This window comes from Colwellia sp. BRX10-9 (genome assembly GCF_014077405.1).
Taxonomy (GTDB): domain Bacteria; phylum Pseudomonadota; class Gammaproteobacteria; order Enterobacterales; family Alteromonadaceae; genus Colwellia_A.
This window is the reverse complement of sequence record NZ_JACGVV010000025.1, coordinates 1-57,671: the sequence shown is the minus strand read 5'-3', so window position 1 is coordinate 57,671 and position 57,671 is coordinate 1. Positions and strand designations below refer to the sequence as shown.

At 36.8% G+C, this 57,671-nt stretch carries 46 protein-coding genes and 2 pseudogenes (1 of these 48 running past the window's edge); 34 read left to right on the top strand and 14 right to left on the bottom strand.

Translation table 11 applies throughout. The features are described 5' to 3' along the window. A protein-coding gene (locus tag H4J69_RS14180) for a xanthine dehydrogenase family protein molybdopterin-binding subunit (protein WP_182244900.1) crosses the window boundary here: on the top strand, window positions 1-20 show its final stretch. Its footprint begins 2,182 nt before the window's first position; the window shows 20 of its 2,202 coding nt (coding positions 2,183-2,202); its start codon lies off the left edge, out of view; its stop codon occupies window positions 18-20. 145 nt (window positions 21-165) lie between these two features. Here H4J69_RS14180 and H4J69_RS14175 read toward each other — a convergent pair whose 3' ends face one another. The 4 genes from H4J69_RS14175 to H4J69_RS14160 all read right to left on the bottom strand — a co-directional run bounded on the left by H4J69_RS14175 (window position 166) and on the right by H4J69_RS14160 (window position 4,831). Beyond that, window positions 166-1,164: a cytochrome d ubiquinol oxidase subunit II gene (locus H4J69_RS14175; protein ID WP_182222583.1), complete on the bottom strand. Its 999-nt coding sequence runs from the start codon at window positions 1,162-1,164 to the stop codon at window positions 166-168. A 3-nt stretch (window positions 1,165-1,167) separates the two neighbouring features. Continuing rightward, window positions 1,168-2,535, bottom strand: coding sequence for a cytochrome ubiquinol oxidase subunit I (locus H4J69_RS14170; protein ID WP_182244899.1), 1,368 nt, complete (start codon window positions 2,533-2,535; stop codon window positions 1,168-1,170). Window positions 2,536-2,647: 112 nt separating this feature from the next. Next, window positions 2,648-3,193, bottom strand: coding sequence for a GbsR/MarR family transcriptional regulator (locus H4J69_RS14165; RefSeq protein WP_182175603.1), 546 nt, complete (start codon window positions 3,191-3,193; stop codon window positions 2,648-2,650). Between the two features lie 270 nt (window positions 3,194-3,463). Next, complete coding sequence (locus H4J69_RS14160; RefSeq protein WP_182216218.1) at window positions 3,464-4,831, bottom strand: M17 family metallopeptidase; 1,368 nt, start codon at window positions 4,829-4,831, stop codon at window positions 3,464-3,466. Between the two features lie 149 nt (window positions 4,832-4,980). Here H4J69_RS14160 and H4J69_RS14155 point away from each other — a divergent pair. From H4J69_RS14155 to H4J69_RS14135, 5 genes and pseudogenes are all read left to right on the top strand, one after another. Next, window positions 4,981-5,259: pseudogene (locus H4J69_RS14155) on the top strand (alpha/beta hydrolase family protein); the annotation flags it as partial. Between the two features lie 401 nt (window positions 5,260-5,660). Beyond that, window positions 5,661-6,692 carry a hypothetical protein gene (locus tag H4J69_RS14150; protein ID WP_182216220.1) on the top strand — a complete coding sequence of 344 codons (1,032 nt, stop codon included), beginning with the start codon at window positions 5,661-5,663 and terminating at the stop codon, window positions 6,690-6,692. Further along, window positions 6,689-7,693 (top strand): hypothetical protein, encoded by a 1,005-nt coding sequence (locus H4J69_RS14145; RefSeq protein ID WP_182216221.1) that lies wholly within the window; start codon window positions 6,689-6,691, stop codon window positions 7,691-7,693. The genes H4J69_RS14150 and H4J69_RS14145 overlap by 4 nt, the downstream gene beginning before the upstream one ends. Before the next feature lie 417 nt (window positions 7,694-8,110). Continuing rightward, entirely contained in the window at window positions 8,111-9,436 is a 1,326-nt protein-coding gene (locus tag H4J69_RS14140) for an NAD(P)/FAD-dependent oxidoreductase (RefSeq protein WP_182222584.1), read from the top strand. Window positions 9,437-9,586: 150 nt separating this feature from the next. After that, window positions 9,587-11,233 (top strand): FMN-binding glutamate synthase family protein, encoded by a 1,647-nt coding sequence (locus H4J69_RS14135; protein WP_182216225.1) that lies wholly within the window; start codon window positions 9,587-9,589, stop codon window positions 11,231-11,233. Window positions 11,234-11,479: 246 nt separating this feature from the next. Here the strand turns inward: H4J69_RS14135 and H4J69_RS14130 are convergent, their stop codons facing one another. Further along, window positions 11,480-12,565 carry an L-dopachrome tautomerase-related protein gene (locus tag H4J69_RS14130; RefSeq protein ID WP_182244898.1) on the bottom strand — a complete coding sequence of 362 codons (1,086 nt, stop codon included), beginning with the start codon at window positions 12,563-12,565 and terminating at the stop codon, window positions 11,480-11,482. Between the two features lie 84 nt (window positions 12,566-12,649). After that, on the bottom strand, window positions 12,650-13,675 hold the full coding sequence (locus tag H4J69_RS14125) for a zinc-binding alcohol dehydrogenase family protein (RefSeq protein ID WP_182244897.1): 1,026 nt from the start codon (window positions 13,673-13,675) through the stop codon (window positions 12,650-12,652). 138 nt (window positions 13,676-13,813) lie between these two features. Between H4J69_RS14125 and H4J69_RS14120 the strand changes: the two genes are divergently transcribed. The 18 genes from H4J69_RS14120 to H4J69_RS14035 all read left to right on the top strand — a co-directional run bounded on the left by H4J69_RS14120 (window position 13,814) and on the right by H4J69_RS14035 (window position 34,594). Then, window positions 13,814-14,749, top strand: coding sequence for a LysR family transcriptional regulator (locus tag H4J69_RS14120; protein WP_182244896.1), 936 nt, complete (start codon window positions 13,814-13,816; stop codon window positions 14,747-14,749). A gap of 322 nt (window positions 14,750-15,071) precedes the next feature. Next, on the top strand, window positions 15,072-15,602 hold the full coding sequence (locus tag H4J69_RS14115) for a hypothetical protein (RefSeq protein WP_182244895.1): 531 nt from the start codon (window positions 15,072-15,074) through the stop codon (window positions 15,600-15,602). Between the two features lie 318 nt (window positions 15,603-15,920). Then, a complete protein-coding gene (locus tag H4J69_RS14110) occupies window positions 15,921-16,286 on the top strand; it encodes a hypothetical protein (protein ID WP_182251976.1) in 366 nt (121 codons plus the stop codon). A gap of 81 nt (window positions 16,287-16,367) precedes the next feature. Further along, entirely contained in the window at window positions 16,368-18,368 is a 2,001-nt protein-coding gene (locus tag H4J69_RS14105) for a TonB-dependent siderophore receptor (protein WP_182222589.1), read from the top strand. A 533-nt stretch (window positions 18,369-18,901) separates the two neighbouring features. Further along, window positions 18,902-19,549, top strand: coding sequence for a hypothetical protein (locus H4J69_RS14100; RefSeq protein ID WP_182242398.1), 648 nt, complete (start codon window positions 18,902-18,904; stop codon window positions 19,547-19,549). Between the two features lie 432 nt (window positions 19,550-19,981). After that, window positions 19,982-20,683 carry a GntR family transcriptional regulator gene (locus tag H4J69_RS14095; RefSeq protein WP_182242397.1) on the top strand — a complete coding sequence of 234 codons (702 nt, stop codon included), beginning with the start codon at window positions 19,982-19,984 and terminating at the stop codon, window positions 20,681-20,683. A 30-nt stretch (window positions 20,684-20,713) separates the two neighbouring features. Next, window positions 20,714-21,376, top strand: coding sequence for a TetR/AcrR family transcriptional regulator (locus H4J69_RS14090; RefSeq protein ID WP_182244869.1), 663 nt, complete (start codon window positions 20,714-20,716; stop codon window positions 21,374-21,376). A gap of 303 nt (window positions 21,377-21,679) precedes the next feature. Next, window positions 21,680-22,882: a urate hydroxylase PuuD gene (locus tag H4J69_RS14085; RefSeq protein ID WP_259367759.1), complete on the top strand. Its 1,203-nt coding sequence runs from the start codon at window positions 21,680-21,682 to the stop codon at window positions 22,880-22,882. A 73-nt stretch (window positions 22,883-22,955) separates the two neighbouring features. Next, window positions 22,956-23,240: a hypothetical protein gene (locus H4J69_RS14080; protein ID WP_182251975.1), complete on the top strand. Its 285-nt coding sequence runs from the start codon at window positions 22,956-22,958 to the stop codon at window positions 23,238-23,240. A gap of 24 nt (window positions 23,241-23,264) precedes the next feature. Beyond that, on the top strand, window positions 23,265-23,438 hold the full coding sequence (locus tag H4J69_RS14075; RefSeq protein ID WP_182244872.1) for an ureidoglycolate lyase: 174 nt from the start codon (window positions 23,265-23,267) through the stop codon (window positions 23,436-23,438). Between the two features lie 28 nt (window positions 23,439-23,466). Next, the gene (gene puuE, locus H4J69_RS14070) at window positions 23,467-24,387 is read left to right on the top strand and encodes an allantoinase PuuE (RefSeq protein ID WP_404842411.1); all 921 of its coding nucleotides are present in this window, start codon (window positions 23,467-23,469) and stop codon (window positions 24,385-24,387) included. An 896-nt stretch (window positions 24,388-25,283) separates the two neighbouring features. Further along, a complete protein-coding gene (locus tag H4J69_RS14065) occupies window positions 25,284-27,482 on the top strand; it encodes a malate synthase G (protein ID WP_182244873.1) in 2,199 nt (732 codons plus the stop codon). Beyond that, window positions 27,472-28,308 carry a bifunctional allantoicase/(S)-ureidoglycine aminohydrolase gene (locus H4J69_RS14060; protein WP_182216246.1) on the top strand — a complete coding sequence of 279 codons (837 nt, stop codon included), beginning with the start codon at window positions 27,472-27,474 and terminating at the stop codon, window positions 28,306-28,308. The genes H4J69_RS14065 and H4J69_RS14060 overlap by 11 nt, the downstream gene beginning before the upstream one ends. 230 nt (window positions 28,309-28,538) lie before the next feature. Then, window positions 28,539-29,117 (top strand): hypothetical protein, encoded by a 579-nt coding sequence (locus H4J69_RS14055; RefSeq protein ID WP_182244874.1) that lies wholly within the window; start codon window positions 28,539-28,541, stop codon window positions 29,115-29,117. 31 nt (window positions 29,118-29,148) lie between these two features. Continuing rightward, window positions 29,149-29,505: a response regulator gene (locus tag H4J69_RS14050; RefSeq protein ID WP_182216250.1), complete on the top strand. Its 357-nt coding sequence runs from the start codon at window positions 29,149-29,151 to the stop codon at window positions 29,503-29,505. A gap of 8 nt (window positions 29,506-29,513) precedes the next feature. After that, window positions 29,514-30,137 (top strand): chemotaxis protein CheX, encoded by a 624-nt coding sequence (locus H4J69_RS14045; RefSeq protein WP_182216252.1) that lies wholly within the window; start codon window positions 29,514-29,516, stop codon window positions 30,135-30,137. A 7-nt stretch (window positions 30,138-30,144) separates the two neighbouring features. Next, window positions 30,145-32,190: a response regulator gene (locus H4J69_RS14040; RefSeq protein WP_182244875.1), complete on the top strand. Its 2,046-nt coding sequence runs from the start codon at window positions 30,145-30,147 to the stop codon at window positions 32,188-32,190. A 574-nt stretch (window positions 32,191-32,764) separates the two neighbouring features. Then, entirely contained in the window at window positions 32,765-34,594 is a 1,830-nt protein-coding gene (locus tag H4J69_RS14035; protein WP_182244876.1) for a monovalent cation:proton antiporter-2 (CPA2) family protein, read from the top strand. 105 nt (window positions 34,595-34,699) lie between these two features. Here the strand turns inward: H4J69_RS14035 and H4J69_RS14030 are convergent, their stop codons facing one another. The 5 genes from H4J69_RS14030 to H4J69_RS14010 form a co-directional block, all read right to left on the bottom strand. Further along, window positions 34,700-35,254: a carboxymuconolactone decarboxylase family protein gene (locus tag H4J69_RS14030; RefSeq protein ID WP_182244877.1), complete on the bottom strand. Its 555-nt coding sequence runs from the start codon at window positions 35,252-35,254 to the stop codon at window positions 34,700-34,702. A 390-nt stretch (window positions 35,255-35,644) separates the two neighbouring features. Further along, window positions 35,645-36,247, bottom strand: coding sequence for a TetR/AcrR family transcriptional regulator (locus H4J69_RS14025; protein ID WP_182244878.1), 603 nt, complete (start codon window positions 36,245-36,247; stop codon window positions 35,645-35,647). A gap of 182 nt (window positions 36,248-36,429) precedes the next feature. Next, entirely contained in the window at window positions 36,430-37,665 is a 1,236-nt protein-coding gene (locus tag H4J69_RS14020; RefSeq protein WP_182244879.1) for a M56 family metallopeptidase, read from the bottom strand. Beyond that, window positions 37,658-38,032, bottom strand: coding sequence for a BlaI/MecI/CopY family transcriptional regulator (locus H4J69_RS14015; protein WP_182175629.1), 375 nt, complete (start codon window positions 38,030-38,032; stop codon window positions 37,658-37,660). Before H4J69_RS14015 ends, H4J69_RS14020 begins: the two co-directional genes overlap by 8 nt. A 671-nt stretch (window positions 38,033-38,703) precedes the next feature. Next, a complete protein-coding gene (locus H4J69_RS14010) occupies window positions 38,704-40,773 on the bottom strand; it encodes an MFS transporter (protein WP_220467899.1) in 2,070 nt (689 codons plus the stop codon). Between the two features lie 487 nt (window positions 40,774-41,260). Between H4J69_RS14010 and ribA the strand changes: the two genes are divergently transcribed. Both ribA and H4J69_RS14000 read left to right on the top strand, forming a co-directional pair. Then, the gene (gene ribA, locus H4J69_RS14005; RefSeq protein WP_182216265.1) at window positions 41,261-41,857 is read left to right on the top strand and encodes a GTP cyclohydrolase II RibA; all 597 of its coding nucleotides are present in this window, start codon (window positions 41,261-41,263) and stop codon (window positions 41,855-41,857) included. Window positions 41,858-42,232: 375 nt separating this feature from the next. Then, a complete protein-coding gene (locus H4J69_RS14000; protein ID WP_070373769.1) occupies window positions 42,233-42,610 on the top strand; it encodes an RNA-binding S4 domain-containing protein in 378 nt (125 codons plus the stop codon). Window positions 42,611-43,058: 448 nt separating this feature from the next. Here the strand turns inward: H4J69_RS14000 and H4J69_RS13995 are convergent, their stop codons facing one another. Together H4J69_RS13995 and gtfA are read right to left on the bottom strand one after the other, a co-directional pair. Next, window positions 43,059-44,090, bottom strand: a complete 1,032-nt coding sequence (locus H4J69_RS13995; RefSeq protein ID WP_070373768.1) for a LacI family DNA-binding transcriptional regulator — start codon at window positions 44,088-44,090, stop codon at window positions 43,059-43,061. A 96-nt stretch (window positions 44,091-44,186) separates the two neighbouring features. Further along, window positions 44,187-45,662, bottom strand: coding sequence for a sucrose phosphorylase (gene gtfA / locus H4J69_RS13990; RefSeq protein WP_182244881.1), 1,476 nt, complete (start codon window positions 45,660-45,662; stop codon window positions 44,187-44,189). 180 nt (window positions 45,663-45,842) lie between these two features. On the opposite strand from gtfA, the gene H4J69_RS13985 reads away from it, so the two are divergent. From H4J69_RS13985 to H4J69_RS13955, 8 genes are all read left to right on the top strand, one after another. Beyond that, window positions 45,843-47,072: a sugar MFS transporter gene (locus tag H4J69_RS13985; protein ID WP_182222602.1), complete on the top strand. Its 1,230-nt coding sequence runs from the start codon at window positions 45,843-45,845 to the stop codon at window positions 47,070-47,072. 167 nt (window positions 47,073-47,239) lie between these two features. After that, window positions 47,240-49,663 (top strand): TonB-dependent receptor domain-containing protein, encoded by a 2,424-nt coding sequence (locus H4J69_RS13980; RefSeq protein ID WP_182244882.1) that lies wholly within the window; start codon window positions 47,240-47,242, stop codon window positions 49,661-49,663. A gap of 67 nt (window positions 49,664-49,730) precedes the next feature. Continuing rightward, window positions 49,731-50,687 carry a carbohydrate kinase gene (locus H4J69_RS13975; RefSeq protein WP_182244883.1) on the top strand — a complete coding sequence of 319 codons (957 nt, stop codon included), beginning with the start codon at window positions 49,731-49,733 and terminating at the stop codon, window positions 50,685-50,687. Between the two features lie 32 nt (window positions 50,688-50,719). After that, the gene (gene pgi, locus H4J69_RS13970; RefSeq protein ID WP_182216274.1) at window positions 50,720-52,372 is read left to right on the top strand and encodes a glucose-6-phosphate isomerase; all 1,653 of its coding nucleotides are present in this window, start codon (window positions 50,720-50,722) and stop codon (window positions 52,370-52,372) included. A gap of 344 nt (window positions 52,373-52,716) precedes the next feature. Further along, window positions 52,717-52,830, top strand: a complete 114-nt coding sequence (locus H4J69_RS20500) for a tyrosine-protein phosphatase (RefSeq protein WP_404842412.1) — start codon at window positions 52,717-52,719, stop codon at window positions 52,828-52,830. 847 nt (window positions 52,831-53,677) lie between these two features. Further along, window positions 53,678-54,958: a GGDEF domain-containing protein gene (locus H4J69_RS13965; protein WP_182222607.1), complete on the top strand. Its 1,281-nt coding sequence runs from the start codon at window positions 53,678-53,680 to the stop codon at window positions 54,956-54,958. Between the two features lie 58 nt (window positions 54,959-55,016). Continuing rightward, complete coding sequence (locus tag H4J69_RS13960; RefSeq protein WP_259367758.1) at window positions 55,017-55,754, top strand: ABC transporter substrate-binding protein; 738 nt, start codon at window positions 55,017-55,019, stop codon at window positions 55,752-55,754. Window positions 55,755-56,725: 971 nt separating this feature from the next. Further along, window positions 56,726-57,196, top strand: a complete 471-nt coding sequence (locus H4J69_RS13955; RefSeq protein ID WP_182222609.1) for a type II secretion system protein — start codon at window positions 56,726-56,728, stop codon at window positions 57,194-57,196. Window positions 57,197-57,440: 244 nt separating this feature from the next. Here H4J69_RS13955 and H4J69_RS13950 read toward each other — a convergent pair. After that, window positions 57,441-57,671 (bottom strand): annotated as a pseudogene (locus H4J69_RS13950) (transposase); the annotation flags it as partial.

Sequence of the window (57,671 nt, the reverse complement as noted above, 5' to 3'; positions counted from 1 at the left end):
GTTTACCGATTAATGCTTAATATGATAGCCAAAGTATAATGACCTTAATTAAAAACCAGCCTTGTGGCTGGTTTTTAATTAAGAATGGCGCTTAGCAAAAATACTTAACAGAAGAACATTAATAATAAGTGTCTGTGCTTAGTTTATTTAAGGATAAACTCACGCTTAATAATATCTGAGCTCTCGCACCTTGCCCCAAAATACCCGATAAGAAAAGGCGGTATAACTAAATATAACCGGTACCACAATGAAGGTTCCCCATAAGAGAAAACTCAAAGATTCAGGTGCTGCGGCTGTTTCCCAAATAGTCAGCTTGTTAGGCACTATGTACGGAAAAAAACTAAAGGCTAAACCAAAAAAACATAGAGTGAAGATAATCACTGCCGCGACAAAAGGTCGCCAACAGCCTTTGTCATTTATTTTAGGTAGTTGCTTTAGTTGTATTAAGCTAAAAATAAATAACGCAAAGCAAATAGCGGGTAAGGTTAATATCAATAAAGTGTTTGGCCAAGCAAACCATTTTTCATAGACACCTGGGTTAATTAATGGATTAACAAAGGAGACAGCTATAATACCAAGGAAACAAATTAGTCCTGATTTTTTTGCCCAAGCTACCGCTTGTATTTGTAGTTCACCTTCAGTTTTCATAATTAACCAACAAGCACCTATATAGCTATAAGCGGCCGCAACACCAAAGGCACTCAGTAAACTAAAACAATAAGCGGCTACAGTGCTTTCAAAGCCCATAACATACATACCTAACATGTAACCTTGGCTTAAAGCAGCGAGTAACGAGCCTATTTTAAAGACTTTATTCCACGTAGGCTTATGACCAAAGGCCGCCTTAGCACGAAAATCAAAAGCTACACCACGAAGCACTAAACTAATTAATAATACCGCGGTGGGTAAATAGAGCTCTTTAAATATATAACTGTGCGCCGCAGGAAAGGCTATCAACAATAAACCAATCGCTAAGACTAGCCAAGTTTCGTTAGCGTCCCAAAAAGGGCCTATTGAAGCTATCATCGTATCTGCATTATCTGTTTGATCGAGCGGTAGCATAATGCCAACACCTAAATCGTAGCCATCTAAAATGGCATAAAGTAAGATTGAAAGACCCATTAATGAGACAAAAATTAGCGCTAAGGTATTTTCTTCAAACATAACTTATCCCTCGATTGATTTACTAGGTGTGTGAATAATAGGTTTTACTTGTTCATCGATACTGAATTCTTCAAGTTCAATCGCTCGTCCTGCCATCGTAAATAGGGTGTGTAGGTAGGCAACCATAATGACAACATATAAAGTCAAATAAAGTGTAAGTGTAATTCCTACATTTGCTGGTGCTATATCTGTCGCTGCATCTTTTACCGTTAAAATCCCTGTCACTAGCCAAGGTTGTCGGCCAATCTCAGTGACATACCAGCCCGCTAATGTGGCGACCCAACCCGAGAAGCTCATCGCAACCAGTACTTTTAATAGCCAAGGGGGCAATTGTTTTTTACGCCACAATTGAAAACGACTAAACCAAGCGACAATAAACATGAAGAGACCTAAAGCCACCATGATTCTAAAAGCAAAGAACACCGGCGCAACAGGGGGATGGTTACCTTCAAATTCGTTTAGCCCCTTTATTTCGCCATCAAAATCGTGTGTCAAAATAAAGCTGGCCATTTTAGGAACGGCTATTTCAAAATGATTGGTTTTTTGCTCTTCATCAGGAAGTGCAAATAACAACAGCGGTGCTCCTTTTTCGGTATGCCAAATACCTTCCATGGCAGCAATTTTTTGTGGTTGATGTTCTAAGGTATTTAACCCATGCATATCACCTAACAATATCTGTACTGGTGCCAGCACCGCAGCGACTGTTAACGCTATTTTTAGCGTTAATTGTGGCGCTTTTTTGTTATCACCCTTGAGTAGGCGATAGGCACTTATACCCGCAACTAAAAATGCTGCCGTTAAACCAGAGGCAACCAGCATATGAGACAATTTGTAAGGGAATGATGGGTTGAAAATAATAGCAAACCAGTCAACGGGGAATGCGACACCATCGCGCATCTCATGACCTTGAGGCGTTTGCATCCAAGAGTTAAGTGCTAGGATCCAAAATGACGATAAACTGGTACCAAAAGCGACAATTAACGTTGATAATGTATGTACTCGAGCCGAAACTCGATTCATACCAAATAACATAATGCCTAAAAAACCAGCCTCTAGAAAGAAAGCAGTGAGTACTTCATAACCCAATAATGGTCCCGCTATATTACCGACTGTTTCCATAAATTTTGGCCAGTTAGTGCCAAATTGAAACGACATAGTAATACCGGTAACCACACCTATTGCGAAGGTAAGGGCAAAAATTTTGACCCAAAAACGGTAGGCCCGCATCCAGATAGGATCATTGGTTTGGTCAAAGCGTAATTTGAAATAAAACAAAAACCAGCTCAGTGCGATGGTTATTGTTGGAAACAGGATATGAAAGCTAATATTAGCGGCAAACTGGATGCGTGAAAGCATTAAGGTTTCTAACATGATTTACTCCATAAACCCTAGAAAACACGAGTATCATCAACGGGTTTAACGTTTAAAGTGACAATTTTTTATAACATTAATGTGCTAGCTTTAAAAAAGTCAAAGTGACAATTTAGTTTTTATTTAAAAGTTTATCTTTTATATCAATAACTTTACTGACACCGGCACCAAGTTTCATTAATGTATTAAGTTTTTCTGGGCTCATGCTTTGTAGTTCTGCCGCCCAATGGGTAATCGTTTCAAGTAGGTCATGCATCTCATGCATTTTTTGCTGTGCATATTGTTCTTGAGGGTTAGCGGGTTCATCTAAAAGATTATCGCGTAATAGTGACAGGGTAGGGTCAACCTCACGTTTGCGACGTTCTTCAAAGACACGTATTGCCATTTCCCAAATAGACCCAGCCGGTGAGTAATATTCTTTGCGATCTTTGGGTTTATGTTGTACTTGAACTAAGCGCCAAGACTGTAATTCTTTAATACCCATACTGACATTACCGCGAGAAATGTTGAGGGCTTCTGATATTTGTAGCGCAGTGAGTGAATCATTGTGAATAATTAATAAACCATACATTTGACCTACGGTGCGGTTAAAGCCCCAGCGACTGCCCATTTCACCACAGTGCATAACGAACGATTCGATTTTAGCTGTCATAATCATAATTAAGTCTTCTGAACTTTCAGTAATTTCTGAAAGTTTAAACCTTTGTTGATTTAGATCAAGTGTTATTTTGAATATTATGGCTTTTTTTTGATTATTGAGTGAGGTACTCAGCTCGTGATAAAGCAAGGTGTTGTTAAGTGAGGTACCGACAGAAAAATGGGGAAAGTATCAATAAAAACTAGCTTTGGTAGCGACAGACATTTATGAATAAATGCGGCGCAAAAGCACCGCAGTTATTAACTTTTATGGCGATGTGGTTTTAATTGCTTATTTATACTTAGCTTGTAAGTAATCAAATACGGCGCGAATACCAAAAGCTTCACCGCCAAGGGGGCGCCCTGGTAAAGCTCTGATATTAAATGCCATCACGTCAAAGTGAACCCAATCAGTCTCTTTTTTAACAAACTCTTGTAGATATAATGCCGCGGTAATTGCACCACCAAAGGGTATTGCGGCGCAATTGGTCATATCAGCAATAGAGCTTTTCAGTAAATCACCGTATGGGCTATAAAGGGGCATACGCCAGACCGGATCGCTAATTTTGCTGCCCGCTTGGGTAATACCTGCAGCAACTTCATCGCTTGTTGAGAAAAATCCTGGTAATTCTGTGCCTAAAGCAACACGCATTGCGCCAGTTAGGGTTGCAAAATCAATAATTAAATCAGGCTGTTCGGTGTCAGCTTCTGTTAGAGCATCACACAATACTAAGCGACCTTCTGCATCAGTGTTGTGAATTTCAACGGTAATACCTGCGCGTGTAGTAATAACATCACCAGGTCTTATGGCATTGCTCGACACGGCATTTTCTACCGCAGGAATGAGTACTCGTAGATTAATTGGTAGGTTATGCGACATAATTAGTTGAGCTAATCCGAGGACATGTGCAGATCCGCCCATATCTTTTTTCATATTACGCATACCAGCAGCGGGTTTTAAGTCGAGACCTCCACTGTCAAAGCAAACGCCTTTACCCACTAACGTTACTTTTGGGTGATGGCTATTACCCCAAGTTAAGTCAATTAAACGAGGTGCATGCGCACTCGCGCGACCAACGGCATGTATGGTTGGGTAATTTTGTTCGACCAGCTCATCACCAATAATTTGCTGAACTTGGCCGTGATACCTATTAGCCAAGTTTTGCGCACAGTCACCAAGATCTATTGGCATCATATCAGCTGCTGGCGTATTGACTAAGTCACGTACTAAAGTCGTTGCCTCGGCATATTTAATGGCACTGTCGACTATGGTCTGATTATTAACGGCTAAGCAGGGAAGCGGGTCATTATTTTTGTTTTTTGTTACATAACGATCGAATTTATAGGCGCCCATTAGCCATGAAAAACAGATGGCTTGTTGCTGTTCATCTTTCGCATGTAACAAATACTGACCAGGAGGAAGTTGCTTAATTAATTCGCCACAGGCAAAGAAGTGATTGGCATCTTCAACAACAAATACTGCTAGCGACAACTCCCCTTGAGTATTAGGTAATAACGCTAAACCTTCAGCTTTATAATTAGTATTGGCTAACCATGCTTGGTTTTGCTGAGTTTGCTCGCTTAACCAGTCGTTATAGTTATTTTTGTTGATGATAAAAAGTGATGTACCTTTATCGTCGGCACGTAGTAACTGATTCATGAATTTCCTTAGGACGAATTGATTGGTTTTTATGTCTTGCTAGATTGTAACCTAAGCAAGATTAAGTTGAAGTGCTATCGGATGTTTCTGGCCTAATTATAAAGTAATTATTGCGAGCATAGATGTTTGTAAGTGAAATACCCACCGAACCCTTCTGCTTTCAAGGAGAAGAGCGTAGTTTTTGGGAAGGTCAACCAGCCTATGCATCGATGCCACCGTTCTTTCATGCAGAAAAAATTAATGAGCCAATGTTGATGCTCCACGGTAAAGAAGATCCAAATTCAGGTACTTTTCCAATGCAATCAGAACGAATGTTTGCTGCGCTAAAAGGACTTGGCGGTAATGCTCGCTTGGTGATGCTACCACATGAGCAACACGGTTATCGAGCCAGAGAGTCGTTGCTCCATATGCTGTGGGAACAATATTAATGGTTAGATATACATGTGAAAAACCCCACTAATAGCGCTACCCCTGAATAAAATTTATCAGGCGCTTTACCTATCAAATAATCGTTTAAGTAAAAGCCATGTCAACTGCTTATCAGTGAGCATGGCGAATTACTCACCGCAAAATAATGATATTTTAAATTTCAGCAAATCAATAATAAGTTAGCGAATAAGGTTATGTTCATTATGAAAATCTATATAACATAAACTAATGGCGCTCTATTGTTGTTTAATTTATAGGCTGCACCTATAGTTGGTTATTGAACTTAAATGGATTCAATTTGACTTAGCTAGGATAGCGCCTTTCCTTTTTTACTCGGCTGAATCTTCACGTTCGTAAAGTCTATTTAATTTAACATTGACGTCGATATTTGGAGAAAAAAATGAGCGATAAACCCGTCTTAATTTTAATGCATGGCATTGGAATGCACACCTCTGACTCTTTTAAAGAAGACGTTGTTGAGTCAATTAACAATGCATTGGAAAGGTATCCAAGTTATAAAAAACTAAAAATTGAAAATGAATTGATCATTCATAGTATTAGTTATGACCATCTATTTGAGAAGATCCGTAAGGAAATTTCAAGCAGCAGTAAAACAGTTGAACACTTCATTAAAACTCAGCTGGCGGGTGTTGATACGCCTGACTTAATGAATAAATTGATAGGTATTGATGCCAATCTGGGGAGTGATACCTTTGAAAATACTCATGCCTTAGATGTTATCCTATATTTGTCTATATTTGGTGAAAGCGTTAGGGGCTTTGTTATCAAAGAGTTAGTGAGTATATTTGGCCAACACAGTGCAGGTACGACTTATCATTTTTTAACGCATTCTCTTGGCACGTCAGTAATGCATGACTCATTAAATAAACTCTTTCCTGATGAAAAACCGCTCGGTCAACCGCAAATATCTACCTATTGGAGTTTCGCTAATGTTAGCGATTTAGTCACGTGGGCTTCTGGTTTAACTTCACCTTATCAATCTATTGTTAAACCTGGTGTTGGCGGAATAATGAATGAATTTTATAATATCTATCATGAGTGCGACCCTATTGCTTTTGATTTATTTAGACGCTTCGATCCTAAAAATAATGGTAGTTGGATAAGTGAATCAGCGTTTGATAATGCATATCGAAAAATTGTTACTAAAGAATTTAGTCGCAAGAATACCCATTCAATTAAAGGGTACATTGAAGATCCAAAAGTATCTTATCCTTTACTTTATACATTTTTAGATGACTTCGACCCCAGCTCTACTGAGCAAACACAAGCTAATAAGGCATTTAAACATTATCAAGGAGAGCTAAATAAAATTAAAAATTATCAACAAACAGGCGGCTTTACTGCTGACATTAAGGGATTAGTGGCAGCTATCACCGGTTTTATTAGATATTTCAAGGAGGATAAACAATGAAATATTTATTGGCGGCTATTTTACTTGCCTTGATATCTTTATCTTCTTTATCTTCTTTTTCTGAAGAGCTTATTTGTCAAAAACACGACGCTACAAAAGGGAAGGTTTTTATTAATATGTATGAGGGTGTTGATGATATTTCTCTGAAAATATGTAATAAACTTCTTGATGGCTCAGAAGTCGATCAAGCGATGAATGCTTGGTTTATTAATTGGAAGGAAAAACTTTCCTTGCATGTTAAACCGCTAGAAAAAATGGGTGTCGACAGCGATTTTATCATCAACAATGCTTATCAATCGTTAACCACATTGTCGTACCCTAAAAATATTAATGCCTCAAAAAGCACTAAGACAGGAAAATATCATCTAAAGTATAACAATGAAGAAATTGCAGTTTTAGATAATGCTGACTGTAAGGGGTATGGCCCAAAAAACTGTAAGATCCTCTTTGATAATTTGCATAAGGCAATTGTTGCTCCTTTTGAATCTTCTTATAAATATGCCAATTCAAAAGCAGGTATGAATATAGCTTTAAAGAACACTGCATGGTCAAATTATTTTGAAAATTCGCGTTCACAAACGTTTATAGATTTAGCCATTAATACTTGGTATTACCAAGATAAATTAAAAGAAAACCGTTTAGTTCCACCCCCCAATAAACAGTACTTTGCCTTACATCCTTCTATTATTATGCATTACAGTGTCGATGCTGAACATGGCGAACAGATGAAAGAAGCACTTGCTATAGAATGGGCGGGGATTAATTACTGGCAGTTAAAGATACCTTTGGGACTTTCAGTCGTCTCTACCTATGCAGATAGAGTTTCAGTTAAGTCGGTATCTCACGGGGTTATGTTTCACATAAACAATACTTATTCTTTTGGTTTAACGACTAACAGCGAGCAGCAGCATGGTGTTTTTGTTACTTTAGATTTACTGAAATTATTCGAAGATAAAAAGTCTAACTATAAAAACTATCTTAACAACATAAAAGATCTGTAAATTTTAGCCTAGATATTAACGACTTCTATTGGTAATGAAGTCGTTAGTAATATTTAGGATTAACTTATTATTAATAAGGCTGGAGATCAGATAATTTAGCAAAGTAAGTATAACACCCAGGCCGAAAACCCAACTAGATCTACTACTCAAGGCTGAAAGAGAGTCTGCATATTTAAAATGTTCTAATTTAAAATAGACTCGTGTCGCAGCCATAAGAAAGAACACAACACCAAGAAATGGACCTAAACGTTTAAACCAGGAAGACACGCTTTATCCTTAGTGCATTCATAAAGATAGCATGATAGTTTATTACATATTCGCTAACTTAAGCATAGATTAAGGTAGGGAATATCTAATACAAATAACGCTAGCTTTTAATGGTGTTGGCTCATTATAGTTTAAGGATCAGCGAATAAAATGTTAATCAGGCCTTGGTGGCGAAAACCGACCATTTCTTCAGACCCCATTGTTATAATCGGTGGTGGTGCAGGAGGTTTAGAGCTTGCCACTAAACTCGGCAAGTATTTTCGAAAAACCAAACAAAAAGTTATTTTAATCGACCAAAATAGAAAACATGTTTGGAAACCACTTTTACATGAAGTCGCTTCAGGCTCACTTGACGCAGATATAGATTGTGTTGATTATTTATCCCATGGTGCGCGTAATGGTTTTTTGTTTCAGCTAGGTGTAGTTGATGGACTCAACCGAGAATCGAAGCATGTACTTTTAAAACAATTAAATGATCAAGACGGTGCTTTAATATTTCCTGCTCGCCAGGTTAAATACTCATTATTGGTATTTGCGTTAGGGTCTGTAACGAATGACTTTAATACGCTGGGAGCAAAGGAGTACTGTACATTTCTTGATACTTGTGAAAATGCAGAGCGATTCCATACTGAGTTACTTAATGCTTTTTTACGACTTAAAGGGGACGATACGCGCAGCAGTCTCAATATTGCCATTATTGGTGGTGGTGCTACAGGCGTAGAGCTTGCTGCAGAAATAGTAAAAACCTCTGAATTACTGAGAAATTATGGATATGACCATTTATCAAAAAAGAGTCTAGATATTCACATTGTAGAAGCAGGGCCTCGGATCCTTGCTGCACTTCCTGAACGTATAGCGCAAAGTGCACAACAAGAACTAGAGGCGCTTGGTATCACCGTAAATACTAACACCGCGGTTACTGAAGTTACGCCCAACAGTGTAATAACAAAAGATGGCCGTGAAATCGCTAGCAGCATTACTGTTTGGGCGGCGGGCATAAAGGGACCTGATTTTATGCAAGCTATTGGCGGTTTGGAAAGCGCAAAGAACAATCAATTACTGGTTAATCCATTCCTGCAAACTCCCTTAGACACCGATATATTTGCCCTTGGCGACTGCGCCTCATGCACGACATTAAAAGGGATAAAAGTTCCCCCTAGGGCGCAAGCAGCGCATCAAATGGCATCGACTGTCTTTACCAATATTATTGCTAAATTAGCATTGAAACCCTTAGTCGCTTATGAATATATCGATTATGGTTCCTTGGTGTCATTATCATCTTATACGGCAGTAGGCAGCCTAATGGGAAACATTAATCAACGCAGTATGTTCATCGAAGGTAAGTTGGCAAGACTGGTTTATATTGGGTTATACCGCATGCACCAAGTGACACTTTTTGGTGTGCTTAAAACCTTACTCATAGTCCTTGTTGGTAGGGTTAATAGAGCGTTAAGGCCTAACCTGAAATTACATTAACTGGTGGGTGGTGAAGATGATTGATAAAGATTTTCAGTCTCTATAGGCTTTACACCTATTTATTACCGCCATACATCAAAAAAATAATATTATCCCATTGATCAATGGGGTTAAATAAGCAGATTAGAAATATAGTAGGATATTTAAAAAATGACTTCAGCTCAAAAATTTTACTGGCAAGTTTTAACCCTAGGTAACATCAGTAGCTTTATCTTACTTTATACTATTGCTGGTTGGTTCCCTGGTTTTTTGGTGTTTTTTACCCTGACCTATTCAATAGTAGGTGCATATGATCTTACCCTAAGTAAACATACCTTAAATAGACTGTATCCTGTTCTTGCTTACTTTCGTTACTTCTTTGAATCAATACGAACAGAAGTTCAACAGTATTTTATTGCAAATAACACCGAAGAAATGCCTTTTAATCGCGAACAAAGAGATCTGGTTTATCGACGTGCAAAGTCGGTAACAGACACCATTCCCTTTGGCACTCAACGAGATTTAATGCAAACTAACTATCAAAGTATATGGCACTCGCTAGCACCAAAAACAATAAAGGATGAATCTAAGCACGTTTCAGTTGGCGGGCGACAATGTTCAAAACCCTATAAAGCGTCAAGATTAAATATATCAGCAATGAGTTATGGCTCTTTAAGTGCAGAAGCTATTGAAGCAATGAATCTAGGCGCAGGTGCAGGTGGCTTTTATCATAATACTGGCGAAGGTGGTGTTAGCCCTTATCATTTAAAGCATGGTGGAGACTTGGTTTGGCAAATAGGTACGGGGCTTTTTGGCTGTCGAAATGAATATGGCCGTTTCAATCCTGTGATGTTTGCTAAAACGGCTCAATTAGCACAAGTAAAAATGATTGAAATAAAGTTGTCGCAGGGTGCTAAGCCTGGTCATGGTGGCGTACTTCCTAAAGCTAAGATAACAGATGAAATCGCGCAGATCAGAGGTGTTAGTAAAGAAGAAGATTGTGTTTCTCCGGCGATTAACCCTGAATGCAATAGCCCATTTGAATTACTGTCATTTGTTAGCCAACTTAGAGAGTTAAGTGGTGGCAAGCCCATTGGTATCAAACTTTGTGTTGGTAACCCCGCTGAATTTTTATGTCTTGGCAAAGCCATGTTGGAAAGTAACATATACCTTGATTTTATTACGGTTGATGGCGCAGAAGGAGGCACAGGCGCTGCACCCGTGGAATTTAGTAACAGACTTGGTATGACCTGCTTGGAAGGAACCTATTTTGTTCATCAGGCACTTGTTGGATTAGGACTACGTAAACAGATACGGGTGATTTCAGCCGGTAAAACAGCTTCGGGTTTTGACATGCTTAATAAGGTTGCCTTTGGTGCTGATATTGTTAACGCGGCCCGAACATTTATGATGTCATTGGGCTGTATTCAATCTAGGCAATGTGACACCAATATGTGCCCAACGGGGGTCGCCACACAAGATAAAAATCGCTCTAAAGCCATCGATATAGAAGTAAAAGGCAAACGTGTAACCTCATTTCATCATCACACCCTAAATAGCTTCTTTGAATTATTGGGAAGCATGGGACTAGATGATGTCTCGCAGTTAACTTACAACATGATAAAACGTAGAACACCAAACGGCATGTTAGAATCTAATACCCACACAGTACCTGAACTGACTGAGAGTCAGTTAACGCAAGAAAATATTACTGGGATGTGGTTAACATGGTGGAATCAAGCCTCTAGCGATACTTTTTATGTTAATGATATTGCGCCTTTGGTACCACCTGAATTAGCCGTTAAGCAAATTTCTTAATGATTACTTGAGCGTTGCGCAATACTATTTTATTGTTATCTCTGAGGTTGAGAACCGTTTAATTATCAATGAATATTGACCATTAAAGCTCTAATATCGTGGTTCATATTATGAGCCACGATATTAGGATAGAACGTCTGCTTCATTAATAAAATAGACGGTCGTATTGATAATTACCTTAATATTTTTAATGGTTAAAAGCGGCCAAAAGACTTTTAGTATTGATAAGTCAAAAGTAGCGGGGCACTAACGACCTACTTTACCTTTAACAAGTGGCTTAAAAGAAAGCACACTATATTGCCCTTGGCTGTCATCTTTACCATTGTTGAGTATTGGCGAACGGTGAAGTTTATTAACGGTAACGTAAATTTTATCATCGTCTCCGTAACTAAAACCATCAGGCCACACAAGACGTTCATCTTTAAATAACACTTGGTAATCGCCACTAGGTTTAACCACACCAATAGCGCCGTTAGTAATATCGGTGACATATATATTGCCGCCACCATCGACAATAATACCATCAGAAATAGGCTTAGTACCGTAGTGCTGTACTTTTTCCTCTAGCTCTTTACTTGATAGACTTTCATTTATAATTGCGCTTGTGGCAACACGATATACCGATGTGCCCGACATGGAGCCAAAGTATAACCAGTCTTCATTGGGCTCAAGAGTGATTGGGTTTACACCCAAACGCGCAGCTTGCCCGCCAATTTTCATTGTGCGACCCTCAATAACTATGTCGATGTTTTCAGCACGAGTATAATGGCTGTCTTGCAGTATTCTTCGTGCGGCACCTGTTTTAAGGTTAACAGCAATAATTGCGGCTTGACTACCTTGTGCCGTGTCAGCAATATAAATATAGCCATTTTTGTTATCAACGGCTAAGTCGTTTAGAAACGACGTGTCTGTAATCGTTGGCTTTGCTAAATAAATAATTTTATCAAGCTGCTCACTTTTAGTATCCCAACCCACTAATCGCCCCGCATGATCAGGACCCGACGTATCTAGCATCCATAACACACCCTCGGCTGATACATTAATACCCAGAACACCGTAAAAACCTTTACCATTATTGTAAGCATATGCCCATTCTACATTAGGATAAGGTTTTGTGGTGCCGTCTGGCATAAGCTCCATGATCTTTTGCTTTTGTCCATAAAATCCATGTATCGACAAAAACTTTCTTCCCGATGGCGTAATAGCAATGTTACCCGGTGGATGTTGTGCATCGAATGTAGCGACTGTGTGAAGCTCACTGTTATTGGCTAATGTCGTCGCTGTAGTGAGTAATGCTATGCTATAAGCTATTACTGAAAGTAATTTTTTCATTTTTATACCTATTATTAAGTTATTAAGTTATTAATAATTATACTTAATCGTCTTAGAGAGTCTCTTACATTTCTAGGACTGCTTTTAAAAACCTTCTAAAACAATTTTTCCAATCGATTGTCCTGATTCAAGTATTTTATGGGCCGCTCTTAGGTTTTTAGCGTTAATGGTTCCTAAGTTTTTACCGACCGTAGTTTGGATATATCCTTGGTCAATCAAGTCTGCAATTTTGTTAAGTAAGCGATGTTGCTCATTGATATCTGTTGTTTTGAACATTGAACGTGTAAACATAAACTCCCAGTGCAGGGATAAACTTTTAAATTTAAGTTTACTGATATCAAGCGACTTAGGATCGTCAATTAAGGCTATCTTTCCCATTGGAGCTAACAGTTCAACAAAGCTATCTAAATAGGAGTCAGTATGCGTTAAACTAGCAACGTGTGTTACTTGCCCTATAGCTAATTGTTCAATTTGTTCTACTAGTGATTTGGAGTGATCGATAACATAATCTGCCCCCAGTTTTTTTACCCATTTTACAGAACTATCTCGTGACGCCGTAGCAATGACAGTTGCGCCTGTTAGTGCACTTGCTAACTGAACTAAAATCGAACCGACACCTCCCGCCGCGCCAACAATTAAAATTATATCGTTTGATTTTTTCTTTATCTCAGGATGTTGTTGTTTGATTAATAAGCGTTCAAACAATAATTCCCAAGCAGTAATCGCGGTTAATGGTAATGCAGCGGCTTCGCCATCTGATAAACTTTTTGGCTTATGACCGACGATGCGCTCATCAACTAATTGATATTCCGCGTTACTTCCTTGGCGATTTAAATCTCCGGCATAAAAGACTTTATCCCCAGGTTTAAAGTGGCTCACTGACTCACCTATGGCCACGACTTCACCAACAGCGTCCCAACCAAGCACTTTGTATTCATCGTTCTCTGCTGCAACATTTTGACGGATTTTGTAATCTACAGGGTTAACAGCGATAGACATAACCTGTACTAATAAGTCATGTCCTGAAGCTGTAGGTTGCGATAGTTCGATGTCTATTAATGATTTAGGATTACTGATCGGTAATGATTGTATGTAGCCAACTGCTTTCATGGTTTTTCTCCAAAGCTTTAAAATTGTTAATTACGGGGAGTTAACGTTAATTGTTATGGTGATTATAATGATATGACTTGATCGCTCAAATAGAAACAGCATAATGATAGAATCTTTATCAAATTATTTTTGACAATCATGCTATTAGAAGATCTTAATGTTATCTTAAAAGTTGCCGAATTTCGCAGTATTACTGCAGCGGCAGAGAGTTTAGACATGCATACAGCAACAGCTAGTGCAGCAATAAAAAGGGTTGAACGTGCGCTTGGCGTTGATCTGTTTATACGAACGACTCGAAGCTTAAGGCTCTCTGTTGCAGGTGAAAGGTATATTCCAAATTGTCAGCAAGCATTGCAAATGCTTGACGTAGCTAAGCAAAATGTTAAAGATGATTTAGACATTATTGATGGTGAATTAAGAATTTCTATCCCCTCAGATTTAGGTCGGAATTTAGTATTACCTTGGTTTGATGAATTTATGGAAGAGCACACAGGGATCAGTGTTAAATTACATGTCAGTGATAGCAATATTGATTTCTATAGGGATCCCGTTGATATTGCCTTGCGCTATGGTTCACCAAATGATGCCAACCTTTACGGTTTTAAAATCTGTAATGTACCACGAGTTATTTGTGCAACACCTCAGTACCTAGAAGCGCATGGTATACCCAAGCATCCTAATGATTTGACCACACATAACGGTCTTCTATATAAGTTACATGACATTGTTCATGATGTATGGGAATTCTCTTATAAAAGTGAGTTTATTAAAGTCAAAATGAAAAGTAATCGCGTTTCAAACGATGCTGACCTAGTCAGGCGTTGGTGTGTAAGTGGTAAGGGAATAGCTGTAAAATCTAGTTTAGATATGTCATATGACTTGCTGAGTAACCAACTTGTGACACTATTAACTGGCTTTGTCCCTAAGCCAACAGAATTATGGATTATTTGCCCAAGTAGACAGACCATTACTCCGGCAGTTCGCCTGCTTAGAGAACACTTAAAAATAAAGTGTAACTATGTTCTTACTCAACTTATAAACAAAGGTATTTTAGCTCAAGCGGATGTCTACTAATTGAGCATTCTATTTGATTTAAATGAGCGATTTTATTGATTTGAGGTTTGATGGTAATCCTCAATGCTTTAGAGGCTAGTGACGACAATGTAGTATTCTTGTGTATAAATAGGTGAAATACCAACGGCAGTAATAAGCTTGCAGGAGAGCTTTTTAGCTAAAAATAATTTCCTATGATTGGCAATAACGTCATCCGTCACTCAATTATATTAACATGACTTTAGTGCCTGTTATTGACGTAATGAACTGAAAAGCTTAATGTCTTCTTTGACTACTGAGCTGTCAAGTATGGAATACATTTAACGTAATAAAAAGGACATCGATGAAACATCTTTTATTAACTATATTAACCACTACTTTAATCGTGCTTAGCGCTTGTGGCGGCGGTGCTGATAAAAAAACACCAGAGATTAATATATTGCCACCGGTTGAGGAAGGCTTCACCTTACAAAATATTCGCTTTGATTCAAGAGATTATTATGAAGGAGAGCAGGTTACTGTTACAGAAGGTACTCGCTTTGAAGTTCAGTGGGTATCACCGACTTCTGCAGCCTACAGAATAGATTTATACTTATCGATTAATGGCGACGTATATTCTGACGATAATAAAATAGCCGGGCTTAAATGTGGTAGCGCTTCTTTCTCACTCTGCCCAAACGCAACAGGTGAAGTTCAATGTGTAATTGATGACAACAGCTTATCTTGCTCTTTTGGAAACAAATCTGTAGGAAGCGAGTCTTTTCAAGATAATGACCTATCAAGATTAAGGTTTATTATAAGAGGTTGCGATGCCCTCAGTAACTGTGATGTAAAAACGTTTAATTTGTCAGTACAAAATAATACGGGTAATTAAAATCAACGTTTATTAAAACCGCTCTCAAAGGTAGATATCAACAGGCAGAAAATAGATGTTTCACCTAACCAAAGCCCACCAATAACTGCCAGCAAGGCTACCATAGATGTCGTTCATCATAAAAAGGCTAATGCCTATTTTGTCTGCTTATCTGACAAACTAGGCATTATAATTAATAATCGCTTAAACAGTTTATAGTACCGACTTAATAGATAACTCGCACGAGGTTGCCTATGATTGTTCACATATTATGAATAAACTCTTATAATACTCTGCGTATGGTGTTTAAGGGTTTTTATGTTTAAAGCAGTGTTAAGAATGTTTATTATAGCAATGATGCTTGTTGCCTTCGTTGGGCAAGCAATAAGCTTTAATACTGCTATGTCTTGTGAAAATTCAGAAAAATCTCTTTCTTTTGACACCAGCGAACAAGTAAAACATTACGGTTTAAGTACAGTTAGTAAAGCTACCCCAGAAGACTGCTGTGGTATCGAATGTTGCGATGTTAATTGTACTTGTATTGTTAATGCATGTTCATCAACTGTATATTTTAATACTGTCGTTCACTCAGCTAAAATAACTATCTTAGCTGAAGCTTTTTATATGCAACAATTTGAGCAGCTTAAATCTATTTCTCCCTTGCTCTATCGGCCTCCTATTTTACCTCATAAAAACTTAGAATAACAAAGATTGTACAACTCATCACTTTTCAAGTTAATTAGCGCCCTTGTGCTGAATTATTATCAAGTAATACCTGAGGTAAAAATGTTTAAAATATCATTAAAAACGGCAGTAGCCATGCTGTTAATCCCTGCGTTTTCTTACGCGAATGAAAATAACAATGAAGAAGAACACAACAAAGAACACAACAAAGAACACCATGAACATAACGATAACAAAATTGAAAAAATTCAAGTAAGCGCTTCTCGTTTAGGTCGTATCGTTACTGAATCGGCAACACGAACCGAAATTATTAATGGGGAAGAAATACAAGAAAAAGCGCTAATGCGTCCAGGGAATATCTCTATGTTAGTGGCTGAAACGGGTGGCGTTAGAGTGCAAACTACCTCGCCTGCGTTAGGAAGTTCCAACATTCGACTGCAAGGAATGTATGGTCGTTACACACAGCTCTTAAGTGATGGTTTACCCTTATACGGTGGTCAAACCGCTTCAATTGGCCTGTTGCAAATTCCACCTACAGACCTTGCAAATGTTGAAATAATTAAAGGGTCTGCTTCTTCTCTTTATGGTGGCTCAGCACTTGGAGGGGTGATCAATCTAATTTCACGCACACCTTCAGATGTTTATGAGGGCGAAGTGTTACTTAATGCTACGTCTAAAAATGGTCAAGATATCACTTCATACTTTGCCGCTCCTTTAACTAGCGCTTTAAGTGCATCGATTACTGCTGGAGTTCATCATCAAGAAGAGCAAGACTTAGATAACGATGGCTGGATTGATTTGGCTGGCTACGAAAGGCACAGTGTCCGACCTCGTTTCTATTGGCAGCAAGATAATGGTGCAAACCTTTACGTTACCTTGGGTGCAATGAAAGAACAAAGAGATGGTGGTACTTTAGGTGACGCTACTTTACCTGATGGTAATAGTTTTCCTCAAACACAGGGTACGCTTAGAACCGATGTTGGCTTCATATATGATCGCCCATTGGGGCAGGTGATGACTATTAATGTCCGTGGCTCGGCAATGAAACAAGACCACGAGCATGAATTTGGTCCTGTTCAAGAGGATGACAGCCATACAAGCAGCCTGATTGAGTCGAGTTTGTCAGGGTATTCTGATAAAGCGGCATGGCTAGTTGGCTTAGCACTACAGTCTGAAAAGTTCGAATCTGATACCTTTTCTGAATTTAATTATTCCTATCAAGTGCCGGGACTATTTTCGCAACTAGATTATGAAGTCAGTGATGATATTTCTATGTCGCTTAGTGCACGTGCTGATTGGCATAATGAATACGGAACACAAGTAAGCCCGCGAATTTCATTATTATACAACCAAGAAAGCTGGTCGGTTAGAGGGGCATATGGGCAAGGTTTTTTCGCACCAAGTCCTTTTATTGAAGATATTGATGAAGCCGGTTTATCTCGACTTGCGCCGCTAGAGAGTCTTGATGAGGAGCGAGCATCTACCGCATCTATAGATTTTAGCTATGTGCTGGGCAGTGTAGAAACTAGCCTAACATTATTTGCGTCAGATATTGATAACGTTACTGAGTTAGCTGTGATTAATAGTGATGATGCTTCAAGAAAGCAAGTTCTTATCGTCAATGCAGCTGGCGAAAGTAACATTAACGGTGCTGAATTATTACTACGCTATCGCTGGCAAGATATTAAATTTACCGGTAGCTATTTATACATAGACGCCACTAAAGAAAGAGATCCGCAATTTGGCCGAGTACCCTTAGCGTTAACCCCTAAACATTCGGCTGGTCTTGTTGTAATGTGGGAAGAACATGGTAGTCATATGGTAGGATTTGAAGCTTACTATACGGGTACACAACAACTTGAAAACAACCCATATCGAGAGCGAAGCAGCCCTTATTGGCACTTAGGGCTGCTGGGTCAAATTACCATCGGACAAGTAAGCTTTTTCGTTAATGCTGAAAACTTGTTAAATGTGCGACAAACAAAGGATGACTCTTTAGTATTACCCGAACAAGCACCTAGCGGTCGATGGACAACCAACATTTGGTCAAGAAACGATGGCTTTACTGTTAATGCTGGTTTACGTTTTAAATTTGGCGGTTAAAAGCATACTATATTAGTATAACGATTTGTTGGATTGACCATATTGTATTAAGTGTTTTTAGAGGGGATACCGGTAGTTTTAGCTGTCCCCTGATTCGAAGAACGGGTGCTTTGGTGATCTTAAATGAGCTATTAGGGGCTTCTAATGGCTAGCGTTTAGTTCTCATCGTCACCCTAAACCCTAAATAGGGATTAGGGTGCTAAGTTTATCAGTCTCACTCAGCCACAGCTGAGTTCAAGAATGTAAAACCTCAAGTCTATAATGTAACATTAGTTAGCGTTAACAGGTTACTCGATTAACTCATCAAAAAAATGCTCATAATGAAGGTTAACTATTTAGGGATCTTTAGTTTAAATTTTGATTGCTTAACATGAGACTGTCCCTTTGATATTCAGCGCTATAGGATGTTATATCGTTTATTGATATTAAATAATCTACTTATTGAATGGTTATATATAAAAATATGACCATAATAAATAATAGTGACAGTGACTCTAAATTTTTTAATCATATTATTAGGCGACTCTTTAGCAATGAAAATATATTTGTTATTAACCTTACTTTTTTGTGCTTCCTCTTTTTCTCAAGAGACGACAATTGAGGTGATTTCAATAGAATATCCGCCTTTTACCACAGTAGAACGTGATGATGATGGCTTAGCGTTTACCTTATTACGAAAGAGTAAAATTGGCTCTTCATTGACTTGGATACCGGTTTTTCTTCCTCCTGGAAGAGCAAATAGAGTTATCAATGCTGATCAGTGGTGTGCTAGTTTTTATCCTCCAAGTAGTACACTTAATTTTTCTTCCTACGTTTTAGATGAAAATTTAATTAGTATCTCTCTTATCAGAAAGAGAGAGCCAACAGAATTTACCTGGACAATGCTCGAAGAGCTTAAGCCATATTTAATTGGTTTACTGAGAACTAACCATAATTCTCAGTTTGTTAAATCATTCACTGATGCTGGCATTAAGATATTTTATATGGAGTCTGTTGAAACAGGTATAAAAATGGTTTTAAGTGACCGGGTCGATTATGCCATGATTGACAATATAACGTTTGATTCTCTAGATTCAGAAACAAAGCGTCAATTGCAGTTTTCAAACACTCACCTGCTAGAAACACAAATCACACTTTATATTAATAATAAATGTGCTGAGATAAAAAGTAACGTTGAGTAACTCTATTTGAAGAAAAAAGTCACTTTTGTTAACGTTAGCTTCAGTAAAGGCATTAAATACGATTGATCAACACTTAGCTGGCTCAATCTCAAAATCGGCATATTTTTTCAACCACCTTACTTTGGCACGTTGTTCAGCATTATTTCCAAGTGCAGGTGTGAGCTTTTAATGGCTACGGGTAACTTACTCGCAGAGGCTTCTCTACAAACTAGCTGCCCATATCCTGACTTATTAGTACCTATAAATAAATGAATTAAGTCGAGCTGAATACTGAACATATAAATATGTATCGGTATAATTTGAGTGATGATGAGAAAATAAACGATAAGGTTATTGATTGTAATGAAGTTCAATGACTAGTTAACATAAAACTCTATATACTATAATCTAAGAGAATTAGTACCAAGTGGTCAATTTGTATTTAGGATTGTGATGAAAGTTAAGTTGAAGTCTGACGAAAAAATTAAAAAAATTAGCGATAAAGAAATATACCAAGAAATTTTTGATGCAATATTATCGTTTCGTTTACGCCCTGGTACTCGGCTGACTGAAGAAAATTTATCAAAAATATTTAATGTGGGTCGTACAACGATTCGTAGTGCTTTACTGCGACTTTCTCAAGACCATATTATTGAAATTCAACCGAACAAAGGGGCATTTATCGCAAGTCCGACCGTTAAACAAGGTAAAGATATTCTTGAAGCTCGAAAATTAATTGAAGTAGAGATTGTTAAAGATGTCATTAAGCATGCAACGCATAGTGACTTCGACTTATTGAAAAAAATAGTTAAATCAGAAGAAAATAATATCAAACGTGAACATATGGTTGAAGGTATTCAACTCGGTGGCGACTTCCATTTGATGCTGGCGAAGATATCAAAAAACACCACGCTTGAGCGCATTCTGACAACCTTAATACCGCAAACCTCTTTAGTGATTGTACTGTATGAAAACCCTGATGCGCCTAAATGCTCGCATTTTGAACACTTCGAGCTTATCGACGTAATGGAAAAAGGTCAGGTTGAAAAAGCTACAGCACTTATGTATCAACATATTCATAGTATTGAGACGCGTTTAAATTTAGATGAAAAAGAATTTACTAGCGATTTAGTTGATATATTTAAAAAACGTTAATGCGTTAACGGTTAGGTCTTTGGTTAAAATATGGCAATAATAAAAATTTCTGATGATGATTTAGTCAATACACAACAAAAAGCTAGGTTATTAAACAAAAATAAAATAATAAAAGCTGCTGAACAAGAATTTAAGAAATATGGCTTTAATGGTGCGTCCATTGCGCGTATTGCTGAAACGGCAATGTTACCCAGAAGTAACATTCATTATTATTTCACGAATAAACTCGCGCTTTATGGTGCGGTGTTAACTAATATTATCAATTTATGGAATCAAGCTTTTGCTGATATAAAGCCCAATGATGACCCAGCAAAAGCAATTGCAAGCTACATAGATGCGAAAATAGAGTATTCAAGAACTAATCCTACTCCTTCAATTATTTTTGCTAGTGAGTTACTGCATGGCGCGCCTTATTTAAGTCAATATTTGAAAACAGATTTTAAACAGTGGATCACTGACAAAGCTAACATCATTCAATCATGGCAAGTGCAAGGTAAGTTAGATGAGCAAATATCAGCTTACCATTTGTTGTTTACTATTTGGGGGGCAACTCAACATTATGCTAATTTTTCAGTTGAGATTGAAGCTGCTTTAGATAGGCCGCTGACCAATAGCGACTTTGATGATGCTAAAAGAACGATAAAACATATCATATTAAAAGGTTGTGGTATGCGGCTTGTTGAGAAGCGCTAACAATAGATATAACTCTTATAATTTCAATCCCTTCCTGTAGAAAAATCACCTATATTTTTAAAAACATAAAGTCATTGGAATTTTTTGGCTTTAGTTTATGGGCAAAAATACTTGTTTGTACTGATGGTTAATTGTAAACAAGATTGTTGACAATGTTGTTTTTGTTTCATATGCTAAGTTGATGTTTAGTAATGAATGTAAATTACACAACACAAGCCTTAAGCTATAGTTAAGTTGGCAAATTAAGCCGCGCTATAAATGCAATATAAATTCTTTAGAAGGGTCAGAAATTTGGAAGCGTATTTGTTCGATGTATTAAATTTTTTAGTGCGAAGTTTTCATATCATTACCGGCATAGCTTGGATCGGCGCATCATTTTATTTTGTTATGCTAGATAATTCATTACATACACCTAAAAATCCTGCAGACACCCAAAATGGTGTTTTTGGTGAGTTATGGGCGGTACACGGTGGTGGTTTTTATCATTCGCAAAAATACATGTTGGGTCCCAAAAACCAACCTTTAGACGATAATCTTCATTGGTCTAAATGGGAAGCATATACAACGTGGATCAGTGGTTTCTTTTTGATGGCTATTGTCTACTGGTATGGCGCTGATATTTACCTTATTGATACAAGTGTTGCTGATATATCGCAAAGCACAGCCATTGCAATTAGCTTAGGCTTTATGTTTGGTGGCTACATTATTTACGATTTCTTATGTAAATCTGCTTTAGCTAAAAACGATTTAGTTTTAGGTGTTGTGATTTTTGCACTTGTCTCTGCCGCCGCTTATGCATTAACACACATATTTAGTGGTCGTGGCGCTTTTATGACATTTGGTGCCATGTTAGGTACTATTATGGCAGCTAGCGTATTCTTTGTTATTATTCCTGGCCAAAAGAAAATGGTCGAAAGGCTCATCGCAGGCGAGAAAGTTGACGCCGCCCCGGGAATAGCAGGCAAACAGCGTTCTGTTCATAACACTTACTTTACCTTACCTGTTGTCTTTGTGATGATAAGTAACCACTATGCCATGACCTATAACCATGAGTATAACTGGTTAATATTAATGGGTATTTCTATGGCAGGTGCCTTAATACGGGTGTTCTTTGTTTCGCGTCACACGCCAGGAAAACCACTAACAGGAGCGTTAGTTACTGCTGTAGTTATTATGGTCGTCGTTATCTGGGCTATGGCGCCTAAGTCAATCGTGACGAATACTGATTCAACAGTCTCACCTGTAGAATTCTCTCAAGTTCAAGCCATTATTCAACAGCGTTGTTCATCTTGTCATGCAGACAAACCTACTCAAGCTGGTTTTTCCGCTGCGCCTAAAGGCTTTATTTATGACACACCTGAACAAATTAAAGCGCAAGCCACTCAAATTTATCAGCAAGCCGTAGTCCTTAAAGCTATGCCTATAGGTAACTTAACCAAAATTACTGACTCAGAGCGGAAGTTAATTGCTCTGTGGTATCAACAACGTCAAACAACAAAAGAGTAATGTAACCTTTACTTTATACAACTAAATAATCACGGAATAAAAAGTTACAACAAAATAAAAACCGAGAAGAGAAATGAAGATGATAACCACAGTTATTAGTGCTGCTTCGTTTCTATTTCTTGGTTTGAGTTCGGCTACAATACAAGCTGCTACTTTTAGTACATTTAAAGTAGCAGGCTTATATGGCACAGGACATAATAAACGAAGCATTGATGGCAATGAAGCAACGTTCACTATTGCAAATGCAACAGGCTTTGCGTGGGATGATAGCTATTTTTTTGCCGATGTAGCCCATGTCAGTGATGCAAATTCAACAGGTGGTACACATCTCGAGTTTGCTCCTAGGTATCGCCTCTAACAAGTTATCTCCAAGATAATAAAAATGGCAGGTGACTCTGTTTCTAGTGCAAATTTACAAGTTTTTGTAACCCATGAACAACAAAACATTAATTTTCATGCAGGAATTTGGCACATGGCCTTAATTTCAGAAAAAGACCGACTTTTTTCGTCTTTGATAGGGCCGGTGCTGGCAAACATTGTAATGAACTTACTTTAGAAAACGAAACTATTGAGTTGACATTAGCATGAGTAAAATAGATATGAATAACTACCCTCGAGACATGAAAGGATACGGAGAGCATGCACCTAAGGTTACTTGGCCAAATAAGGCAAAAGTGGCGGTGCAATTTGTGATCAACTATGAAGAAGGAGCCGAGAATTGCATTTTACATGGTGATAATGCCTCGGAAACTTTTCTATCAGAAATCATTGGCGCACAACCGTTTGTTAACGAACGACATATGAACATGGAGTCTTTTTATGAATATGGCAGCCGTGCAGGTTTTTGGCGATTACATCGTTTATTTTCTCAGCGAGGCTTACCTGTAACTGTTTTTGGTGTCGCGATGGCGATGCAACGTAACCCTGAAGCAGTTGAAGCGATGTTAAAAGCAGATTGGGAAATTGCGAGTCATGGATACAGGTGGATAGACTATCAAAATGTACCGATTGAAACCGAGCGTGAACATTTAAAAAAAGCGATAGCTATTCACAAAGAAATGACAGGGCAAAAACCTAAAGGTTGGTATCTTGGCCGCATGAGCGAAAATACTCGACAGTTGGTCATGGAAGAAGGCTCTTTTTTATATGATGCTGATAGTTATGCTGATGATTTACCTTATTATGTAAAAGGTAAAGAAAAGCCACATTTAATTGTCCCATATAGTTTAGATGCCAATGATATGCGTTTTGCTAGTCCGCAAGGTTTTAATTCAGGTGAACAGTTTTATTGTTACTTAAAAGATACTTTTGATACCTTGTATGCTGAAGGGGCTGATGCACCAAAAATGATGTCTATTGGTTTGCATTGCCGCATTATTGGCCGACCAGGTCGTTTTGCAAGTCTGGTTAAGTTCCTAGATTATATTGGAAAATATAATGATGTCTGGGTGTGTAGAAGGCAAGATATTGCAGAGCACTGGTTAGCAAACCATAAAGCAGAATAAGTAGTAAGTAGCTAAAATTATTGCAATAACAAACAATTAGCAAACCATAAAGCAGAATAAGTAGTAAGCAGCTAAAATTATTGCAATTACAAACGATTAGCAAACCATAAAGCAGAATAAGTAGTAGCAAGTACCTAGTGATACTGCAACAACACCAAGAGCCTTAATTGAAAAGGTTTGACTGGTGTTGTTGTTGTTAACAGATTGAGCATAGGGTAAAAATATTATAATGCCCCCTCAAAAAAAGTAAGTTGAAACAAAGATTACACTAGCAATAAAACCACGATACTCTGTTCTTCTAACCGCTAAAAAAGGCATGGTTAACGCACCCAAAATACCTGCTCCCATAAAATAACTTACCAACATACTCGCGCTAACGGTACATAATAATTTGCGCTAGCGTCAAAATGCCAAGATGGTTGGAATACGATTTTAAAATGGTGGTTTATCTTGTTGCTCACCTTTATTTGCAAAGTAGTCTGCTACATGGATCATGATAACGTATTCTCCAGCTTCAATCTTGGTGTCGTCAAGTAATCACTCGTTTGTTCATCCGTCAGTATTGATTATCACTGTTAGTAAACGGACGATTATTCTAGATTTTTTATACACATTACTCGCTTTATAGGTCAACTTTTCGGTAAATTTCAGGTGATCTTGAGATGATTGTTAAGGTGTTTTATTAAGCATAAATATTGTTTGATGTTAATAGAGTTGACTCAAAGGTAGGTTGTCAACAATTATGTGTACAATCTCTTGTCTTTATTGACAGGTGTTGTGAATTTGTATACATTCATCAGCATTGCAGCTTTAGATAAAGACGCTTATCAGCGCAGACCTCAACAAATAATTAACATAACAATCAAAGTATAATTAAGGAATAAGTGGTTAAGGAAATGACAATATATCAACAGAAAAACTTGCTAAAAGTAGATATTGATTTAGTAAAATTCATAGAAGAAGAGGTTTTACTCGGCTTAAACATCTCTGCTGATAATTTTTGGAAATCCTTATCAACAATCACTCATCAATTAGGGCCTGAGAATAGAGCCTTATTAGTAAAACGCACTCAATTTCAGGAACAACTTGATGATTGGAATCTCGCGCATCAAGATAATTTTGATATTGAGGAATATAAACAATTTCTTTTTGATATAAGCTATTTAAGCCCTGAGGGTGATGACTTTCTTATCACCACAAACAACGTAGATAGTGAAGTAAGCTCACAAGCTGGACCACAACTTGTTGTTCCCGCCGCCAACGCTAGATTTGCATTAAATGCCGCTAATGCTCGCTGGGGAAGTTTATACGATGCCCTTTATGGAACTGATGTCATTAGTGGTGAAGATGGCGCTGAGAAAAAAGCAACGCATAATCCTGTTAGAGCAGCAAAAGTAGTCGCTTACGGCCGTGAATTTTTAGATGATCACTTTCCATTAGTCAATGGCTCACATCATCAGTCATGTGCTTATACTATTGACAATAAAAAGCTTTTAGTCACTTTAGTTGATGGTCGTACTTCACTATTAAAAAATACTGAACAATTTATTGGCTTTCAGGGGGATAAGAATAAGCTCAGTTCAGTTTTACTTAACCATCATGATTTACGTGTGGCGATAGAAATAGATGCAAGCTCAGCTATTGGTAAAACAGACGCTGCAGATATAAAAGATATTATTTTAGAATCAGCATTAACCACAATACAAGACTTTGAAGATTCGGTAGTTGCAGTAGACGGCAAAGAAAAAATTCATGTTTATCGTAATTGGTTAGGGCTAATGAAAGGTGACTTAAGTGAAACTATTGATAAAGCCGGTAAAATAACTCAGCGAGTATTAAAAGCTGATAAAATTTATCAGGACCTTAACGGTGGTAACTTGAATTTGCCAGGACGCAGTTTATTATTCTGTCGAAATGTTGGCCACTTAATGACTAACGCTGCAATACTAGATCAAGAGGGCTTCGAAATTCAAGAGGGCATCATGGATGCCATGATAAGCACCTTAATAGCCTTACACGATTTACAAAAAAATAGTATTCACCGTAACTCAAGAAAGGGTAGTGTCTATATTGTAAAGCCTAAAATGCATGGCCCTGATGAAGTGGCTTTTGCTAATAAACTCTTTAATGCTGTTGAAGATGGTTTAAATCTTGTCAGATATACCATTAAAATTGGGGTAATGGACGAAGAACGTCGCACAACAGTCAACCTGAAAGAGTGTATTAGAGCCGTAAAAAATCGCGTTGTATTTATTAATACTGGTTTTTTAGATAGAACGGGCGATGAAATACATACCAGTATGCTACTAGGTCCCATGGTGTTAAAAGGTGATATGAAAGCACAACCCTGGATTAAAGCCTACGAAGATAGGAATGTAGATATAGGTTTAGCCTGCGGTTTTTCCGGTAAAGCACAAATTGGTAAAGGCATGTGGGCTATTCCTGATGAAATGGCTAATATGATGAAAATGAAAATTGCTCATCCTTTATCAGGTGCTAATACGGCATGGGTTCCATCACCAACCGCGGCTACCTTACATGCTATACATTACCATCAAGTGAATGTATTTGAGGTACAGAGTAGGGTTGCGCAAAGATCTCGTGCTCGTTTAAATGATATATTAACAGTACCCTTATTAAAAAAACCTGAGCAATTGGGTAAAGAGACGATTGAAAAAGAGCTTAATAACAATGCCCAAGGTCTATTGGGTTACGTAGTTCGTTGGGTTGATTTAGGCATGGGCGCTTCAAAAGTCCCTGACATTAACAATGTTGGCTTAATGGAAGATAGAGCGACATTAAGAATTTCTAGTCAGCACATTTGTAACTGGCTAGCACACGGTATCTTATCTGAGTCTGAAGTGAGGTCTTCCTTAGAAAAAATGGCGGTTATTGTTGATCAACAAAATGCCCATGACCCTTTATATCAGCCAATGTCTGCTAACTTTGCAAGTAGTTTAGCTTTTCAAGCAGCATTAGATCTTGTCTTTAAAGGGAAAACACAGCCCAATGGTTATACCGAGCCTTTACTTCATGCTTACAGGAAAGAATTTAATGAAGCCCAAACAACAAGGAAAAACGAAAATGTCAAATAAAAGTACATATTATGCGCCTACAGGTGGATTACCACCACAAACACAATTGATCTCTGATCGCGCTATTTTTACCGAAGCTTACGCAATTATTCCTAAAGGTGTGTTAACCGATATTGTTATCAGTTATTTACCCTTTTGGAATAATATGAGGATGTGGGTGCTGGCTCGTCCATTGAGTGGCTTTTCAGAAACTTTTTCTCAATACATAGTAGAAGTAACACCAAACGGCGGCTCTGAAAAACCAGAACTTGATGAAAATGCTGAAGGTGTACTCTTTATTGTTGAAGGTGAAATGGATGTTACTATCGAAGGGACAAATCACCATATGACATCAGGCGGGTATGCTTATTTGCCTGCAGGTGCTCAATGGACACTTAAAAATAATAGTTTAGAAAATGTAAAGTTCCATTGGATCCGCAAAGCTTATCAAGTCGTTGAAGGCATAGATGCACCAGAAGCTTTTGTAACCAGTGACCATGAAGTTGAAGCTATTGAAATGCCTAATACCGGTGGTGTATGGAAAACCACAAGATTTACTGAGCAATCAGATATGCGCCATGATATGCATGTAAACATTGTAACTTTTGAGCCAGGCGGCGTGATCCCTTTTGACGAAACACATGTGATGGAACATGGATTATATGTTTTAGAAGGTAAAGCTGTTTATCATTTAAACGGTGAATGGGTTGAAGTAGAGGCGGGTGACTTTATGTGGTTACGTGCTTTTTGTCCACAATCTTGCTATGCCGGTGGCCCAGGTCCATTTAGATATTTATTATATAAAGATGTAAATAGACATATGCCATTTATACGTCCGAGAAGTTAATCTCTTCTGTGCTTATAGTTACTCTATACGTACTTTTTAGTAAAATATCGAATGTGATAATAATGTTGGATATTTTACTTTAGCCCCTTGCTAACAAGAGGTTTACCTATTTCTGTTAAAGGTATCCTTGTAGGCGGAATAGGGCTCTTAGCTGCTAACATTTAAAAAAAACTATAAAGCCAGCAAAACATGATGCTAGCTACCAAGAAATGCTTGAGGTATGTCAATTAGTGAAGCTAACTTCATTTATTGATAGCTTATCGTTTGGTATTAATACTTGGCTAGGCTCTAAAAGTGTAGGATTATTAGTTGGCCAAGCACAACGATTACAGATTGCACCGTTGTTGTTGTTACGTCCAGAAAAGGTGCTGATTTTAAACAAGCCAACCAAAGGACTAGATCGAGGCAAAGAAGAAGCGGTAATGATCAATATTCTCGCCCATGTAAGAAAACATAAACAGACGTTACTCGCTGTTACTCATTTTTGCGACGGATTTATATTTTTACATCAGGTTAATTTTATTGAAAGTTATAGGCCAAGTATAAACTTTGATAACACGAATATTTATCATCTAGCCAAAACTTATGTTACCGGCATTACAGAAGTGTATTTAATCGCACCCCACATTTTTAACGTCGACTTACATGCTTTTAACGTTCCCTTTAGGCTCCTTGGCTCTAACCAAAACACTCCCATTAAAGCCTATGTTTTGAAAGTCACAGCTTCTTTTTATACCTTGCTCAAATTACTAATTATATTTCAATATATTAGCTTGCAAATAAACCCATTCGTTTATATGCTTTTATGAGGCAGGTTATTAAAAATAATTGGGTATTTAAATGAGTAAAGTTGTATTAATTGTCGACGATAGTATTGTTTCTCGAATGATGCTTAAAGAAATTGTTAAATCTTATATACCTGGAGTCGACATCATTGAAGCTGGAGGTGGAGAGCAGTGCTTGAGCCAATTAACGGCGGAAAGTAAAATTGATATTGCGATTTTTGATTATAATATGCCTGGTATGACAGGTATTGAATTAATCTTTGCATTAGATAAGCTAATTTCAATTCCTAAGCGCGCTTTGTTAACCGCAAATATCCAAGATGACATAAAACAACAGGCTGAGCAAGCAGGTGTTGTTTTTTTAATTAAACCGATTACCGAAGAACTCATTAGCCATTTTTTAAATAGTTAGGGAAGCATATGAAGGATAATTTATCTCCACTTGAAATTGATGCCCTCACCGAAATATTTAACATCGGTATTGGTAGAGCGGCCAACTCTCTGAATAAAATGGTATCTCAACCGGTTGATTTAACTATCCCAAAAGTCGAAATCGTCTCTAACAAAATAGCCAAATCTAAATTGAATTTTGCTAGTGATACAGAAATCAGTGCTGTAATTCAACGATTTGAAGGTGACTTTAAAGGCCAAGCATTACTTATGTTTAGCAAAGAAAGTGGTTTGCAATTAGTTAGTACTTTACTTGGTAATAAGTTTCCACCCGAGGCTTTGTCTGATCTTGAGCAAGATTCTTTAGTAGAAATAGGCAATGTTATTTTAAATGCTTGTTTTGGAACGGTTATTAACTTTCTTAAATCCTCAATAAAAATTGAAATGCCAGAGTTTATACAAGGGGATATTAATAAAGTTTATGTGTATAGCAGCGAAAATGATTGGTCATTATATATAAAAGTTAAGTTCTCTTTACCCGATGATAATATTGAAGGTTTTATCTCTTTTATTATGGATATTACCTCATTAGAGATTTTTCAAGAATCTGTGAGAAAATTTGTTTTTGGCATTACTAACAAAATTGAAGCTTAGCTCTGCTATGAATAATTTAACAAAAGATATATTGTTTAGTTCTGTGAATGATCTTTCTCTTGGTATTATCATTATTGATGAAAACCATCAGGTTGTTTTTTATAATCAGTGGATAAAAGATCATTCTGTTATAGTCGATGATAAAGGTGTTGGCTGTAAACTTGGTGATATTCTAGAGGGGTTTAACTATTCTCGCTTAAGTGATGCATGCAATGAAGCATTAACGTTAGGATTGCCCACTAAACTCTCTAATACTTTTAATCCTAAACCTTTAGCGTTATTCCATAAAAGCCATGTTGGTGATAACGATTACCGTATACAGCAGCAAATATCGATTAAAAGCATCAATACTTCCCCGAATGAACGCTTATGTGAAATTCTGATCCAAGATGTGTCTAGTTCAGTTAAAAAAGAATTGATGCTGAAAAGTTTAGCCGATGAAAATAAGAAACAACAATTAAAAGCTGAATTAGCCAATCGGACTAAGTCACAGTTTTTGGCTAATATGAGTCATGAAATTAGAACGCCAATGAATGGTGTTTTAGGCATGCTAAATTTATTATCAACGACCAAGCAAAGTCAAGAACAAGCTCATTTTACTCGACTAGCACATTCAAGTGCCGATACCTTGCTTCATATCCTAAACGACATTCTAGATTTTTCAAAAATAGAAGCAGGTAAACTTGAAGTTGAATTGATTACTTTTGACCTTTTAAGAAATTTAGGCGATTTGGTTCAGTCTTTATCGATGAATAGCAAAGATAAAAAATTAGAGATTATTCTTGATGTCACCGATGTTGGTCATCAAATGGTCATCGGTGATCCTGGTAGATTAAGACAAATCATTACTAACTTAGTTGGCAATGCAATAAAGTTTACCCCCACGGGTGAAATTGTTATTAAAGCAAAGACAGTTTTAAATGACAATGGAGATATAAAACTACATATCAGTGTCATAGATACAGGAATAGGTATACCAGCGGATAAATGTTCAATACTTTTTGATGTGTTCACCCAAGTCGATGTATCGACAACACGAGAGTATGGTGGCACAGGTTTAGGCTTGTCTATTGTAAAGCAATTATGTGAATTAATGGGGGGAGGCATTACTGTTAGTAGTGTCTTGGGTCAAGGCAGCGAATTTAGTTTTAATATCCAATTAAAACCTAGCACAGAAGAAGTGCAAACTCAGTTAGGTACTCATTTAAATGGAATTAACATTTTAGTTACTGATGATAATCTTACTCATCTTGCCGTGCTTAGCAAACAACTGGGTCTTTTGGGGGCTGAAGTTATTCAAGCTGACAGTGGTAGTAAGGCATTGGCTATATTGAAGCAATACGATAGCCATTATTTTGCTATGGCTATTATTGATATGCAAATGCCGAGCATGTCAGGTAGTGAGTTAAGCGCTGAGATTAGAAAAATTAAGTCACTTGATAAGCTTAAAATAGTGATGTTAACTTCAATGGATCAGATTGTTAAAGGTCCTTTGTCATCAACGTCAGGATTTTCAGATTATTTATTAAAACCTGTGGTCATTGATGAGTTACTTAATATCTTAGATGATACGCTTAACAAGACACAGATATTAAAAAATACGGCTGGCGTTTCAGCTAGCCTTGGAAGTAATATGTTAGAGAATAAAAGTCAGACCACTAAAGCAAAAATATTGTTAGTTGAAGACAACCGAATTAACCAACAAGTCGCTTTAGGTATATTAAGAAAGTTTGATTATTCTATTGATATTGCAGTCAATGGTCTAAATGCAATTGATATCTTAGAGAAGAAAGATCCAGAACATCCTTATGATCTTATTTTAATGGATTGCCAAATGCCAGAAATGGATGGCTATCAAGCCACTGAACATATAAGAAATAATATGGATAGTGTCTTGTTCTCGACTATCCCTATTATTGCAATGACGGCAAATACTATGAAGGGTGATAAAGAAAAATGCTTAGCATCGGGTATGAATGATTATATTTCTAAACCGATAAACCCTAAACTGTTGGAAGAGAAAATTAGTTACTGGTTGAACAAACTTAATTAATTTTAGTAACCAAGTAGTGATTTTCTTGCTAATAAAACAGAAAAATAAAAGCATGGCCACTTTTTCAATACATTAACTTTTTAAAGTATCGCTAAAATTAATTATCATCGCTCATTACTTATTTTATCTGAGCACTATCAAAAACAACATTAGCAGTAAAACTAAATGTTACTGTTAGTGCGATACAAGAGCTTCACCATGAAGTAAACCAATATATGCCGAGCAACATTGTCTAATAACGTTGCTAACGGTATATATATGATCATATTTGCATTATTGACGCTTGAATTCCTTCACATAATGCAGTGTTTTTTTTGATAAGCGGGCAACTTTAGTCTCTCTAGTCGAAACTGAAGGATAAGTTACTATGGTGATGTCATACAATCGTTATTTACACTATTAGTGCTGTTATCGTCATCGTTAAACTTCAGGTGACCATTTTACTTCTCGCCTATAACTCTGCACTAGACTATCGCATCAGCTTTAAAATATTGATAAAATACGCCTAACTTAGGCGACTAATCCTCAACTTTAACTATTCAATAACGCCCTAGTGAAAGGAGTACATGTAAAGATGTTAGAAATAGCGGTTATATACTTAGTTGCAGCACTTGTTGCAGTGCCAGTGGCAAAGAGACTCGGCTTAGGTTCTGTTTTAGGTTATCTGTTAGCGGGAATTTTAATTAGCCCTAACTTACTCGGCTTGGTTGGCGATCAAACCAGTGTTATGCATTTTGCAGAGTTTGGTGTTGTGATGATGCTATTTTTAGTTGGCCTAGAATTACAACCGGCCAGACTATGGAAATTGCGTCACTCTATTCTAGGCCTAGGCGGTTTACAAGTTATAGCAACAACCACGCTTATTTTTGCACTTTGTTTTTATCTATTCAGTTTGCCTTGGCAAACATCGTTAGCAATAGGGTTGATGTTGGCATTGTCTTCAACGGCGATTGTTTTGCAGACATTGACAGAGAAGGGTTGGATCAAGCAAGACGCGGGGCAAAATGCTTTTTCGGTACTCCTGTTCCAAGATATTGCGGTAATCCCTATTCTTGCGATATTACCACTCCTTGCCTTTCAAGACTTAAGTGCAGCAAAGTCTTCTGGCCATAGTTTGATTGCTCACTTACCCGTTTACGGTCAAGTGGGGATTTCTCTTGCAGTTATTGCAGCCATTATTTTAGCGGGCAAATACATCTCATCGCCATTATTTCGTTACATTGCTGAAACAAGGTTACGTGAAATTTTTACCATTGCGGCATTACTATTAGTTATTGCCATTGCACTGATTATGGAAAAAATAGGTTTGTCTCCTGCGTTAGGTACATTCTTAGCGGGTGTTGTACTAGCTGAAAGCGAGTTTAGGCATGAATTAGAGGCTGATATTGAACCCTTTAAAGGATTATTGCTTGGTTTATTCTTTATAACCGTAGGTGCTTCGATAGACTTTCCTCTTCTTTTTGATAAAATTACCTTCGTTACGCTAACGGTATTAGCCCTTATAACGATTAAAGCACTGGTTCTTTTTGTGTTGGCACATTTTTTTAAGATGAAAGGCAGTCAAAAGATACTGTTCACTTTAGCTTTAGCACAAGGAGGTGAATTTGCTTTTGTTTTACTTTCATTAACAACTAATCTACTTATTACCACACCAGAACAGACTAAGTTAATTACACTTATCGTTGCTATATCAATGCTTTGTGCACCATTATTGTTGATTCTATATGAGAAGGCATTGGCGAGAAAAACTTCTGCCACACCTGAATTTGATGCGATAAAAGACCTCGAACCCACAAAAAATGTCATTGTTGCTGGTTATGGACGTTTTGGCCAAATTATAGGACGTTTGTTAACGGCTCAAGGCTATCATTTGTCGATTCTTGATCACAGTGCCAGCCAAATAGACTTACTCAGACGTTTTGGTAATAAAGTTTTTTATGGTGATGCCGCTCGACAAGATTTATTAGAAGCTGCAGGGGCCCAAGATGCAAAAATGCTGGTTATTGCTGTAGACGAGCCCGATAAAACATTAGATATTATTAAACTGGCTCATAAGCACTATCCGCATTTAAAAATTCTGGCACGCGCTGTTGACCGACGACACGCTTATCAAATTATGCAGCTTGGGGTAACAAGTCTTAAACGAGAAACTTTTGACTCTGCCGTTAATTTTGGTATTGAAGCATTGGTGTTACTTGGCAACGATCCGGTTGAATCCGCTAGAGCAGGAGAACTTTTTGCCGAACATGACACTGAGTCAATGACAATTTTGGCTGATAAATGGGGTGATGATAAAAGTTATGGGGTAGCGGTTAAACAACGTAGTGAAGATTTACAACAAGTATTACAAAACGATAAAATTGAGCAAAATAAACTAAAAACTCGTCAAAAAAACAACCAATAAAAGTGCTAATAACTCGATGTTATTAGCACGTTATTAACGTATTTAGCATTTATTTTTGGGGAATGGTCAGTAAGATAATTAACTTAGCTATTCCCCCAGCGCTACTTATGCATTTTTCTGCCATGCAAATGCTTTGAATGGTGCGTCTGTTGGCGTACTCGCAATGTGATTAGTATAGTTACTGATGACTTTTTGAGACAGGCCTAATATTATTTCTAATATTTGCTGTTCGCCATACCCAGCTTCTTTGAAACTGGCTAATTCTGTATCGCTAACGTGTCCGCGATTACGAACAATAATCAAGGTCATATCTTGAAGTGCTTGTAACTTCGCGTTTGGCATTGGTGATTGATTACGCAAAGCCTCAGTTATTGCAGCATCAACTTTCATTGAATGAGCAATAGCCGTGTGTGCTGGTACACAGTAATTACAGCCGTGCTCAACATTTATTGTTTGCCAAACAACAGTTAATTCTTCTGCATCAAATGAGGTATTTGTAAATAGCTCATGAAGTTTTTGATATGCTTCAAGAAGTTGTGGTGAGCTAGCGAGTACACCATGTAAATTTGGTAACATGCCAAAAGCTTTAACTGAGCCTTCTAAAAGTGTTTTACTTGCTTGTGGAGCAGATTCAATCGTATGTATTGTTAAAGTTGTCATTTTACTTTCCTTATCATTAATTTAATTTTATTGATCAGATTAAAAATTCACGGTGAATAAGTACTTCACGTCTATGGTGCTTATTTAAAAAATGTACCGATCGGTATATCTTGATTTCCGTATTGTACCGATCGGTACATTAAAGTCAATCGTAATTAATGAAATAAATTTTATCTATTTAAAGGTCTAGAGGTTTAGGTCATGTTAAAGAGTAAACAACGTGTTTATGTATGCTGATTAACGAAAGGGTAATTAAAAGTGAACTGAAAGTCTTATCGTGCCTTATTGGGGGAAGGTAAAACTTTAAATGCCAGACAAATAATGGTAAATAACGCATTATTGTTGGTTGTGTATAGCCTTGATATTTCGTTTTTAAAAAGAGTGATCTCTTTAGTTAACGCCGATACCTTTAAGCATACTATCTACAGTATATTCTAGTTGTGATTTAGGTACACCAGAACGAGCCATAGAGGCAGTGCCTTTTAAAAGCGTATATACGCTTAAACTGTTTGCGTCGGCATTTTTATTTAGCCCTAAAGCGATAGCCTCTAAGTCTTGATTAAAAAAATCGACATATAATTGTTTAGGAATCACTTCAGCATCTTTGAGTATCAATTTTGCTTGCTCAGGAATATCACCACTGACCAGTTCTGATTGACATAAAACTAAGTAGCATCCTTTTGCTTGCTCATCGCTGCACTGCATAGTTACAATTGACATCATATGATTTTTCAAACGATTTTTTAGGGAAATATCAGGTGCAAATAATAACGCCATATGAGGTTTCATTTTAGTATCAATATAGCACTGTGTGGCTTTAACAAATAAGGCTTCTTTGTTACCAAAAGCACTGTACATACTTGGCTTGTTAATCCCCATCTCTTTTGTTAAATCGGTGAGTGATGCGCCAACATAACCTTTTTGCCAAAAAACATTCATCGCAGCATTTAATGCGGTAGTCTCATCGAAGGATCTTCTTTTACCTTTTATCACAATATTAGCCTGTAAATTTAACTCAACTCATTGTACCTAACGGTACAGGCGCATTCAAGTAGCAAAAAATGGATAAGGTTATGGAAAGATTTACAGCAAAAGTGATTAATTCTACGATCGGGTATACTAATTTAAATGTAAAAAGGCTACCTAGGTAACCTTTTTAAAATATTACGCTAACTTTACTTAGTTATCTGAATACGCTCAATTAAGCTTTCATGTTTTGTATCTTTATTCATTGAAAAATCTAATTGAACTAACGCATTTTTTAACGTGTGGTCACTGACAGAGTATTTCCATTGCTTTAATGCCGTTAAGGCTGCTTGGTCAAATACACCGGCAGGCTTTGAATTTACGACCGCTACATTTTCAACCGCACCATTTGTCATTATATCAAACCTTAGTACTACTGAACCTTCTATATTGTCTTTTGCTGCTTGTTCAGGATAGCTAGGATTAACACGCTGAATAGGCTTAAGCTCAACTGACTTTGAGACTTTATCTCCAAGACTTTCCTGTTGGTTTCCTGCGTAACTTAATCCTGAGAGCAGAGTAACGGTGGTAAATATTACGGTAGCCAGTATTAATTTAGAGCTTTTTGGACGAGTTTTTAAATTGTTAATTCGTTCTAACATCATTTTTTTATCTCCATATTTCTTAAATGATAGTTGAGCAAATGCTAATGAAGGTGTCGACTGAGCCGCCACTAACAGCGCTTTACTATAGTTAATCCTGCTCTCTTTTGGTTTGCGCGCCAGAACGAGTTGATCACAGGAGAGTTCTTGATCTTGACGAAACCTAAAATAGCCGAGCCAAGCAAGAGGGTGAAACCAAAACAACGTTAAGCAAGTCAGCGCAATTAGGTTCCAATAAATGTCATTTCGATCAAAATGACAAATTTCATGTTCAAGAATTAGTTTTTGTTGCTCGGTACTGTAAAGCTCAAAAAAATCTTCTGGAATAATAAGTTTTTGCCGTACCAAACCCACCAACATCGGGCTATAAGTACCTGTACTTTGGTAGAGCAATATATTTGGGGGTAACACTAATGGCACCATAGACTTATTAATAGCGGTGAGCTGAAGGTGCTTGTTAAATATATGATAAGTTAACAAGCCATAAGTTATCATGGCAGCCACAATAATTAGCCAAATATAGAGAGCCCAAGACATAGAGAGGCTTTGTTTAAGTTCATCAGTTGGAGTTATCAAGTAACGTTTTATTTCAATTATTTTTGATAGGCTACTCTGCTGCCAAGGGAGTGGTAAACAATATATCACAAGCCCTAAGGGCACTATTAACCATAGTAAATAGGTATTACTAGCGCCTAAATAATGTATTAGCCATTTATGACCAACTAACAATATAGTTAGCAACAATGTTAAGGGCAGTAATAAAGTTAAAAGGTTATCAATCATTGTCTTGCTCCCATTTTGTAATGAGAAGCTTTAATTCATCAATATCTTCTTTCTTCAAATTGTTTTTTTTAGCAAAACCAGCAACTAATGGCGATACTCTTCCTCTGAATAACCGTTCGATAAAACTTTGGCTTTGAACTTCCGTATAAGCATCTCGTTCAAGTAACGGAAAATAAAGATAATGGCGTTCTTGCTTTTCAAAACCTATCGCTTCTTTTTTTACCAGACGATTTATCAGGGTTTTTACTGTTTTATCGTGCCAGGGCTTATGTTTATTAAGTTGTTCAATAATGCTATTTGCTGTAGCAGGGTGTTGAGCCCACAAAGCTTCTAAAACTTCAAATTCTGTATTAGTAATTTCAGACATATTTTAATATTACAGTTGTAATCGATGCGTTGATATTACACTTGTAATCACAGCTGTCAAGTATCGAGGTGTTAAAGGTATTTATATATTTACTGGTAACCTGGTCTACATGTTTTAGTAGAGAGTAAAATCCCCTTAGATATTTGCTGTATTTTACAGTCACTTTTTCTCGACTGAGATAGATAAATACCTAGAAGTTAAGCAAAGTTGGACGATATCAGCCATGGTAAGTCAATTTATAACACAGAATAAAAATAACTAAAGTGTTGTTATTTTTAGGCGCTTATTTAACTTAAAATACTGATTGGATATAAGGTTTGTATAAATAGAACATTGATACTTATTCTTTGTAGCTAGGGTTGGTTTAAAAAAAGGGTCATGCTAGGTCGTTATATTTATCTGTATAATTTGATAATACCAATGGGTTTTCAGTTGTAACTAGTTATCTAGTAAAAATATTATTACATAATAAAGCTTAGTGAATTTCCTAATGCCAACAATGTCAGAGTTGTTGACGTTAAAATAATAACGTCTAGTTTTCGCTTAGTAGACAAAATTATCATTAATTCTTATATTGCTAACGTCAACAATTTTCATTCTAGGCCAATTACTTTTACTGATATTAGAGGTTTTGAGTTATAGCGTAATTGTTACTGCCGATTTATAAAACCTTACGAGGGTTTTTTATCAATAGAAGTGGTTAACTCGCTGTCTTCAATATCATCTGATTCTTGCAATATTTCAAGCATATCCGATGCAACCTCGGGGAAAGAATCGACAAAGGTACCGGCAATTTCTACTGCATGTTCAGGAATACTTTCAACCATATGGTTAACATAGTTATTGGCAGCATTTTCAATGTTTTCTGAGGTCTGTGTTGAGCCAGCTTGTTCACTGTCGATTAAATTTTGGACATAGGCTTCAGCAACATCACTTGATGATTCAGGTAGCGAATCTGATACCGTAAAGGCAAGCTCTGCTGATTGATCAGGAGCAACATCTGTTAATCGATTATAAAGCTCAGTTGCTGTATTTTCTGAGACCGCGGCGATTCTATCTATCGGTCGCATTGCATCTAAAGAATCTGATAAATTTGTCATGTATTCTTTGGTCATCTCTAGAAGTTCACTGGGGTAGTCTTCTGCCATGTTTTCAGCGGCGAGTTCCATGACATTAATACCGTCGTCAGGCATTGTATTCGCAATAGCAACAATGATATTAGTGAATTGGTCAGGGTACTCAGAGGTTATCCAATCAACTAATTGATTGGCTTTCTCAGGGCAAGCATTTGTTAATGCTTGAGCAATATGAATACTCATTTGTGGTGCTGCCGAGGTTATTGCCGCATAAAGTTTACTAATATCTATCGCGTCTATGGTACTTAATGCTGCGGCTAAATTTGAGGCGTTTTTGGGGTCTCGAAGCACTAGCGCTTTAACCATGTTAACAGCCGCTGATGGGTTTTTACTTGCAAGGCTAATGGCAACTTCTACTTCTGGCGTTGTTTCAAATTGTGCCTCTGCATATTGTGTACGAGGATCGAGTTCCGATACTACACCGCTGGGTGTTTGCATAACAAAGCTTTCTTGTTCATCAAGCGGTAACGCTTTTCTTAGTTTCATTCGAATACTGATAAACAGTAACAGTGTTATCGCAACGATATTCATAAAACTAAATAAGGCACTGCTACCGAAAGTATCCATTACCATAGAAGCTAGGTAGGGGCCTAAAATGCTGCCCAATGCATAGATTAATAATAACGAACTCATTGCAGATAAAATTTGTTCTTTTAATACTTTATCAAAAGTCTCTGACATACTCATTGGATAAAGGCAGGCAACTAATCCCGTAATCAGCGCTACGGCTAACAAGGTGAGTTTGAACAAATCTGAGGAAATAAGAAAAGGCACTAATAAACATAATACAATGAGTGTTGCGACCATACAGAGCATAACTTTTCGACGGTCAAAGTGATCTGATAAGTAGGCGATAGGGAACTGTAAAATGATCGCCCCAGAAATGGCTGTGCCCATAAAGATGGATAAATCTAAGCCGGCAATACCGTTGTTACTGGCAAAAATAGGCAGCATATTAATCAAAGCCGCATAGAGGACTCCACAGTAAAAACAACTAACCACACCTAAAGGAGATAACTTAAAAACAGTCATTAAAGACATTGATTGACTGTCTTCAATTTGTGGACCTTGTTGCTTACTAATAACGATAGGTGTGATAGACAAGCTAAATAAAATACCGCAGATAACAAATAAAGTAATGTCATCAATAGGAGCGACATTTAATAAAAACTGACCAGAAAATAGTGCCGTCATTATCATCATCTGATTAATTGATAGTATGCGTCCTCTATTTTTTTCTGTGGCGCTGTGGCTTAACCAACTATCAAGTGTGGCATTGGTACAAACAATACAAAAGCCAGTGACAATTCTCATACACGCAAGCATTAATGGTTCTGGATACAGGCCTGAAAGTAAAATAGCGACGGAAGTTAAGCTACCACACATCGCGAATATTCTTATGTGCCCAACACGTTGTAATAACATACGGCTATAATATGCACCCAACAAAAACCCCACAGACAACATCGATAACACTAAACCAATATTGTTCATGCTCATTCCATCGCTCTGCATGCGCACAGGCAATAAAATATTACTGAGTCCATAACCTAGCATTAACAAGAAGCCACTTATTAATACTAAAATAAAGGGTCTGAGGGTCATTATCACAAGGAATACTCTTATCTATTAGCGGAACGCTTTAACGGTTTGAATGAGCGTCATATTATTTAAAATTAAATAATATGACGTTCAACTATAAATTATTGATGTTACTTCAAAGCAACTCACAGACACTTAGTATACCAAGCGCATATTAGGGTTTACAGTGGAATAAGAAAAACAGATGACTAAAGTTAGTCTGTTCGTTCAAAATTCAATCGTTACCTTTTAAATCCCACGGTTATCTCAATATTTAACAGCACTAATGACTTATACACTTCGTTGTAGTAAATGTATCTCAAGGTTAACCTATTAGCCGTATTAATCGATTATTGTTAATATACGCAGTGAATTTCTAACAGAGTGGACTATTTAAGCCAAAAAGTTGATTAACACTTGAAAGCTAGATAAATATCTCAATATGAATGTAACGAGTGGTAATATTTAAGGGGCTAATAACAGCGCCTTTGCTAATTTAATAAAGAAACCCATGAATAAAATACGTGCAAGAATTAATCTAAAAGTTGGATTACACAGTGATATCGACGCAGAAATCGCGACCTTTACAATGTTTGATGAAAACCATGAGCACATAGCGTTAATTTTTCAACAGGCCGATAAAAATCAGCAAGCACCACTAGTTCGTATGCATTCGGAATGTTTAACGGGCGATGTATTCCACTCTTCACGTTGTGATTGCGGTGAGCAGTTAGATGAAACTATCAACTTGATGAAAGAGCAGGGCGGAATTATTCTTTATCTTCGCCAAGAAGGTCGTGGCATTGGTTTATACAATAAATTAGATGCCTACGTATTACAAAGCCAAGGCATGGATACCTATCAAGCTAATAAGCACTTAGGTTTTGCAGAAGATGCCCGTAGTTTTGAAGATGCAGTGACTATGCTGCAAGCCTTAGCCGTTACAGATTTACGTTTGATCACTAATAATCCTAAAAAGATAAATGCCTTAAAAGATTATTTTAATATTGTCGAACAAGTGAATACGAGTTTGCATTTAAAAGATGATAATAACAATTATTTACGCACCAAAAAAAATCACGGTAAGCATGATTTAAAAATTGATTAAATAGTTAATCTTTAATTCCAAACCTATAAAAGTCCAACGGTACTTATGTACCAGTTGGATTTTTCTCTAAAGCATTGTATTAAATGCTTAAGCAGTCGATGGACTAAATCACTTTTAAGTAGTGCATTTAGCTAAATTCGTTATTCACTAACTAACTCAGTAGTATTAATTATTAATAAGGGAAAGTTTTTTAGATGTATAACCCGATAGGGAATTAAAAAGAAATAGTTAAATTTTAAGGTATTGCTACATTAAGTATTTACTGGCTATGCTAGCTTAACAATGCCCAGTGTCCTTAATATAATTCTTATTCAATAGCGGTTATATATGTTAGAATTCGACGATATTATTATTTAAAATTATTAGGCGTATTTCATGTCTGAACACACTATTATCGACATTTGTGTTGAACCTATAGAACTATGTAAATTACTCAAAATTGCCAATATGGTTGGTGGCGGCGGCGAAGCTAAAACCATGATCAGTGAAGGTAATGTTTTAGTAAATAATGAAGTTTCAGTTCAAAAGCGTAAAAAAATTCGCCGCGGTGATATTATCGAATATAACGGTAAAATTATTGAGGTCGCTTATAATCCGACTAAGAAATCAGCAGAGTTTATCAATTCTGTCGTTTCAGTAAGTCAGAATTCAAAAAAGAAAAAAAGAGCAAGAAGTAAAGCACCGGTTATTGCATCTGAATCTGTTACAAAACCATCGAGCGAGCGCCCAAAAAGAAAGTCTACAGCACTTTAATTTTTTTAAATTTCCTCCAAATTGAAAATAAATCGCAAATTTTTCATTGGGGGAAATCCATTTACAGTTACTTCAAGAAATGCCATTAATATTTTAGGGGATAAAACCTGGTAAAGCTACGGTTCATGTGTCCCAAACGTCAGCCCAGCTTACAATGAGCAATTAAAAAATCAGTTTTAATGACTTCTTGGTAAGTAAACCGGAAGTAAACTTGCTAATGTTCTTAAGGTCGGGTTCAAGCTGATTACTGCAATTTAACTTAAAAACTCACATCAATTTACAACTGAAATTTTGCCTAACATTTTTGCATGGCGTTAGGTCTACGGCGCTTTCGACCTATGCGAGATAGAGCTAAGAATGACTTCACCATAAAAATGCGATATAGCTAAAAATAATTGATTAGTTATCTGATTATAGTCATTAACGGTTATAAAAGGTGCCCTTGAGTTTAACAACTCCCTCCATGTTCTATATGAAAAGGAATTAATACAGAATCAGTCGCTCTATTGATAAAAAGTTCTGCAGCTTTGACACCCTTTTTTTCACTATTTTGATGCACTGTTGTTAAGGGCGGAGTAGAACGAAGAGCTTCATCGATACCGTCAAAACCAACCACTCTTATATCTTCAGGAATATTAAGTCCCATAGCGTTAATTTCTTTTATGGCAGCTAAAGCAATAAGATCACTCATACAAAGTAAAACATTTGGCCGAGGCGTTGATGTTAACGCTTCTCTAGCAGCAATTAAGGCAGAATGATGCTTACTTTCAGGTATGTTCCACACTCTATCAGCTCTGAGGTTAACATCTAACTCCTTGATTGCTCTTTGATAACCACTTAAGCGTTGATGAGCAATTGAACATTTAAAGTCTGAACTTGGTAAATCGTAAACACGACAAGTTACATTAGAATCGAGTAATCTCAAGCCAAGAATAGCGATGGCGTCATCTGTTGACTTTATTGCAAGTTTCGCTATTTCATAAGCGGCTTGTTCATTGTCAATACCTACAGATGCTTTACGATCTATATCAAAATCTGCGGTAACAACTTTTTTTGTTGTCGTTCTTAATTGGTCAATTAACTTTGTATTACGTGGACTACCGTAACAAATAAAGCCATCAACAAAATCAGATACCGCGTTGATATTCTCAGAAGTGCCAGAAAACAATAACAAATTGACTTTACTTTTTTCTAAAACCGATGAAACACCTTTTACAAAATTACTCGCCACCGGATCTGTTATCATGTATTCAACACTGTCAGGTAGCACTAAAGCAACGATATTAAAGCGACCATTTCTTAACGATTGAGCCGCTTTGTTAGGTCCTGAATAACCCATTTTTTCACATGACTCGAGAATATCATCTCTACGCTTTTTAGAGAGTTGATCGGGTCTGTTAAATGCATTAGAGACTGTTGCATTTGAAACACCGAGTTCTTTAGCAACACTTTTAAGCGTCCAAACTTTTTTATCTGTCATGATGACCTTTTTGATTACCTTAAAATTTCAGCAATTTACAATGTTCGCCATAGTATACTTAGTTCTATTATAAACTGAATATTAATTCATGAGCTTTCAGCTTAAATTAAGCAACATATTTAAACTAATAATGCGTGTGCTATTGTTTTCTATGATCTCAATTTGTGCGTGTCTGTCAGCTAAATCGACGATTAGCGTTGTACTGTCATCATCTTTTTGCCACTTCATTTCTAATGTTGAAACATTACTACTAACGGTAAATTCACCATTAAAAGCTTCAGTGTTATTACGTAATTTAATGAGACTAATTATTGCTTTGGTATAAGGCTTATTTAATGCTTGTTCAATGCGCTCATTATTTAGATAAGGGCGATTTATGTCTCGGCCAACATTTGTTTTAGATAATAATGTAATATCATTACCTTCAGCCAGTAAACCAGCGTAATACACCTGTGGTATGCCTGGTGAGAAGAATTGAATCGCTCTGGCAACTAAATAATCAAAATCATTTTGCCCAAGTGCATCATAGTATGTACAATTTACTTGATATATATCTACATTACTTGCCGCAGCTCCCGTTGCCTTTTTACTTTCGCCAGCACTATTAAAATGAATTGTTTCAACCAGGTTATCGATTTCAACATCATCCAATAAACCAGCCTTACCATTCATTGGGCCAACATCAATAATACCAATGCCATCATGAGTATCCAACACAGTAATACAATTTCTTGGTGATATGTCTAGCCACTTAGCTAATGCGGTGAAGTTCTGACTAAAAATACTGTGTAAAACCAGAGGAGGTAATGCAAAATCATAAACTCGGTCAACGCGTTTAGCTATTTCTATTTGAGTTTGATAATAGGAATGAATCTCTACAAGGGTTTCAATCCCCAGTTTATTAGCGATACTACTTAGCTCATCAATAAATTCAAAAGTTTCGTCAAGCATGAAACAGCTTGTTCCCGCTTTTTTCAGTGCGTAACCTGCGGCATCTAAACGGATCATTTTAATATTATTTTCAGAAAATGTTGTTAAAATACGTTTTAAATAGGCTTTCCCTATCTCAGATGTCACATCTATATCTATTTGATTGTCTGTAAAGGTAGTCCAAAAATCTGCGCTTTCATTATTAGGTAATGAAAAATGAGTAAAACAACTACCAGGCCTAGGACGATATATTTTGTCTTGTTGTGTAGTATTTAAACCGTTCGGGAACACTTTATCTTTGGTTAAAAATAGTTCCCAAAAAGGCGATTTTTGACCGTTTTTTAATACATCTTTAAATTCTTCAGATTGGGCTGACATATGATTTACGATAAGATCAGCCATCAACTCATGATTTTTACCCAGCTCTTTTATATCATCCCAATTGCCAAGTCTGCTATCGACTTGGGTATGATCTATAGGGTCGAAACCAGCATCACTACCGTCTATTGGATAATAAAAGGGTAACAAATGAACACCGGAAAACAAATCTGAAAGTTGCTCATTTAACAAGTTGGTTAATGACTGGGTATCTGCTCCAGTGAGTCTATCAATGTAGGTGATTAGCTGAACATTATTTTTCATAAGTTTACCATTTAATTTTAAGTTGCATCTTAATCGATTAAGCTCTATCTTTATATACAATATAGTATTAATCAAGAATAATTTAATTTTTCTTTAAGATGCTAAGACAAAATAACTAAATAGCGATAATTTTTTTTAGCTATCATTAACATAAAAAGTTTTATTAACTGGGGAAGAATAATGAACCAAACGAATAACTTAACACTAAGCCCACAACTATCTGAAGATGCGTCGGTAAATAGAATTAAACTTCTGACATATATGATGTTTTTTGTTTTTGCTATGACCTCGGATGCAGTAGGGGTTATCATTCCACAATTAATAGAAACCTATCAATTAAATCTAACACAAGCGAGTGCATTTCATTATGTGCCCATGATTTTCATTGCATTGAGTGGTTTGTTCTTAGGATACTTGGCCGATAAATGGGGGCGAAAAGCAACGATTGTTATTGGGTTGGCAATTTTCTCTATCGCATGCTTTTTATTTTCCTTAGGTAGTTCTTTCCTGTATTTTTTATCACTACTCGCTTTAATTGGCATCGCTATTGGTTTATTTAAAACAGGTGCGTTAGCGCTTATTGGTGACATCTCTTCGTCAAATAAAGATCATACGTCGACGATGAACAAGGTAGAAGGATTTTTTGGTATAGGTGCTATGGTGGGTCCCGCGATTGTAAGTTACTTACTTGTTGCTGGTATATCTTGGAAGTACTTATACATAAGTGCTGGTGTGTTATGCGCACTACTATGCTTGTCCGCAATGAAAACTAAATACCCGGTCAGCAAACCAAGTACGGAAGGGAAAATAAATTTAAAAAGCTCACTTAAAGTAATGAAAGACCCTTATGCGATGGGATTTTCATTGGCAATAGCGTTATATGTTGCCACAGAAGTTGCCATCTACGTTTGGATGCCAACACTCTTGGCTGATTATACAGGCTCTCTGGTTTGGCTGGCTACATACTCACTCACTATTTTCTTTGCTTTAAGAGCGGGAGGTCGATTTTTAGGAGTATGGATGCTAAAACATTTTAACTGGCAAACAGTGATGTGTTGGTTCTCGTTAGCCGTATTTTTGTGTTATTTAGGCACAGCAATAATGGGTGTTGAAGCAGCAGTTGTACTATTGCCACTTTCAGGTTTATTTATGTCGATGATATATCCGACCCTTAATTCTAAAGGGATCAGTTGTTTCCACCCATCAAAACATGGTGCTGTTGCTGGAGTTATTCTGTTTTTTACCGCTGTTTCTGCAGCAGTATCTCCACTTCTTATGGGCATTATCAGTGATCTGTTTGGTCATGTATCTTATGGTTTTTACTTAGCAACATTCTTTTCAGCTATTCTAGCGTTAGCTGCTATTTATAACCTGATAGCTGATCCCACTCAGCATAATCCTCAAAACTAAATCTTACTATTTATCAGTAGATTAATAAAAAAACAAAATTGAATATAAAAAATAACTTGCAAAATGACTGCTTCTTACACAATAATCATCTTAATCGATTAAGTCAGTCGTTTTAGCAGAAAGATTTTAAAATATAAAACATACTATAAAAAAACTTGGGGAAGTAAATGAAACATACAACATATAAAAAATTATTATTAAGTACATTAGCCATGGCTATATGCTCGAGCTTAAGTGCAGCGGAAACAACCAAAACGAAAGTAGAAAATAAAAAAGGCATCGATTTTGAGCGAATCGTAGTAACAGGTGCCACGGGTAAAGGCACAACAGTGATGGCATCAAGCGTTTCAGTAAGTACTATCTCTGGTGATCAAATAGAAGTAGCAGCACCAAGAAGTAGTGCAGAGGCATTTAGAAATATCCCCGGGGTTCGTGCTGAAGCATCAGGTGGCGACGGTAACGCTAACCTTGCGGTTCGTGGTCTTCCTGTAGCAGCAGGTGGCGCTAAATTCATGCAAATTCAAGAAGATGGTTTACCTATTCTACAATTTGGCGATATCGCTTTTGGTAACACAGATATTTTCTTACGCATAGACTCTACAATGGCTTCTATTGATGCTATTCGTGGTGGCTCTGCATCTACACTTGCTACAAATGCTCCTGGCGGCATAATCAATATCGTTAGCAAAAATGGTAAAACTGAAGGAGGTAGCGTAGCTACAACCATCGGTTTAGATTACGACTCTACTCGCACAGATTTTGAATTTGGTGGCGACATTAACGACTCTACCTATTTCCATCTTGGGGGTTTCTACCGTCAAGGTGAAGGTGTACGTGATACTGGTTATACGGGTAATAAAGGCGGCCAAATTAAAGCTAATATAACTAAAGAGTTCGATGCTGGTTACGTTAGACTTTATTTCAAACACTTAGATGATACAACAACCGCTTATTTACCTATGCCTGTTTATGCTGACGGTTCTTCAGTTGAAGGGTTTGATGCTTCAACTGGAACTCCACACACTCCATATCACACCTCTATGATCACCACGGATGGTGCTGGAAATGGACGCCTTGCTGATATGCGTAATGGCATGAGTCCGAAAGTTGATGCGCTTGGTTTTGAAGCTGTATTTGATTTAGGCAATGACTGGTCTGTTGAAAACAGAGTGAGAATTTCTCGCACTAAAGGTAGCTTTACTGGTCCATTCCCTGAAAGTATTCAAGGAAGTCAGGGCTTAGCTGACAGTATAGCGGGTGCTGGCGCAACATTAACTTACGCAAATGGTCCACAAGCAGGTAATGCTTATACTGCTGATAACCTTATGCGTATTCATTCGTTTGATGTCGAAATGACTAACCTTGATTTTATGGTTAACGATTTTAAATTAACAAAAACAATGAATGATACGAGTTTTACATTTGGTTTATATAACTCATCTCAAACCATTCAACAATCGTGGTTATGGAATTCTTACTTATATGAAGTTAAAGGCCAAGATGCTGCGCTTGTTGATGTAAATGCCGCTGACGGTACTGAATTTTCTGACAATGGTGTTATTGGATACGGTGTTCCAGCTTGGGGTAACTGTTGTACGCGTAATTACGATCTACAATATGAAGTTTCTGCTCCATACGCAGCGTTTAGCACAAGTTTTGATAACATCAATATAGATGGTAGTGTTCGCTTTGACAGTGGAACAGCAACGGGGACTTTCGCAGGCGCTGCTCAATCGACCGTTGACATGAACGGTGACGGCAGTATTCATCAAATTGAAACGAGTGTTTCAAATGTAAACAACGCCGATGCTAACAATGTAAATTATGATTGGAGCTACGTGTCTTACTCTTTAGGCGCTAATATTCAAATTAATGACGACTTAGCTGCATTTGGTCGTATCAGCAAGGGAGCTACCGCTAACGCAGACCGCTTGGCTTTTGGTAAAATAGATGCTGCTGGTGTTGCAAAAGATGAAGATATTTATGATGAAGTAGATCAATTGGAATTGGGTGTTAAATTCCGTCAAGATAACTTGTCTGTCTTTGCGACAGCGTTCTTTGCACAAACGCAAGAGCAAAATTTTGAAGCAACTAGTCAACGATTTTTTGACCGTGAATATGAATCAAAAGGTATCGAAATTGAATCAACTTACTATGTTGGTAATTTTGATGTACGTGCTAACTTAACGTGGACTGATTCTGAAATAACTAAAGATTTTGTTAACCCAAGCGTTGTTGGTAATACGCCAAGAAGACAAGCCGATGTTGTTTACTCTATAACAGGTCGTTATAACTTCAATGAAGGTTCTGCGGGTGTTAACGTTATTGGCACTTCAGATTCATTTGCTCAAGATAACTTTGACCAAACTGATCCTAACGCACTTATTTTAGACGGTTATGTTCAAGTAAATGCCTTTGCTCAATACCGTCTTTCTGACGCATTTAGTGTTTCCTTAAATATTAACAACGTTTTTGAAACTGTGGGGATCACCGAAGCAGAAGATGCTACAGCTGCTTCTGCCAAAACTATTATCCGTGCAAGATCAATACAAGGTCGTTCAACGACTCTTACGTTTAAATACGAATTTTAATCCTAAATTATAATATTAGAAGTATTAACTAGCCCATTTAATATGGGCTTTTTTTCAAGGTGAATCTATGTTTTCTTTAATCAGTTATGGCGAAGTGTTGGTCGATTTTCTGCCAACGTCAGTCAATGACCCCAGTTACATTCCGTTAGCTGGAGGTGCGCCTGCTAATGTCGCAGTAGCTTATGCTAAGTTAGGTGGAGCAGGATACTTTGCTGGAGGTGTTAGTGAAGACAACTTTGGTAACATGCTCATGCAAGCATTAGAAAATGAAGGCGTTAATACCGATTTCGTTAAAAGAATAGCAGGCGCAAATACCGCTTTAGTATTAGTTAGCTTAGACTCTTGTGGTGAGAGAACATTTAATTTCTATCGTCATAATACTGCCGACATGCAATATGGCATCTCTCAAGTTGATAAAATTAACTGGCAAAACATGGGTTTTTTTCACTTTTGTTCAAACACCTTAACTAGCCAGCCAATGTATAGCGATACGCTTTATGCGATAAGAAATGCGAAAAGAAATAACGTATTAATTAGCTTTGATGTAAATTTACGCCAACAACTTTGGCAAGATTTATCCCTATTGATGTCACGCGTTGAAGCTTGTATCGAAGAAAGTGACATAGTCAAATTGAGTAAAGACGAAGCCGAATACTTAGCAAAAATAAAGCAGGTTGATGTCGATGTTTATGTACAATATTTACTATTACTTGGCGCTAAACTGATTGTCATCACCGATGGTGCAAACCCTGTTCAAGTAACTTGTGCTAGTTTTTCAATAATGCTTAAAGTACCTAAAGTATCTCCCGTTGATACTACTGGAGCCGGAGATAGCTTTATTTCAGGTTTTCTATTTTCACTCGCTAAATCTGTGGACGATGATGAAAGTATCGATACATTATTTGAAATCATTGAGCTACGTGAACACGTTTCTGCTGCGGTATTATTTGGCGCTAACTGTGGCGCTTTTACCTGTCAGAAAAAAGGGGCCTTCACGGCATTACCCCACTTAACTGATATCTAATACTCGACATAACTTACTTACCTAGGATCGACATGCAATCTAGAGAAAATCTTAATAGTTGGCAGCAATTAACCCAACATGCACAGCTAATGAAAAATCAACATATGAAGGACTTATTTGCAAAAGATAGTCAGCGATTTCGTAAGTTTTCAATAAAACTGCCTTCTATACTATTAGATTATTCTAAAAATGCGATCACAGAAGAAACTATTACGCTTTTAACCGATCTAGCTAAAGAGTGTGAAGTTGAAAAATGGCGTGAAAAAATGTTTAGTGGTGAACGTATTAACAAAACTGAAGATCGTGCTGTTTTGCATACAGCATTAAGGGATCGTTCTAAAAAACCACTTTGGGTAGATGGTAAAAATATTTCAGAAGATATTGAAAAAACACTAAAACAAGTTAAAAAGTTTAGTGATGATATTCGTCAAGGTATCTGGCGAGGATATTCGGGTGAGCGTATCACCGATATAGTAAATATTGGCGTTGGTGGTTCTAATTTGGGACCTCAAATGGTGACCGAGGCATTAAAAAGGTTTAGTGATAACTGCGTTAACGTCCATTATGTGTCGAATGTTGATGGCACCCAAATAGCCGAAGTCCTTCGACCATTAAACCCAGAAAAAGTGCTATTTATTGTATCCAGTAAAACATTTACCACGACAGAAACCATGTTAAACGCTAAAACAGCGATTAAATGGTTAACTGCGTCATCATTTGATCAATCAGCTATCGCAAAACACTTTATTGGCGTTACTGCTAATAAAGTAAACGCCATGAAGTATGGTATAGCAGAAGCAAACATCTTTGATATGTGGGATTGGGTTGGTGGACGATTTTCGTTATGGTCTGCTATCGGGCTTCCTATCGCTATTAATCTTGGTTTTGATTGTTTTAGGGAGTTACTTGATGGTGCTTATGAAATGGATTGCCACTTTTGTGATACACCAATAGAACATAATATTCCGGTGATATTAGCATTATTAAGTATATGGAATTGCACTTTTTTAGGTGCTCAATCTCAAGCCATTTTACCTTATGATCAATCCTTACATATGTTGTCGGCTTATCTGCAACAAGCAGAGATGGAAAGTAATGGTAAATCGGTGAACTGGGATGGTGAAACTATCAATTATCCAACCGTTCCATCAATTTGGGGGGAGTTGGGTATTAATGGTCAACATGCTTTTTATCAATATTTACATCAAAGTAATAACATTGTTCCCGCCGACTTTATTGGCTCGGTTGAAAGTGTTACTCCTATAGAAGGCCATCATGAAGCCCTCATGTCTAATTTTTTCGCGCAAACTCAAGCTTTAATGCAAGGTGTTAATGAACAACAAGTTAGGGACGATTTAACAGCAAAGGGACGAACACCTAGCTACATAGATAAAGTCGCTCCCCATAAAGTACATAAAGGTAACCGGCCAACCAATACTTTATTAATGAATAAGATTTCGCCATTTACGCTCGGTACTTTAATTGCAATTTACGAACATAAAATATTTGTTCAAGGCATTATTTTGCAAATATGCTCTTTTGACCAATGGGGAGTTGAACTGGGTAAAGGTTTAGCCAGTAGAATAGAAAGCGAGCTTCACAATAACTCGATCGATCTCGCTCACGATAGCTCTACCTGGAATCTTATGATGCATTATGAAGAGGTAAAAAATCGCACCAAATAGAAAAACATCTAGTATTACCAAAAACATATTTTACTTTAGATACAGAAGGTTATGAATAAATATCTTAACAACTCGATAAATATAGAAAGTAGTGCACAAATTATTTTAAACCGTGTCCAGGAACAATAAACGTTGAGTTAAGCGAATCGCTAAAAGACCTGAAACAAGCAGGTGCAACAGTATTATTGACACTGATGTTTGATGAAAAGATGACAGAAAATCACATAGAGTTAGTTCCTCAATTGTGCAAAAAACAAGAAATTACTGGGTTACAGTTACCTATAGTCGATGATGATGTGCCAAATAAAGCATTTGAAAATAAATGGAAGTAATATCAATCACTCATATTAGCTACCATTATCAATGGAGGCTGTGTAACAATTCACTGCAAAGGTGGTAAAGGGAGAAACGGATTAGTCGCGGCAATGATTTTAACTTGCTACGACTGGCCAATTTAAAAGGTTCGGCTTGAAACCTTAAAAGTCAAAGAACAATTAGCTTTCCAAAAAAAAGGGAGGTGGAGTTATTTCCAAAGGAGTATAATCAATAATCAATAGGTTAAACTACGCTCAAGTCGGCACACAGGACCTATCTCGGTTTGTGCCCTAAACCGCTTTAGAACGATTAAATTTTTAGTAGACAAAATCATGTAAATTGACTGTCTGCTTTAGTAATTTTAATCAATATTAAATATTTTTTTTCTAATTCACGTTGAGAAATCATAACAACTTTATTAACTTTGAAAGGGCTAATTTATCGGAAGAATTGTCGCTTTAATTTAAAGCATCAATCACTGCAAGTCGCATTACTAACAATAGTAATTCGTTAATCCTAGCGTCGGCCTCAAAATCATAGCTGCTAGTCAAGAATCATTCTGTAACGCTAATTTTTTCCACAAAATCAGACTTAAATTATCACTAAAATCAATTCGAATTTAGATTAACTTTAGATACTAAAATGGACATTCAAAATCTTTGATTTTAGAGTTTTCTTTGTGATTTTCGACAATAAAGTTTACACCAATAACAGAAGTTATTTAACAAAACGGACATTGTGATATTTTAAGCTGATTTACACTTTTGGTTACCCCAAGATATTGTTGAAAACCATTTAGAAACTTTAAAGTTTTGTTTGATTATATCTTCAAGATATTGTGATATTGAGTGCTATGAGCAGTTAAACAATACAATAGTTAGCTAAACAATAAAGGAGACAATTAACCGATTTAGATTACTATTCTTACATTGAGCGCATAAGTCATTTAATGTTAATCTAAGTTTCAAGCTTATCAATAAGTAGTGTTTAATGTTTGCACGTTTTATTCGCCCCAATAATCTATCAAAAAAAATGATGCGGGTTATCTTTACTATTTATTTGAGCGTAACTTGTCTTATCACAAGTATGCAGTTCTTGGCCGAATATTTGAAAACGAAGGATTCAATATTAACTGAATTGAAACAGTTGGAAGAAACAGTCCACAAACCTATCTCAACAAGTTTGTGGCAATACAATCATAATCAATTAGATGCTCTCATCGCAGGACTTGTCAAAATGCCAATTATCGAGGGTGTTGATATTCTTGATAAGAATGCCAAAAGTATTATCTCTAAAAGAGCTTACGCTTTGACATCGCCCCCCTTATCCATTTTTGATACCACATCAGACTTAAATTGGACGCTTAATGAACAAAATATAATGCTTGGAACGGTTATCCTTTATTCATCGTCAGAAGTTATTTTAGATCGTGTTTTGTTCGGCTTTTCCTTAATTGCAATTACGGAAATCATCAAGTTATCTATTTTGTTTTGGCTGTTTATCTGGGCGTTCGATCGCTACTTAGCAAGTCCCTTGAAACAATTAATGTCGCAAGTGAATGAGGTTCAATTGAGCCAAAACATAAATAAACGTATTAACCTGTCGAACATTGAAAATAACGAACTCAGTCAACTTCAAGAACATATAAACAATATGCTCTCTGCCATAGAGAAAGATCGAAAACTATTATTAGAAGACGAACAAGCCAAGCGAAATTGGTTAGAAAAAGCTGTTACAAAGCGAACAGAAGCCCTACAAATATTGAATGAAAAACTCAAAGTTCTAGCCACCAGGGATTCTTTGACTGACACATTAAATAGGGGGAGTTTCTTTGAAGCTGCGCAACATTTGCTCGATCTTTCTCATCGCCAAAAGTCGCCTGCATCTTTTTTATTTATGGATTTAGATCACTTTAAAATAGTCAATGATACTTATGGGCATTACATTGGTGACAAAGTACTCATTCATTTCACTACTACACTTCAAAAGTTTTTAAGAAAGTCTGACCTTATTGGGAGAGTTGGCGGAGAAGAATTTGCCATATTTCTCTCTGATACCGGAATTGATGACGCCTTTCTCATTGCTGATAAAATAAGGAAGGAAATTGGCAGTTCTATTTTAGACATAGAGGGTAAAAAAATCACTTATACTGTGAGTCTTGGCATTGTGTCAACAGAGCCAAAAGACCATTTAATTCAAGATTTATTTAAACGCGCTGATTTAAAACTTTATGGCGCAAAAGATAAAGGCCGCGACCGTGTTGAAAAATGAAAAAATTCACAAGCTATTGTTACTTGTAACCTTATTCATAGGAAACAGTATAGTTAATATGAGTCATGCTGCGACATTAAAAGTTTGCTATGACCAATGGCCTCCGATGACAATATTTCCATCAGAAGCATCTTCTGCGCGTGGCTTTGTTATAGATATATTGCACGAAATATACACATCAAAAGGTTATAAAATTGAATATTATGAAGTCCCTTTGGCAAGAGGGCTAGATATGGTAGCAAATGGTGATTGCGATATGTTACCAGAATACCTATTTTCAAAAAATTCAGAAAAAGATTTTGAATATGCTACTCAAGCAACTTTTTCATACACAGCAGCCTTTATCGTTAGGCACGACGATCCTTGGATCTATAATGGTGTAAAATCTATCAAAGGAAAACGTATCGCAACGGGGCCAGGCTGGGACTACAGTTCATTGAGTGTCGACTATCAAAATTACATCACTAATCTGAATAATGCGAGTTTTGTTGAAGTACTCTCTGGTAATGATGATGTAGTTGAACGAATTTTACACATGATCAAAGAAAGTAGAGTCGACTTATATGCTGATAATATACTTGTTCTTCAGTACGTTATGAATAGACTAAATTTGAATGATGAGCTTAAGATTGTTCAGCCCGGCTTAGAAAAAAAAATGGTTGAAATGCCTATTTTCTCAAAAAAAATTCCAACAACAAAAAGACAAGAACTTATAAAAATTTGGAATGAAGGGCGCTTATCAATAAAAGGTAAAAAAGAAGAAATGTTTATCAATAAATATAACGTAACATTTTAATAAATCGACAGTCCGTTGAACGCTTACCTTCCAAAGTTACTAAGACACCCATGATAACTTTTATTTTTGATTTTTTAGATGAGTTAGGCAGTATCATCCCATATATATCGAGAGCGATAGTAGGTAGTTATGTTTATTATTAGATATGTACTCGTGATGCTGTATTGTATTTGCGTTTATAACTTTTCAAGAAGCAATAGAAGTTTTAATAATTGGTTATTCGATTATATTTCCCCTAGGCAACAAGCTAGCATGCTTAAAAATTGTGGAATACAATGGTTGTTACTGGATTTTGAAGGTTCCAAAAATACAGAATCTTTAAAAACTTGTTTTGAAGAGTTTAGCGAAGAAATTTTTAATAGCCCTAGACTTTCAAAAATAACCCTACGCATACGCAACAGTATGAAAGAATAAAAAGGATTAGAATAGTTTAAAATCACAACGGTGAACGACCCCTTGTGGCCCCCCTAGAGTTGACCTAAAAACTGGAAAAGATTAGGGTCTTCATAAAGAGAACAACGTACTGATTAAAAAAAAGTAGATGGTTCTAACCCCAAGTTATGAAAATGAATATTGTTATTGTTTTATTCTTTTTGGTTGGGTGTTCGAAGGTCGAATTCAGCAAAGAAGGTTGTACGCCATTTCTTAGGTATGAATTACCTAATGACACATCATTCGTTATTTCAGAAAAATTATCAAGACACCCATGATAATTCTTTATTACCTCATATCCACATTTATGATTCAATTGAATCAAACAGCTATAAAAGATAGGATAATAGAATTAACTTCAAGTAAATATAAGTTATTTTATTTTTATTTAAATAAGTAGGCTGAAAATTATAAAGCCTCGTTACGATTAAAAACTTGTTAGAAGCTATCTTTTTTCGTGCCTCTACTGAAAGGTCTCTTATACACAACTTTCAGGCTGTCATTAATAGTACTTCTTTAATTTTTTGGAATTAATCTATATGAAAAATCAATCTGGTTTCACTCTGATTGAACTTGTAGTGGTTATTGTTATCTTAGGGATTTTGTCAGCGGTAGCTGTTCCTAAATTTATAAGCATACGAAGTGATGCTCAACAATCCGCAATGGATGAATTAAAGGGCGCCTTAGAGTCAGCTAGCACGCTAGTTAACGCTAAGGCCATAGTTGAAGGACTTGGTAATTTGCAAGATGCAGAACTATCATCAGGAATAAAGATTCATTGGGGGTATCCTTCCAATACACAGACAAACATAAGATTAGTTCTAGATTTCACTGAAGGCGCTGATTGGGAGTTAACTGGTTCATCACCAATTATTTTTACATTTTTGAGTGATACAGAAGGTATGCTGGCTGATGCTATAAAAGCAGATGATACACTTTGTAAGCTGACCTATAAGCAAGCTAATAAAGGTCAACGACCAGTAATTTCCATTTCAGGTTGCGCCGACTAATTCCCGAAAGCATGTGCAACAGTGAGAATTACTACGCCAGCCATGATAATGCTACACAATAATAATGCTCTGAAACACGGCTATCCATTGGTCAAAAACAATGCATATACTTTATCTTGTAAGCCTTTGCATATCGATTTTTATATGTTTTGATTAAATGAATGAATTTCAGGCAAGTTTACTTCTCCCCCAAGGTAGCCGTGTTTTTTTGTGGTCTTAGTGCGGTCTTTGAATATAGTTAAGTTTACGCGCTATTCAAACAAGCTTGAGCATTTGCTTTACCGTGTGCTCGCTTTAACCCCACGTGCTCAGTAAATTCACACAAATGCTCTGCGGTGCCGACTGCGCCAGTGAATATACCTTCAAAGTTTGTGGTGAGTTTGAGCCAACTTTCATCGCTGATGTGAAGTCTTGACAGTATATTTGCGGTTTTGTTATCGATAGCGCCTCGTTTGTCTGCTCTTATTACGCGACC

Excerpts from the sequence above, each read along its gene's own strand:
- H4J69_RS14175 (WP_182222583.1), bottom strand. The coding sequence starts at position 1,164 with ATGTTTGAAGAAAATACCTTAGCGCTAATTTTTGTCTCATTAATGGGT.
- H4J69_RS14170 (WP_182244899.1), bottom strand. The coding sequence starts at position 2,535 with ATGTTAGAAACCTTAATGCTTTCACGCATCCAGTTTGCCGCTAATATT.
- H4J69_RS14165 (WP_182175603.1), bottom strand. The coding sequence starts at position 3,193 with ATGATTATGACAGCTAAAATCGAATCGTTCGTTATGCACTGTGGTGAA.
- H4J69_RS14160 (WP_182216218.1), bottom strand. The coding sequence starts at position 4,831 with ATGAATCAGTTACTACGTGCCGACGATAAAGGTACATCACTTTTTATC.
- H4J69_RS14150 (WP_182216220.1), top strand. The coding sequence starts at position 5,661 with ATGAGCGATAAACCCGTCTTAATTTTAATGCATGGCATTGGAATGCAC.
- H4J69_RS14145 (WP_182216221.1), top strand. The coding sequence starts at position 6,689 with ATGAAATATTTATTGGCGGCTATTTTACTTGCCTTGATATCTTTATCT.
- H4J69_RS14140 (WP_182222584.1), top strand. The coding sequence starts at position 8,111 with ATGTTAATCAGGCCTTGGTGGCGAAAACCGACCATTTCTTCAGACCCC.
- H4J69_RS14135 (WP_182216225.1), top strand. The coding sequence starts at position 9,587 with ATGACTTCAGCTCAAAAATTTTACTGGCAAGTTTTAACCCTAGGTAAC.
- H4J69_RS14130 (WP_182244898.1), bottom strand. The coding sequence starts at position 12,565 with ATGAAAAAATTACTTTCAGTAATAGCTTATAGCATAGCATTACTCACT.
- H4J69_RS14125 (WP_182244897.1), bottom strand. The coding sequence starts at position 13,675 with ATGAAAGCAGTTGGCTACATACAATCATTACCGATCAGTAATCCTAAA.
- H4J69_RS14120 (WP_182244896.1), top strand. The coding sequence starts at position 13,814 with ATGCTATTAGAAGATCTTAATGTTATCTTAAAAGTTGCCGAATTTCGC.
- H4J69_RS14115 (WP_182244895.1), top strand. The coding sequence starts at position 15,072 with ATGAAACATCTTTTATTAACTATATTAACCACTACTTTAATCGTGCTT.
- H4J69_RS14110 (WP_182251976.1), top strand. The coding sequence starts at position 15,921 with ATGTTTATTATAGCAATGATGCTTGTTGCCTTCGTTGGGCAAGCAATA.
- H4J69_RS14105 (WP_182222589.1), top strand. The coding sequence starts at position 16,368 with ATGTTTAAAATATCATTAAAAACGGCAGTAGCCATGCTGTTAATCCCT.
- H4J69_RS14100 (WP_182242398.1), top strand. The coding sequence starts at position 18,902 with ATGAAAATATATTTGTTATTAACCTTACTTTTTTGTGCTTCCTCTTTT.
- H4J69_RS14095 (WP_182242397.1), top strand. The coding sequence starts at position 19,982 with ATGAAAGTTAAGTTGAAGTCTGACGAAAAAATTAAAAAAATTAGCGAT.
- H4J69_RS14090 (WP_182244869.1), top strand. The coding sequence starts at position 20,714 with ATGGCAATAATAAAAATTTCTGATGATGATTTAGTCAATACACAACAA.
- H4J69_RS14080 (WP_182251975.1), top strand. The coding sequence starts at position 22,956 with ATGAAGATGATAACCACAGTTATTAGTGCTGCTTCGTTTCTATTTCTT.
- H4J69_RS14075 (WP_182244872.1), top strand. The coding sequence starts at position 23,265 with ATGGCAGGTGACTCTGTTTCTAGTGCAAATTTACAAGTTTTTGTAACC.
- puuE (WP_404842411.1), top strand. The coding sequence starts at position 23,467 with ATGAGTAAAATAGATATGAATAACTACCCTCGAGACATGAAAGGATAC.
- H4J69_RS14065 (WP_182244873.1), top strand. The coding sequence starts at position 25,284 with ATGACAATATATCAACAGAAAAACTTGCTAAAAGTAGATATTGATTTA.
- H4J69_RS14060 (WP_182216246.1), top strand. The coding sequence starts at position 27,472 with ATGTCAAATAAAAGTACATATTATGCGCCTACAGGTGGATTACCACCA.
- H4J69_RS14050 (WP_182216250.1), top strand. The coding sequence starts at position 29,149 with ATGAGTAAAGTTGTATTAATTGTCGACGATAGTATTGTTTCTCGAATG.
- H4J69_RS14045 (WP_182216252.1), top strand. The coding sequence starts at position 29,514 with ATGAAGGATAATTTATCTCCACTTGAAATTGATGCCCTCACCGAAATA.
- H4J69_RS14040 (WP_182244875.1), top strand. The coding sequence starts at position 30,145 with ATGAATAATTTAACAAAAGATATATTGTTTAGTTCTGTGAATGATCTT.
- H4J69_RS14035 (WP_182244876.1), top strand. The coding sequence starts at position 32,765 with ATGTTAGAAATAGCGGTTATATACTTAGTTGCAGCACTTGTTGCAGTG.
- H4J69_RS14030 (WP_182244877.1), bottom strand. The coding sequence starts at position 35,254 with ATGACAACTTTAACAATACATACGATTGAATCTGCTCCACAAGCAAGT.
- H4J69_RS14020 (WP_182244879.1), bottom strand. The coding sequence starts at position 37,665 with ATGATTGATAACCTTTTAACTTTATTACTGCCCTTAACATTGTTGCTA.
- H4J69_RS14015 (WP_182175629.1), bottom strand. The coding sequence starts at position 38,032 with ATGTCTGAAATTACTAATACAGAATTTGAAGTTTTAGAAGCTTTGTGG.
- H4J69_RS14010 (WP_220467899.1), bottom strand. The coding sequence starts at position 40,773 with ATGACCCTCAGACCCTTTATTTTAGTATTAATAAGTGGCTTCTTGTTA.
- ribA (WP_182216265.1), top strand. The coding sequence starts at position 41,261 with ATGAATAAAATACGTGCAAGAATTAATCTAAAAGTTGGATTACACAGT.
- H4J69_RS14000 (WP_070373769.1), top strand. The coding sequence starts at position 42,233 with ATGTCTGAACACACTATTATCGACATTTGTGTTGAACCTATAGAACTA.
- H4J69_RS13995 (WP_070373768.1), bottom strand. The coding sequence starts at position 44,090 with ATGACAGATAAAAAAGTTTGGACGCTTAAAAGTGTTGCTAAAGAACTC.
- gtfA (WP_182244881.1), bottom strand. The coding sequence starts at position 45,662 with ATGAAAAATAATGTTCAGCTAATCACCTACATTGATAGACTCACTGGA.
- H4J69_RS13985 (WP_182222602.1), top strand. The coding sequence starts at position 45,843 with ATGAACCAAACGAATAACTTAACACTAAGCCCACAACTATCTGAAGAT.
- H4J69_RS13980 (WP_182244882.1), top strand. The coding sequence starts at position 47,240 with ATGAAACATACAACATATAAAAAATTATTATTAAGTACATTAGCCATG.
- H4J69_RS13975 (WP_182244883.1), top strand. The coding sequence starts at position 49,731 with ATGTTTTCTTTAATCAGTTATGGCGAAGTGTTGGTCGATTTTCTGCCA.
- pgi (WP_182216274.1), top strand. The coding sequence starts at position 50,720 with ATGCAATCTAGAGAAAATCTTAATAGTTGGCAGCAATTAACCCAACAT.
- H4J69_RS13965 (WP_182222607.1), top strand. The coding sequence starts at position 53,678 with ATGTTTGCACGTTTTATTCGCCCCAATAATCTATCAAAAAAAATGATG.
- H4J69_RS13960 (WP_259367758.1), top strand. The coding sequence starts at position 55,017 with ATGAGTCATGCTGCGACATTAAAAGTTTGCTATGACCAATGGCCTCCG.
- H4J69_RS13955 (WP_182222609.1), top strand. The coding sequence starts at position 56,726 with ATGAAAAATCAATCTGGTTTCACTCTGATTGAACTTGTAGTGGTTATT.